This is a genomic window from Niveispirillum sp., from assembly GCF_017996735.1.
Taxonomy (GTDB): domain Bacteria; phylum Pseudomonadota; class Alphaproteobacteria; order Azospirillales; family Azospirillaceae; genus Niveispirillum.
Window position 1 is genome coordinate 1 of record NZ_JAGOGJ010000042.1, and the last position, 49,339, is coordinate 49,339.

At 65.4% G+C, this 49,339-nt stretch carries 32 protein-coding genes and 1 riboswitch; of the genes, 17 read left to right on the plus strand and 15 right to left on the minus strand.

Annotation, left to right across the window (positions count from 1 at the left end):
• Positions 1–201: 201 nt before the first annotated feature.
• Positions 202–753 carry a hypothetical protein gene (locus KBA48_RS14900; protein ID WP_292907686.1) on the minus strand — a complete coding sequence of 184 codons (552 nt, stop codon included), beginning with the start codon at positions 751–753 and terminating at the stop codon, positions 202–204.
• Positions 754–1,013: 260 nt separating this feature from the next.
• On the opposite strand from KBA48_RS14900, the gene murI reads away from it, so the two are divergent.
• A complete protein-coding gene (gene murI, locus KBA48_RS14905; protein WP_292907688.1) occupies positions 1,014–1,850 on the plus strand; it encodes a glutamate racemase in 837 nt (278 codons plus the stop codon).
• Positions 1,851–2,029: 179 nt separating this feature from the next.
• Here murI and KBA48_RS14910 read toward each other — a convergent pair whose 3' ends face one another.
• The 6 genes from KBA48_RS14910 to KBA48_RS14935 all read right to left on the minus strand — a co-directional run bounded on the left by KBA48_RS14910 (position 2,030) and on the right by KBA48_RS14935 (position 17,752).
• Positions 2,030–4,747, minus strand: coding sequence for a bifunctional acetate--CoA ligase family protein/GNAT family N-acetyltransferase (locus tag KBA48_RS14910; protein WP_292907690.1), 2,718 nt, complete (start codon positions 4,745–4,747; stop codon positions 2,030–2,032).
• 121 nt (positions 4,748–4,868) lie between these two features.
• The gene (locus tag KBA48_RS14915) at positions 4,869–5,213 is read right to left on the minus strand and encodes a hypothetical protein (RefSeq protein ID WP_292907692.1); all 345 of its coding nucleotides are present in this window, start codon (positions 5,211–5,213) and stop codon (positions 4,869–4,871) included.
• Between the two features lie 73 nt (positions 5,214–5,286).
• Positions 5,287–8,490 (minus strand): M10 family metallopeptidase C-terminal domain-containing protein, encoded by a 3,204-nt coding sequence (locus KBA48_RS14920; RefSeq protein WP_292907694.1) that lies wholly within the window; start codon positions 8,488–8,490, stop codon positions 5,287–5,289.
• A 194-nt stretch (positions 8,491–8,684) separates the two neighbouring features.
• Entirely contained in the window at positions 8,685–11,840 is a 3,156-nt protein-coding gene (locus KBA48_RS14925) for a M10 family metallopeptidase C-terminal domain-containing protein (protein WP_292907696.1), read from the minus strand.
• A 341-nt stretch (positions 11,841–12,181) separates the two neighbouring features.
• Positions 12,182–12,715, minus strand: a complete 534-nt coding sequence (ppa, locus tag KBA48_RS14930) for an inorganic diphosphatase (RefSeq protein ID WP_292907698.1) — start codon at positions 12,713–12,715, stop codon at positions 12,182–12,184.
• A gap of 177 nt (positions 12,716–12,892) precedes the next feature.
• Entirely contained in the window at positions 12,893–17,752 is a 4,860-nt protein-coding gene (locus KBA48_RS14935; RefSeq protein ID WP_292907700.1) for an alpha-2-macroglobulin, read from the minus strand.
• A 212-nt stretch (positions 17,753–17,964) separates the two neighbouring features.
• Here KBA48_RS14935 and KBA48_RS14940 point away from each other — a divergent pair, with 212 nt between their 5' ends.
• The 4 genes from KBA48_RS14940 to KBA48_RS14955 all read left to right on the plus strand — a co-directional run bounded on the left by KBA48_RS14940 (position 17,965) and on the right by KBA48_RS14955 (position 24,221).
• Positions 17,965–19,368 carry a hypothetical protein gene (locus KBA48_RS14940; protein ID WP_292907702.1) on the plus strand — a complete coding sequence of 468 codons (1,404 nt, stop codon included), beginning with the start codon at positions 17,965–17,967 and terminating at the stop codon, positions 19,366–19,368.
• 78 nt (positions 19,369–19,446) lie between these two features.
• Positions 19,447–21,447, plus strand: coding sequence for a heavy metal translocating P-type ATPase (locus KBA48_RS14945; protein WP_292907704.1), 2,001 nt, complete (start codon positions 19,447–19,449; stop codon positions 21,445–21,447).
• A gap of 211 nt (positions 21,448–21,658) precedes the next feature.
• Complete coding sequence (locus KBA48_RS14950) at positions 21,659–22,411, plus strand: rhodanese-related sulfurtransferase (RefSeq protein WP_292907706.1); 753 nt, start codon at positions 21,659–21,661, stop codon at positions 22,409–22,411.
• On the plus strand, positions 22,398–24,221 hold the full coding sequence (locus KBA48_RS14955; RefSeq protein WP_292907708.1) for an SLC13 family permease: 1,824 nt from the start codon (positions 22,398–22,400) through the stop codon (positions 24,219–24,221). The genes KBA48_RS14950 and KBA48_RS14955 overlap by 14 nt, the downstream gene beginning before the upstream one ends.
• Here the strand turns inward: KBA48_RS14955 and KBA48_RS14960 are convergent, their stop codons facing one another.
• Positions 24,222–24,860 (minus strand): TetR family transcriptional regulator, encoded by a 639-nt coding sequence (locus KBA48_RS14960; protein WP_292907710.1) that lies wholly within the window; start codon positions 24,858–24,860, stop codon positions 24,222–24,224. It lies immediately after the preceding gene.
• Positions 24,861–24,970: 110 nt separating this feature from the next.
• On the opposite strand from KBA48_RS14960, the gene KBA48_RS14965 reads away from it, so the two are divergent.
• Both KBA48_RS14965 and KBA48_RS14970 read left to right on the plus strand, forming a co-directional pair.
• A complete protein-coding gene (locus KBA48_RS14965) occupies positions 24,971–25,528 on the plus strand; it encodes a DUF962 domain-containing protein (protein ID WP_292907712.1) in 558 nt (185 codons plus the stop codon).
• A gap of 2 nt (positions 25,529–25,530) precedes the next feature.
• Positions 25,531–26,541, plus strand: coding sequence for a 2-dehydropantoate 2-reductase (locus tag KBA48_RS14970; protein ID WP_292907714.1), 1,011 nt, complete (start codon positions 25,531–25,533; stop codon positions 26,539–26,541).
• A gap of 107 nt (positions 26,542–26,648) precedes the next feature.
• Here KBA48_RS14970 and KBA48_RS14975 read toward each other — a convergent pair whose 3' ends face one another.
• The 3 genes from KBA48_RS14975 to thiO form a co-directional block, all read right to left on the minus strand.
• Positions 26,649–27,419: a thiazole synthase gene (locus KBA48_RS14975; RefSeq protein ID WP_292907716.1), complete on the minus strand. Its 771-nt coding sequence runs from the start codon at positions 27,417–27,419 to the stop codon at positions 26,649–26,651.
• Position 27,420: 1 nt separating this feature from the next.
• Entirely contained in the window at positions 27,421–27,621 is a 201-nt protein-coding gene (gene thiS, locus KBA48_RS14980; RefSeq protein ID WP_292907718.1) for a sulfur carrier protein ThiS, read from the minus strand.
• A gap of 12 nt (positions 27,622–27,633) precedes the next feature.
• The gene (gene thiO, locus KBA48_RS14985) at positions 27,634–28,782 is read right to left on the minus strand and encodes a glycine oxidase ThiO (protein ID WP_292907720.1); all 1,149 of its coding nucleotides are present in this window, start codon (positions 28,780–28,782) and stop codon (positions 27,634–27,636) included.
• Positions 28,775–28,880: riboswitch (TPP riboswitch) on the minus strand. It overlaps the preceding gene by 8 nt.
• Before the next feature lie 172 nt (positions 28,881–29,052).
• On the opposite strand from thiO, the gene def reads away from it, so the two are divergent.
• From def to KBA48_RS15005, 4 genes are all read left to right on the plus strand, one after another.
• Positions 29,053–29,550: a peptide deformylase gene (gene def / locus KBA48_RS14990; protein ID WP_292907722.1), complete on the plus strand. Its 498-nt coding sequence runs from the start codon at positions 29,053–29,055 to the stop codon at positions 29,548–29,550.
• Between the two features lie 152 nt (positions 29,551–29,702).
• Entirely contained in the window at positions 29,703–30,623 is a 921-nt protein-coding gene (gene fmt / locus KBA48_RS14995; RefSeq protein ID WP_292907748.1) for a methionyl-tRNA formyltransferase, read from the plus strand.
• Positions 30,620–31,231, plus strand: a complete 612-nt coding sequence (locus KBA48_RS15000; RefSeq protein WP_292907724.1) for a thiamine phosphate synthase — start codon at positions 30,620–30,622, stop codon at positions 31,229–31,231. The genes fmt and KBA48_RS15000 overlap by 4 nt, the downstream gene beginning before the upstream one ends.
• A 58-nt stretch (positions 31,232–31,289) precedes the next feature.
• Complete coding sequence (locus KBA48_RS15005; protein WP_292907726.1) at positions 31,290–32,321, plus strand: COX15/CtaA family protein; 1,032 nt, start codon at positions 31,290–31,292, stop codon at positions 32,319–32,321.
• Positions 32,322–32,340: 19 nt separating this feature from the next.
• Here KBA48_RS15005 and rnd read toward each other — a convergent pair whose 3' ends face one another.
• On the minus strand, positions 32,341–33,492 hold the full coding sequence (rnd, locus tag KBA48_RS15010; protein WP_292907728.1) for a ribonuclease D: 1,152 nt from the start codon (positions 33,490–33,492) through the stop codon (positions 32,341–32,343).
• Positions 33,493–33,721: 229 nt separating this feature from the next.
• On the opposite strand from rnd, the gene aspS reads away from it, so the two are divergent.
• Positions 33,722–35,542, plus strand: coding sequence for an aspartate--tRNA ligase (gene aspS / locus KBA48_RS15015; RefSeq protein WP_292907730.1), 1,821 nt, complete (start codon positions 33,722–33,724; stop codon positions 35,540–35,542).
• 62 nt (positions 35,543–35,604) lie between these two features.
• Here aspS and KBA48_RS15020 read toward each other — a convergent pair whose 3' ends face one another.
• The 3 genes from KBA48_RS15020 to KBA48_RS15030 are packed head-to-tail and all read right to left on the minus strand — an operon-like array spanning position 35,605 to position 38,101.
• Positions 35,605–36,408: an ABC transporter permease gene (locus tag KBA48_RS15020; RefSeq protein WP_292907732.1), complete on the minus strand. Its 804-nt coding sequence runs from the start codon at positions 36,406–36,408 to the stop codon at positions 35,605–35,607.
• The gene (locus KBA48_RS15025; RefSeq protein ID WP_292907734.1) at positions 36,405–37,142 is read right to left on the minus strand and encodes an ABC transporter ATP-binding protein; all 738 of its coding nucleotides are present in this window, start codon (positions 37,140–37,142) and stop codon (positions 36,405–36,407) included. Before KBA48_RS15025 ends, KBA48_RS15020 begins: the two co-directional genes overlap by 4 nt.
• Positions 37,139–38,101, minus strand: coding sequence for a YVTN family beta-propeller repeat protein (locus tag KBA48_RS15030; protein WP_292907736.1), 963 nt, complete (start codon positions 38,099–38,101; stop codon positions 37,139–37,141). Before KBA48_RS15030 ends, KBA48_RS15025 begins: the two co-directional genes overlap by 4 nt.
• 215 nt (positions 38,102–38,316) lie before the next feature.
• Between KBA48_RS15030 and pedF the strand changes: the two genes are divergently transcribed.
• The 5 genes from pedF to KBA48_RS15055 form a co-directional block, all read left to right on the plus strand.
• Entirely contained in the window at positions 38,317–38,745 is a 429-nt protein-coding gene (gene pedF / locus KBA48_RS15035; protein WP_292907738.1) for a cytochrome c-550 PedF, read from the plus strand.
• Positions 38,746–39,000: 255 nt separating this feature from the next.
• Positions 39,001–39,849: an ABC transporter substrate-binding protein gene (locus tag KBA48_RS15040; RefSeq protein WP_292907740.1), complete on the plus strand. Its 849-nt coding sequence runs from the start codon at positions 39,001–39,003 to the stop codon at positions 39,847–39,849.
• A gap of 116 nt (positions 39,850–39,965) precedes the next feature.
• Positions 39,966–41,918, plus strand: coding sequence for a multicopper oxidase family protein (locus tag KBA48_RS15045; protein ID WP_292907742.1), 1,953 nt, complete (start codon positions 39,966–39,968; stop codon positions 41,916–41,918).
• Between the two features lie 555 nt (positions 41,919–42,473).
• Positions 42,474–42,686 carry a hypothetical protein gene (locus KBA48_RS15050; protein WP_292907744.1) on the plus strand — a complete coding sequence of 71 codons (213 nt, stop codon included), beginning with the start codon at positions 42,474–42,476 and terminating at the stop codon, positions 42,684–42,686.
• Positions 42,687–42,840: 154 nt separating this feature from the next.
• Positions 42,841–49,339: SwmB domain-containing protein (locus KBA48_RS15055; protein ID WP_292907746.1), on the plus strand; the 6,499-nt coding region annotated here is incomplete at its 3' end.

Sequence of the window (49,339 nt, forward strand, 5' to 3'; positions counted from 1 at the left end):
ACACCGTCACCGTCACCATCGCCGCAAAGTAATCCCAAGCCCCATAGGGCACAGCGACTTTCGTCGGGCAGTTCAAGCCTGCTCCCCCGTCCGGGTAACCGGGCGGGGGCTTTTTAATGCGCGCATGACAGGGGGCGGAATGGCAGATGCCGGCCCACCATCAGCCGGCGCGCAAGCCTTCGGCAGGCCGGGAGTGCCAAATTACTGTCCTGTCCCGGTGGAACGGGCGCGATAGGTGCGCAACTGCTCGTTAAAGCGGTCCGCGAAAATCTGCATGGCGGAGATGGTCAGGTCGTATTGCTGGATCAGGGCCAGATATTCGCGGGCCGTGATGCGGGGCAACGATGCCTTCACCAGCTTGTCCAGGCACTGGTTAAAGGCTTCCGACTCGGTGACGTAGCTTTTCACCGCAAGCTGGGCATCGCGCATCTGCTGTTCGGTTGCCGTCTTGCCATCGGGCAATTTACCGGGGACCTTGGGCCGCGTGCAGCCGGATTCGGCCGCGGCGGCGGCCGCCGCTTTGGCCTGGGCATCCTGCTGCTTGGCCACATCACCGATGGTCGGCAGGTTGGTTGCCGCCGGCAACTGCACCGCCGGCTGCGCCTGCGCGGGCCGGGCCGGCTGTTCCGCCTGCCGGGCGATCTCCCCCAGGGTCGGGCCCACGGGGCGGGCATTGTCCTGGGTGGCGGCCAGCGCGGGGGCGGCACCCAAGGCCAGGGTGGCGGCGAACAGGGAACGGATCAGCAGGGACATGGGACGGCGAACGCTCCAACGCGGGACCAATCGGTACGGTGGCGGAGTTATATCAAGGTCAAGAAATCTTGGCCTTGATATCCGCGCTGACGGGCGCGGCGGCGGCTCGTGCCGCCGAAGTCAGTAAATTCTGGGGAACCGGAATTTACTGACACTGGTATTAGGCACAGCGCGCGTTCGCATGCAAGCGGGCGAAATGCCCTTCCATCGCCGCAAACAAGTGGTAAAGAGCGGGTGCTGGCTGCTTGGATGGTTTCGGGATGATCGGTGCGTTCGATTCGGGTCATGGCGGACTGACGGTGCTGCGCGCCCTGCATGAGCGTCTGCCCACCCACGATTTCCTTTATCTGGGCGATCATGCCGATGCCCCCTATGGCGACCGCACGCCGGAAGAGATCTACGCCCTGACCCTTGCCGGCGTCTCGCGCCTGTTCGACCGGGGCGCGCGCCTGGTGATCCTGGCCTGCAACACGGCCTCGGCGGTGGCGCTGCGCCGGCTGCAGCAGACCTGGCTGGACCAGGCCTGGCCCGGCCGGCGCGTGCTGGGCGTGCTGGTCCCCATGGTGGAGGCGGTGACGGGCGTGCCCTGGATGGCCGACGTCGCGGCCAGCCGGCAGGCGGGCGAGGCACGGACCATCGGCATCTTCGCCACCAGCCGCACCGTCGACAGCGGCGCCTACCCGCGCGAGATCGCGGCCCGCGCGCCGGAGGTGCGGGTGGTGCAGCAGGCCTGCCCCGACCTTGTCCCCCTGATCGAACAGGGGGCGGCGCGCGGCCGGCTGTCGGATGCGGTCAACCGTTACACCGATGCGTTGATGATCCGGCTGGACGGGGTGGCGCCGCAGGCCGTGATGCTGGGCTGCACCCATTATCCGCTGGTCGCCGACCTGTTCACCGCGGCCCTGCCGGCGGGGGTGGAGGTACTGTCGCAACCCGACCTGACGGCCAAAAGCCTGACGGCCTATCTGGAGCGCCATCCGGAATTCGACCGGCCGGGCCGGGGCGAGGTCGGCTTCATGACCACCGGCGACCCCGCCCGCATCACAGAACTGGCCACCCGGTTCTTCGGCAAGCCGGCGCGGTTCGAAAAGGTCTGATGCCAGGGGGCAAAACTTTTGACCCCTGGCATCCGCGCCGACGGGCGCGGCGGCGGCCCCTGCCGCCGAAGCCGATAAATTCCGATGGGTCGGAATTTATCGGCACTGGTGTGATGCCCTTCCCGCCCCCCAACGCCTCTGCTTTCAGGGGGCGGAGGAAGGACGGGCCTTGTGTGTGATCACCCTTTCTTGGCGAAGCGGTAGCTGACCTCCACGATGCCGTGGTCCTCGGCGCTGTCATGGAAAATGAAGCCCAGGTCGCGGCACAGGCCCAGCATGCCGGCATTCTCCCGCAGCACCTCGCCGAACACCTCGCCGATGCCGCGGCTTTCGGCATAAGCCAGTATTTCCTTCATCAGGCGTGACCCCAGCCCCTTGCCCTTCATGTCCGACCGGACCAGCACCGCATATTCGGCCCGGTCATTGTCCGGGTCGGCCGTGATACGCACCACGCCGAAGATGGGACCGGGCTTGTCCGGATCACTCATGTCCAGCGGAATGGCGACCAGGGCCATTTCACGGTCATAGTCGATCTGGGTCAGCCTTGCCGCCATCTGGTGCGACAGGCGGCGCATGGGCGCGAAGAAGCGCAGGCGCATATCCTCCACGCTGGTGGCGGCCACCATGTCATGGATCGCCGCCTCATCCTCGGGCCGGATGGGACGGACCAGGAATTCCCGGCCCGAGCGCAGCTTGACCGTATGTTCCAGCTTCTTGGGATAGGCGCGGATGGCCAGCCGCTTCAGCGCCTGTTCGGTCAATGGCCGCACCCGGATACGCGCGTCCAGCGCCAGCACCCCGGCACCGTCGGCATAAAGCGGGTTGATGTCCAGTTCCGCGATTTCCGGGAAATCGATGATCAACTGGCTGACCTTGGTCATGGCCAGCGCTACCGCATCCATATCCGCCGGCGCCATGTGGCGATAGCCCTGCAACAGCTTGTAGACGCGGGTCCGGGCCATGGCCTCGCGCGCCAGGTTCAGGTTGAGGGGCGGCAGGGCAAGCGCCTTGTCGTCCAGCACCTCGACCGCGACGCCGCCGGCCCCGAACAGGATAACCGGACCGAACAAGGCATCATCCACCATGCCCAGGATCAGTTCCTGGGCGCCGGGCCGGTGCGCCATCTCCTGCACCGTGAAGCCCTCGATCCGGGCGTCGGGCATGGCGGAACGGATACGTTCCAGCATCGCCTCCGCCTCGGCCCAGACCTGGGTGGGCAACAGGTTCAGCGACACGCCGCCCAGATCGGATTTGTGCGTGATGTCGGGCGACAGGATCTTCAGCGCGGTGCGCCCGCCCAGCCGCTTGGCCGCCCGTTCGGCCTCTGCCGGGGTGGCGGCGGTGACGGTCTGGACACAGGGGATGCCATAGGCGCGCAGCACCTCCTTGGCCTCATACTCCGACAGCCAGCCGCGCCCATCGGCCAGGGCGGCATCGATGACGGGACGGACGGCGCCCATATCCACGTCGAACTGTTCCGGCACGCTGGCCGGCATTTCCATCAGCAGTTCCTGATTGCGCCGGTATTGCACCAGATGCAGGAAGGCGCGCACGGCCTGGTTGGGTGTCTGGTAATGCGGGATACGGGCCTGATCCAGAAGCTTGCGCGACGGGGCCGCCTGCTGTTCACCCAGCCAACTGGCCAGCACGGGCAGGCGGCGGCCGCCACCGGTCCGGTTGTTCTGGTCGCGTGCGATATCGGCCAGGGCCTGGGCCGCGTCGCGCCCGTCGGCCACGGCCGTGGGACAGTTCAGCACCAGCACGGCGTCGATATTCTTGTCGGCCATGACGATCTTCATGGCGTCGGCATACCGCTTGCCATCGGCATCGCCGATAATATCGACCGGGTTGCCCCGGCTCCAGGTGGGGGGCAGCACCTTGTCCAGCGCGGCCAGCGTCTCCGGCGCCAGTTGCGCCAGATGCCCGCCGCCCGCAATCAGCGTGTCGGTGGCCAGCACGCCGACGCCGCCGCCATTGGTGACGATGGCCAGCCGGTCGCCCCCGATCTGCACGCCGGTGGCCAGCGTCTCCACGGCGGCGAACAGTTCGTCCAGTTCGCCCACGCGCAGCATGCCCGCCCGGCGGAATGCGGCGTCATAGACGGCATCGGCCCCGGCCAGGGCGCCCGTATGGCTGCTGGCGGCGCGCGACCCTTCCTCGCTGCGGCCCGCCTTGATGACGATCACCGGCTTGGATCGGGCCGCCGTGCGGGCCGCCGACATGAATTTGCGGGCCGAGGTGATGGCTTCGACATAAAGCAGAATGGCCCGCACCGAGGCGTCCTGGGCCAGATAGTCCAGCATGTCACCGAAATCGACATCGGCCTTGGAGCCCAGCGAGATCAGGTGGGAAAAGCCGATGCCGCGCGGCGTGGCCCAGTCCACGATGGAGGTCACCACCGCACCCGACTGCGCCACCAGGGCGATATCGCCCTTCAGCGGCGGCACATGGCAGAAACTGGCATTCAACCCCTGGCCCGGCACCATGATGCCCAGGCAGTTCGGCCCGATGATGCGCAGCAGATGCGGCCGGGCCGCGTCCAGCACGGCCTGCTGCAACCTTTTCCCCTCCTCCCCCATTTCCGCGAAACCGGCGGTGATGACGACGGCGGCCTTGGTGCCGCGCGCACCCAGTTCGGCGATCAGGCCCGGCACGGTGGCGGGCGGGGTGGCGATGACGGCCAGTTCCGGGGTGATGGGCAGGTCGGAAACCGATGGATAGGCCAGCACCCCCTCGATCGACCGTTCACGCGGGTTGACGGGCATGATCGGCCCGTCGAACCCGGCATTGAACAGGTTGCGGGCCACAACCTTGCCCACCGACCTTTCCCGCCGGCTGGCCCCGATCAGGGCGACGGAGGCAGGCTTGAACAGGCTGTTCAGATTACGGATGGTCATGGCGGTGGCTCCTGACGGGCGGGATCACGCATCCGGCCATCATGCCGGACACGGGCGCCACCATAAACCACGACCATCGGACGGCGATGACATGGGTCAATCATTCGCCGACCGACAGCGATCAGAACAGCAAGGTTTCCGGATTCCGGATCGGTTCGTCGTTGATGGCCTTCAACAGGCTTTTGATCGACCGGATCAGCCACCACAGGCCCACCACGATCAGGATCAGTACGCCGATACCGATAAAAGCCGTCGCCGACCCGATGATGATGCCCAGCACCCCCATCCAGAAGGTGCGGATGATATAGGTGATATGGGTTTCCCACAGGGTCCCCCGCGCATCCGCCCGTTTCAGATAGGCGATGATCACACCGATCAGGCCGAATCCGACGATGCTCAGCAGATTGCTGACCACCACCACCATGCGCATGCCGCTGTTATAACGGTCGCTCTCGAAATAGCTCATGTCGCCTTTCCCCTTTCATCCCCGCATGAAAGCGCGAAGCGGCGGCCCCGGCAACAGGGACCGCCGATCGGCATCATCCCAGAAGGTAATCCTGGCTCCACCCGGTCAGCGGTACCAGCAGGGACGGATCGGTGGGCATAGCGGGAACATAGCCGTCCAGGGAATAGGCGAAGCGTTTTTCCGCCTGGCCATTGACGATGTAATGGTTGACTAGGGCGCTGTGATCCAGGCCGAAGGCGGCGAACAGGTCGCCGTTGAACGCGGCATAGGCCTCGGCGCTGAACCCCACGGCGGACCGCCCCTCGGCCCGGCCGGTCTGGATAAAATGCTCGACCAGGGCCTTTTCGTTCAGGCCGAAGGCCCGGAACAGGTCGGGGTTCAGGGCTGCATAGGCCTCGGCATCGAAACCGCTGGCCAGCCGCCCCTCCTTCTCCCCGTAATTCATGTAATGCTCGATCAGGGAACGGTGGTTCAGCCCGAAGGCGGCATAGAGGTCCGGGTTCAGCGCGGCATAGGCGACGGCATCGAACCCTTCGCGCGGCCGCGCCTCATTCACGCCCATCGTCTGGTAATGGGTCAGCAGCGCCTTGGCATCCAGACCATAGACGGCATAAAGATCCGCGTTCTGGGCGGCATAGGCCTCGGCATCGAAGCCCGTGGCAATGCGCCCTTCCGACCGGCCATTATTGATATAATGCTGAATCAGGCCGGCATCGTCCCCCGCAAAGATCCTGTCCAGCGAACTGTTCTGTGCGCGATAGGCCTCCAGGCTGAAACCGGCCTGGAAATCATCATTGACGATGGTGGACCGCGCCGTGATGTTGCCGCCAACCGTGGGGACCAGCGCGCCCTGCACATTGCTGATGGTGCCAACCAGGACATAGTCGGACCAGACATCGGTATTGCCGCTCGCGGCCGGCAACAGGATGTCGATGCCGCTCTGCCCCGCCGCGATGGTATAGCTGCGCGAGCCGATGGAATAACCGCTGGCCGTGGCATAGCTGAAATCGAAGGTCACAGCCTGGGTCGCGGGCTGCGACAGGCTGACGGTGAAAACGGCCGTTGGTGATGTGGCGGGCGCCAGCACGGAACTGATGATCTTGCCTTCGACAATGATGGGATAGGAACCGCGATCGCCTTCCTGCACATAGGAACCGGTCAGGCGCAGGCTGACCGCGTCCGCGGCGGCCAATGTCATCACCTGATCGGCGAAAGACAGCCGTTCCACCCCGATCAGCATGTCGGTGCCATCGTTGCCGGTATCGTGGCGGACGGTCGTGATGCCATTGATGGTGGTGATGGTGTATTCGGCCTTTTTGCCGGTGAAGAGGGCGGTATCAACACCCGCACCGCCATAAAGCCGGTCATCCCCCGCACCGCCCGCCAGCATATCGTCGCCCGCATCGCCGAACAGGCGGTTGGTGCCGCCATTGCCGCGCAGCGTGTCGCCGGCCAGCCCGCCGAACAGGTCACGCTCCCCCTCCAGGGCCGTGCGGGTGACAGCACTGGTCTGATTGGCCAGGATGAAATCATTCGCCGACAGAAGGTCACGGTCGCCGGTGAAGGCGAATACACCGGAATCCCCGCCGATGCCGGCCCGAAACGCCGTCGCCGCCTTGCCGGAAATCCCCGCATATTCGGCCAGATAACGCACCGTCTCCATGCTGCTGATGCCCAGGGCGGACAGGTCGATCCGGTCGGTGCCTCTGGTGAAGTCGATCACCACATCGCGGCCATTGATCTGGTTGACCACGAACAGGTCGCGACCGGCACCCCCGGACCAGACATCGGCACCATAGGCGCCGTACCAGCCCGCAGGTTCCGTGGGATCATCCATGATCGTGTCGTCGCCGGCCCCGCCGAACAGCCGGTCGATGCCACTGGCCCCGCCGATCAGCGTGTCATTGCCGGACCCACCGGTCAGCAGGCCGGCAGTACCGACGGCACTGATCTGCCGGGCCGGGCTATCCTCTGCAAAGATGAAATCCGCTGCCGTCAGCTTTTGACGGTCGATATTCAGCGTCAGGCCGAGGGAACCCAGTTGCAGAAGTTGCGGTGACCCCGACGGCAGGGCGGCAAGCCCTCGGATCACATCGAAGCTGCTGATCCCCAGATCCGATACATCGATCCGATCCACGCCCTGGGTGAAATCCACGATCTCGGCATAGGTGGTGCTGGTGCCACCTTCCAGGACAAAAATGTCCCGGCCGGCCCCGCCGGACATACGGCTGCTGCCGCCGGTCGCAGCATAGAGGATGTCGTCGCCCCCCTCGCCGAACATCCAGGAACCATTGCCCGAACCGTGCAGCCGGTCATTGCCGACACCACCATAAAGGTGGCTCATCCACCCGCCATAAATCTCGCGCGGGGTCGTGTCGGTGGACAGGATGAAATCACTGGCCGACAGAAGATTGGAATCCACCCCGGTCAGGAAGAAACTGACCTGCGACCCGCGGGCCAGATTAAAACTGGTGCCATAGCCCGGCGGGCCGCTGGTCATCAGGGCTTTCAGCGTATCCCAACTGCTGATGCCAAAGGCGCTGACATCGATCCGGTCCTGCCCACGGGTGAAGTCGGCAATGGTGTAGCTGGCGTAACCGCTGCTGATATCGGTGGAAATGACAAAGACATCGTTGCCGATGCCGCCGATGGCCCGGTCCCAGCCGCCGCGCAGGATCAACCGGTCATCCCCGGCCCCGCCGATCAGGGAATCATCGCCGCTGCCGCCATCCAGCGTGTCGTTGCCCACACCGCCGATCAGGTCATCGGGGCCGCCGCCGCCACGGATCAATCCACCCGACACCGGTCCTGCAAAAATGAAATCGCTGGCGCGCAGCGCTTCCGGCGCCACCCCCAGATAGAAGGAATAAAGATTGCTGGCGCTGCGGAACTGGAACTGCCAGTTGCCGTCCCCGGCGGCGGTGAAGAATAGCCGTGCCGTTTCCAGGTCGGGGATGCCCAGAGCCGACAGGTCGATCCTGTCCTCACCCTGGGTGAAGTCGAGAATCCGTGAAATCCCATAGCTGTAATAGCTGGCGGGCGGACCGGGAATGAACAAGTCACGGCCATCGCCGCCGATCAAACTGTCACTACCGCCAACATAGAGGACGTCGTCACCCGGGCCGCCGGACAGACGATCGAACCCCTCCCCGCCATTCAGCGTATCGTTTCCTTCACCACCGACCAAAGTATCGTTACCATATGAACCATCTATATTATCATTTCCGGATGTCCCAACAATCGAATCATCGCCGTATTCACCAATAATATTGGCCATTTTCCACCCCGCCTCATGACGATCCGTTCTCGGAGAGAATATTTAAATAACATAGGGCCGCCTGAATATCTATCAGCAGACGATGTTGCTCTTTGTACTATCCCGAAAGAGGCAGTTTTTTACGGTTCCTCAAAGAAAGACCGGCGCCACCAGGGGCGCCGGTCCGCAGATGCAGGGATAAAGCATTTGTGAAATCAGGCCGCGAAGTCCCCGTTGGTCGCCGGGACACCCACCAGATCCAGGGCGGACGTCGCGGCAATGCCGTCGGCATTGTAGGCCAGCCGCCCTTCCGCCCGGCCATTGCTGATATAATGGCTGATCAGCGCATTATGGTTCAGGCCGAACACGCCCAGCAGGTCCGGGTTCAGGGCGGCGTAGGTTTCCGCATCGAACCCGACGGCCAACCGCCCTTCCGCCCGGCCGTTATGGATATAGTGATCCACCAACTGGCTTGTGTTCAGGCCGAAGATGCGGAACAGGTCGGGGTTCAGCGCGGCATAGGCCTCGGCATCGAAGCCGACCGCCAGCCTCCCTTCGGCCCGGCCATTGCTGACATAATGGCTGATCAAGGCGCCCTTGTTCAGACCGAAGGCCGCGAACAGGTCGGGGTTCAGCGCGGCATAGGCGTCGGCGTCGAACCCCGTCGCCAGCCGCCCTTCCGCCTTGCCCCAGCCCTGGTAATGGTTGGCAAGAGCCGTCGCATCCAGGCCGAAATACCGGAACAGGTCGGGGTTCATGGCCGCATAGGCGTCGGCATCAAAACCACTGCTGGCCCGGCCCTCGTAACGGCCGTTGGTGGCATAGTGGCTGACATAGGCGGCATCATTGGCGCCGAAGACCGATACAAGGTCGGGGTTCAGGGCGCGGTAGGCCGCCAAGGTGAAGGATGACTGGAAATCGTCATTCACGATGGTGCTGACGGCCGTGACGCCGCCGACGTTCCCTTCCAGGGTGGCATTGGCCAGATTCGATGCCATCAAGGTCACAGTCTCGTGTCCTTCGACACGCGTATCCCCCTGCACCACAACCTTGATCGTGGCGGTACGGGAGCCGGCGGCGATGGTTACGCTCTGTGGGTCGGGCTGAATATAATCGATGCCGCTGGTGGCGGTCCCGGACCGGACGGTGGAAACAAAAGTGACCGGACTATCGCTGGCCGAAGACAAGCTGGCGGTGAAGATCAAGGTTGTGGTGCCGGCGTTGCCTTCCAGCACGCGACTGCCAGTGAGGGTCAGGACCGGCACCGGTGCCGATTGCACAGTGACACTGGTATCGTTGAACAGCAGCGTTTCAACACCATACAGCGTATCCGTGCCTTCGGTATTGCCCAAATCCCGGACAATGGTGGCGCCATTGGCGGTCGTGATCTGGTAATTGGCACGCGCACCGGTAAACACGGCCGTGTCCTGGCCCAAGCCGCCATAAAGCGTGTCGTTGCCGGCACCACCAACCAGACGATCATCGCCTGCATCACCGAACAGCCGGTCATAGCCATTGGCGCCGGCCAGCGTATCCGCACCGCCCCCGCCGAACAGATCGTCATGATAACTGGTGCCGGTCAGGGTGATGGCAGCCGTCTGGCTGGCAAAGATGAAATCGCTGCTGGTCAGGCGGGGGCGGGCGACCAGCATGTCCATGATATTGGTATCACCGTTATATCGCGTTTCCAGACGCGTCACGGCGCTGCCGTCCGGCGCCTGGAGCGCGGATGCCAGTTCGAGCAGTGTGGTCAGGCTGCTGATGCCCAGTCCGGATACGTCGAGCCGGTCCTGGCCTTGGGTGAAGTCGGCGATAATATCACTGTTGGTGCTGTAGTCGCCACGACGTTCGAACACAAACACATCCTTGCCCGCGCCACCGAAGAGAACGTCGCTGCCATTGCCGCCGACCAGCCGGTCATCACCGGCATCGCCGAACAGCGCATCGTCCCCGTTGCCACCAACAACGGTATCATTGGCGCTTCCGCCAAACAGATGGTCGGCATAGGCCGTACCCGTCAGATTCTGAGGCGAGTTGTTGCTGGCAAAGATGAAATCGTTGCTCGTCAACAATGTGACATTGACGGCGAAGGTGAGGGTATTGGTGTCGCCACTATAATCGGTGCTGATGGTCGACAGTTGAGTGCCGTCCGCCGCCTGTTCGGCATCTGTCAGGGCCAGCAGGGTGTCCATGCTGTTGATCCCCAGACCCGACACATCAATCCGGTCCTGACCCTGGGTGAAATCGGTAATGGTGTTGTAATTGCGGCTATAGTCGGTCTGCCGGTCCAGGACGAAGACATCGTTGCCGGCACCACCCGTGAAGGTGTCGTTGCCATTGCCACCGATCAGACGGTCATTACCGGCATCACCGAACAGCCTGTCATCACCGTTGCCGCCCAGGATGGTGTCATTGCCGGCACCACCGAACAGGTCGTCTGAATAGTTGGTGCCGGTCAGGTTCTGTGCCGCGCTGTTATTGGCGAAGATAAAATCGCTGCTGACCAGCAGCGTCTGATTGGCACCAAAGGTCAGGCTGTTGGTATCACCGCTGTAATTGGTGGAAATCGTGGTCAACTGGCTGCCATCAGCCGCCTGTTGCGCGGTGGTCAGGGCGAGGAGCGTGGCCAGACTGTTAATGCCCAGACCGGATACATCGATCCGATCCTGCCCCTTGGCAAAGTCGGCGATAACGTTCACGTTGCGACTGTAATCGTTCATCCGGTCCAAAACGAAGACGTCATTACCGCCCCCGCCGAAGAATGTGTCATTGCCATTGCCACCGACAAGGCGGTCATCACCGGCATCACCAAACAACCGGTCCGCCCCACTACCCCCGGTCAACGTATCATTGCCCGCCCCGCCGAACAGATCGTCGGCGGAGTTGGTCCCGCTCAGGCTCTGCGGACCATTATTGGCGGCAAAGATAAAATCACTGCTGACCAGTAATGTCTGATTGGCACCAAAGGTCAGCGTGTTGGCATCACCATTGTAGTTGGTTGTTATGACGGTCTGCTGACTGCCATCGGTCGCCTGTTGCGCGCGGGTCAGGGTCAGCAGAGTGGTCAAGCTGTTGATACCCAGTCCGGAAACATCGATCCGATCCTGGCCTTTAGCAAAATCCGTGATCAGATCATTATTGCTGGAATAGTTCGTCAAACGCTCCAGGACAAAAACGTCATTGCCGCTGCCACCGGTCAGCATGTCACTGCCATTGCCACCGACCAGCCTGTCATCACCCGCGTCACCGGCGATGGTGTCTTCACCGCTACCGCCCAACAGGGTATCGGCGCCATCGCCTCCGTTAATCATATCCGCGCTGGTGGACCCGGTCAGCGAATCATTACCACTGGTCCCGTTGAACGTTGCCATTTCCATATCTCCAGGCTTTAGAATTTTGTGAAATATCAAATGTCATGACAGCCCAAAGCCAGCACAAAGCTAAGGGTGGGCGTATTGAATGCGAAATTTACCAAAAACTTCAAGTTAAAATATCAATAACACCGAACAAAGAGTCCGACATAAGCTTGTATTCTTATAAATATAACCATAACTATAAACATAATTAATATATCTTTATTTTTATAAAATACACCTGACGATAGGTCTTAATTGAAAGTATATTTTCAACATACAAATAAACCCATACAAAAGAAAAGGCCGGGATTCGTTTGAATCCCGGCCTTTGCCCACCTGAACATGAGACGGTGCGATCACCCTTCCTTCTGGAACCGGTCCACGCTTTCCTGGATCAGCTGGGCCGCCATATCCGCCTCGTCCCAGCGGACAATGCGAACCCACTTGCCGTGTTCCAGATCCTTATAGTGTTCGAAGAAATGGGCGATCTGCTCGACCAGGATCTGGGGAAGCTGACGGTAGCTGGTGATGTCCTTGTAGAACGGGTGCAGCTTGTCCACCGGCACGGCCAGGATCTTTTCATCCATGCCGGCATCGTCTTCCATGATCAGCACGCCGATGGGGCGCGAGCGCAGGACGACGCCTGGGACCACGGGGGTGGTGCCCACCACCATCACGTCGATCGGATCACCGTCCAGCGCCAGCGTGTGCGGCACGAAGCCGTAATTGGCCGGATAGAACATGGCGGTGTGCAGGAAGCGGTCGACGTAAAGCGCGCCGCTGTCCTTGTCCAGCTCGTACTTCACGGGCTGGCCGCCCTGCGGGATCTCGATGACGACGTTGATGTCCCAGGGCGGGTTCTTGCCGACGGGGATCTTGGTGATGTCCATGGCACGGGCCTTCTTTGGCAACGGAACAGGGTAGAAATCGGCGCGATCCTAGCCGAGTGCAGGTGCGAAATGAAGTTTACGGAAGGATGATCCCCTGTGCATTTCCGCCGCATCTACCAAGGTCGTAGAGGCGGCGGCGGGACGGACGGCATGGCGCCCGCCCCGCCTGGCCTTGGGTCAGGGGGTGGTGGGGGCCGCCGGTTCCGCCCCCGCGGGTGCCGGCACAGGTGCCGCGACCGGCACGGGGGCCGGGGGCAGAACCGTCAGGCTCCCGGCCGCCGTGCGGGCATAACGGCCGCCATCGATCAGGTCGTCCAGACGCGCCGCCGGCAGGGTGAAGCTGCCCTGGGTGACGGCACGGGCCAGATAGACCAGACGGAAATTCCCGCTGTCGGGCATGCCGTCCAGGGCCGCCACGAACCGGTCGTCGCGGAACTCCACCAGCGCCGCCTCCGAAAGGGTCCCCAGCCAGGACAGATCGCCCAGTTGCGCACTGCCGGCCAGCCGCACATTCTCCACCACCAGACCCGCCGGCAGCGGATCGATCAGCAGCAGCGGCCCGGTCAATGGCTGTTCCGCCTTGCCTTCCAGCACGACCACCAGCAGATCGCCCGCCCGGATATTCTTCAGGTTGGCGGGCCGGCCCTTGCCGTCCTTGAACTGCCGGCTCAGGGTCAGGCCGCCCGCCGCTTCCGCCTTGTCCGGGATGGACAGGATGCCGGCGATGGTGGAAAGCGTGGACAAAGGCTGGTCCCCGCGATTGGCCACCGGCAGCGATGCCCCATCGCCAAGGGGGCGCAAAAGCGGGCCGTTGCCCGTCACGGCCTGACCATCCACGACGATGTTCAGAGCCGGCGGGCGCGTGGCCAGCGCCTGGGCCGCCAGCAGCAGCCAGGCGCGTTCCTGCGTCGCCACCAGGGCCGGGTCCCGCAGCATGCCCGTCAGCGCCGCCTCTTCCGCCTGGATGCGGGCGGGGTCGGCATTGGCGGCGATCAGCAGGGCCAGGGTGGCCGCCCGGTCGCGCAGCGGCGAGCCGAAATCACGGATGCCCGGCACCCCCGGCAAGGGATCGTCCAGCCGGGTCAGGATATCGCCCGCCCGCTGCCCATCCCCCAGGATGGCAAAGGCGGCGGCGATCTGGGCGCGGGCCAGCCGAGTGGGCACACGGGCCTGGAACGTCTCCTGGAAGAAACGCAGGGGCGTGGCGTCGATGGCGCGGGCACGGGCGGCCACATACAGCGCATAGGCCCGCGCCGGCAGTTCCGCATCCTCCACCCAGCTATTGCCGATGGACCGCACCAGCCAATCCATGCCGCGGCGATATCCATCCTCCGGCACGGTGAAGCCAGCCTCCCGCGAGCGGGTCAGCACGTCCAGCGCAAAGGCCGTCAGCCAGGGGTCGGCCGGCCCGTCATGGGCCCAGAGCGAGAAGGCGCCATCCGCGCGCTGGCGGCTGATCAGCCGTTCCACCAGATCGTCGGCCTTGGCCTTCAGCTTGTCATCGGCCGGCAGGCCCAGGGCCTTCTGCCAGTCATTGGCGCCGGGCAGGGGCAGCAGCCGGGCGGCGATCTGGTCCGCCGACCCGAAGGGCCGCGCATCGATCAGCAGCAGATGCGACAGCGCGTCCAGCGTATCGTGGGGGCTGACCATGGCCAGCTTCCACGACGCCCCGGCGATGCCGCCGTCCGGCTTGGGCACCGTCAGCGTCGCCGTCTGGCCCGGTGCAATCCGGCTCCGGACCTGGGTGGCGGCCACGGCATGGGCCGGGCGGATATTGACAGGGAAGCGGCGGGTCAGGCTGTAGCCTTCCGGTCCCGTCACATTGACCACCAGCACCCCGTAACCGGGATCGCCGGCCACCAGGGTGCGGTCGATGGAGAGTTTGCGGCCGCGCGCCAGGGCCTGGAAGCTGGTTTCGGCCTTGCCGCCCTCCAGCTTCACCGGACCTTCGGCCGTCAGCGACAGTTTGTAGGCGCCGCGCACCGGGCCGGACAGGTTCTCCAGGTTCAAGGCGATGCGTGCCTTGTCGCCCGGCGCCAGGAACCCCGGCAGCACCATGTCGGTGGCAATGTCGTCGCGCACATCCAGCGCGCCGCGCGCCACACCCACCTTGGCATCGGACCAGGCGACGGCGGTCAGGGACAGGCGGCCCGCCATGTCGGGCAGGACCAGATTAACCTCCGCCTTGCCATCCGCCCCCACCGTCACCACGCCGGAATGCAGCGCCGTCACCGGGCCGCTACGCGGCGCGGTGGTGATGCGGCTACCCTTGTCCTTGTCCCCGCCATTGGCGGGGGTGGCGTTGGTGCCCTCATTGGGATTGACCAGCCGGCCATAGACATCGCGCAGTTCCACGGCCAGCCGGCGTTTGCCCAGGAACCAGCCGACAGGATCGACCATCTGGGTTTCCGGCAGACGGGCCACGGCCTCGTCCACGGCGGTGACCAGCACGCGCACCGACGATCCCGGCTCCGCCCCCGTGACGGTCACGGGCAGTTTCACCGACCCGCGCGGATGGACGGCCGGCTGTTCGGCGATGCTGACCGACAGGGACCGGTCGGCCGGGTCGATGGCGACCCAGCCCATGCCCAGCGCCCGGCGCGGCGGTGTGCGATTGCCCGGATCGGCCGGCGCGAAGGAGGTGGCTAGCACATGGGCGCCGGCCGTGATGTCATCGGGCAGCGGCAGTTCGACAAACGCGCCCTCTGTCCCGATCTCGCTGACCAGCATGTGGCGGATCGACCGGTCGGCCAGGGCGATGGCGACCGTGCCGGCATAAGGCGGACGCACGAAGACGCGGACCTTCTGTCCCGGCTTGTGCAGGGGTTCCTGCACCTTCACTTCCACCGCGTCGGGCGTATCGGCCAGCTTGGCCGACACCCACCAGCCGGCGGAGAAGCGGAGCGACGAGGCGGCGCCCGTGGCGGGATCAAAGACTTCCAGCCGGTAACGGCCAGCACGGACCTGCTCCTCGATCGTTGCCGGCTGTCCGGCCGCGACATTGATGCTGCCGCCCGTCAAGCGGCGATCCTTCACGATGGTGCGGTATTCCCAGCGGCCGTCGGCCGCGTACCATTCGTAATCGTACTCTTCCTCGAACAGGTCCCAGGTCAGGCCATTGCGGGCCACCTTCTGCCCTTCTGCCCCCACGGCCAGGACATCGACAGAGACGGTGGCCCCTTCGGGCACGGCATCGCCGCTGAAATTGGGCTTCAGACCCAGGGTGACGGGCTGGAACTCCACCGGCAGGACCAGTTCCTGATCCACCGACCGGCCGCCTACATCATGCAATGTGGTGCGCAGCACGGCTTCCAGCCGGCGGCTGGTATCGGGCAGCTTGCCCAGATCGACATTCAGCACGGCCCGGCCGTCGGCACCGGTGGTGAATCCGGGCAGGGCGCGTTTCTCCGGTGCCAGCGATTGCTGGGCCAGACCGAAACGATAGCCGTCCAGCCCCGGACGCGGCCGGTCCGTGGGACGCAGGGTCAGCGTCATCTCGCCGGGCAGCAGGCCGGCGGCCCCCCCGTTCAGGTAACGGGCATCGATGGACAGCCCCACCTTTCCATCCGCCCCGATCCGGGCCCGGTCGGCGGTCAGGTCGAAGGCGATGCGGGCAGGCGCCACCTCCCCCACATTGAACCGCGTCTGGCCCAGGGCGGGACCGGCGGGGTCCAGATGGGCCTTGGCGGTCCAGCGGCCGGAGGGGGCGTTGGCGGGCAGTTCCACGCGCCAGACATGCACGCCGGCCCCGCCATCATCGACGGTCCGGCGTTCCACCTCCAGCCCGTCGGGACGCACCACCTTGAAGGTCAGTTTCTGGCCCGGCAGGGCCCTGGCATCGGCATCCCGCAGCAGGGCCGTCAGCCAGACCGGGTCGCCCGGCCGATAGGCGCCCCGTTCGGGGAACAGATAGGCGTCGGCATTGCCGGCCACGACACGGCCGCCATCGCCCTTGCCCGCCAGTTCGACCGCCGGCGCCCCGAAATCCAGCAGGGAAAAGCCGCCCTCGGCGGTGGAGGCGAACAGGGCCTGGGGCGCCGCCTCGTTAACACCACCGATCTGCGTCGCCTCGAATCGGACCAGACCATCGGCGCCCGTCACGGCACGGCCCAGTTCCCGCTTGTCACGCGCGACAAGGCGCAATTCCACCCCGGCCTGCGGCTTCGCCGAGGACAGGCTGCGCGCGAAGACATAGAGGCCGTTGGCCGCCTTGAAACTGGTCAGGCCCAGATCGGACACGACGAACCATTGCGTGGCGCGCTTGTCCCAGGCCTGGAAGGACAGGGCCGCATCCTCCGCCACCGCGACATAGACGCCGGGGGCCAGATCGCCGGTCACGGCGTCGATGGGAAAGGCGATCTGCGTGGCCTTGTTGCGCTCACCCGCGATGGCCATTTCCCCGCGCCAGACGCGCTCGCCCTTCTGGTCCAGGACGTCGCCGATCTCGAACTCCGTCATGGTCTGGTTGGAACGGCCGTAGTAAAGCTGTTCCACCAGGGCGCGGTCGTTCAGGCGCAGAACGGTCAGGCGGGCACGGTCGACATTGACCCCGCGCAGGGGCAACCCCTCGGCATCGACGCGCGGCAGGATATAGCCCTGCCCCCGGAAGGACAGGCTGGGCTTACGGTCGGGCACGGCCAGATCGCGGCTGATGGCGTCGGCCAGCTTCTCCTTGGCACCCGCCGCCGGCAGGCCGGCATTGATGGTCACGGCATAGCGCTGGCCATGTTTCAACCCGTCCAGGCACAGGCTCTGGTCACGCGTGACAAGGGTGACTCCCTGCGCCGGCTCGATGCTGACGAACCGCGACAGCTCGTTCGTGCGCCCGCGCTGTCGCGGCAGGGGACGGGAAAAGGCGAAGCAGGCCTGCGGCTTGTCGCGCTCGGCAGCGATCTCCACCCCCGTCAGTTCAAAGGGCCGGGTCTCCGGCCCGGCCTTGGGCGGGGCGGCCGGTGGCGGCGCCCCCTCCTGCGCGGCAAGGGCGGCGGGCGCCAGGAGGATTCCCGTGGCGAACAGCAGGGCGGAAAGGCGCGGCATCTGGATCGGAATGCGGGTGGCGGGACGGATTGATGAATAGCATGAAACGCCGGGATTATGGCGTCACAACGGCCAGAGGACGCTGTTTTGACGCGCATTGCAACAAGGGCGTTGATCCATCGTCCTTGTTGCGGCGTTTCATTGCGTGAACCAGGCCGTCATGATAGCGGCTTGCCGGTCCATTCCGCCGCCGCCCGCGCGACAGAGGCCCCATGACAGACATCCATGATGACCTGCCCCCCCGACGCCGCCTGCCCAATCTGGACTGGCCGCGGCTGGCGCTCTGGCTGGGCGGGTTCGCCTTGCTGGGACCGGCGCTGTGGAACGGCTTCCCCATCGTGTTCTTCGACACGGCCGGCTATATCAAGAGGGTGCTGGACTGGGACCTGGAGCCCGGCCGGTCCTTCTTCTATGGCCTGTTCCTGTTCGTTACATCAGGCGGGTGGTTCAGCTTCTGGGGGCCGGTGCTGGTCCAGGCGGCGGCAACGCTGTGGCTGATCCATCTGCTGCTGCGGACCCACGGCATCGGCATCCGTGACTGGCCCCTGCGGCAGGTGACGGGGGTGGTGGCCATCGGCCTGTCGGCCCTGACGGGCGTGTCCTGGTATGTGGCGCAACTGATGCCGGATATTCTGCTGCCGCTGCTGGTCCTCTGCTTCTGGCTGCTGTCTTTCCGCTGGGACGATCTGGACTGGCGGGAACGGGTCTGCGTGGGCGCCATCGGCCTGCTGGCCCTGATGTCGCACATGTCCTCCATGGCGCTGGCCGGCGGTCTGGTCGTCACCATCGCGGCGGCCAAGGGTCTGGACCGCTGGCGTGGCTGGGGCCTGCGGCCGCGCGTGCTGCCGTCGGCGGCCTTGCTGGCCCTGTCGCTTGTCGCCATGCCGACCCTGCATATGGCGATGATCGGCAAGCCGGGCTTCACGCCGGGCGGCCCGGTCTTCATCTTCGGCCGGCTGGTGCAGGATGGGCTGGCCCAGCGCTATCTGACCGACCATTGCCCCGACGCCACCATCAAGCTTTGCGCCTATAAGGACAGCCTGCCGGCCAAGGCGGATGATTTCATCTGGCACAAGGACAGCCCCTTCATCGCCATCGGCGGCTGGGACGGCGCGGGGCCGGAACTGTCGCGGCTGGTCGGGGGCATCGTCACCGCCTATCCGGGCGCCTTCCTGTCCACGGCCCTGACGGCCACGGCGGACCAGTTGGTCATGGTGAAGACCGGTGACGGGCTGGATGAATGGCAGGAGGTGACCCGCTGGATCTTCCGCGCCTTCATGGCCGATGGCCAGCACCAGTCCTTTGCCGGCGCCCGCCAGCAACGGCAGAAGACGACGCGCGGCCTGTTCGATGCGCTGAACCTCGTGCATGTGCCGGTGGCCCATCTGTCGGGCCTGGGGCTGATCCTGGTGGCCGTCTGGGGCTTTCGCACCGGGCGGCGGGAACTGGCGGCGCTTGCCCTGTTCGTGGTCATCGCCCTGATCGGCAACGCCTTCATCAATGGCGCGCTCTCCAACCCGCACGACCGGTATCAGAGCCGTATCGTCTGGCTGGCGACACTGGTGATGGCGGTGGCGGGTCTGACCCGGGCCCGCCACCGCGACCCGGCGCCGTAACCGGCCCGCCTTATGGTATCCTTCCCCATGCCTGCGCCCCATGGAAAATGGGGATTGTCACATCTGTAAGGGTTCAGCATGGGCGACGACCATCATCACGGTCATGATCATGATCACGCCGGCCACGGGCACAGCCACGACCATGGCGGCCCGCTGGGGCCGGCGACGGAACTGGCCACCGCGCTGGCCAGCGGCGTCGCACTGGGCATCGGCTATGGAGTGGAGACATTGACCGCCGCTGCCGGCTGGGTTCCCCTGACGTTCTATGCCGCCGCGTTCCTGCTGGGCGGGTTCTTTACGGTGCGGGAAGCGGTGGAGAATCTGCGGCGGCGGCGGTTCGAGATCGACACGCTGATGCTGGTGGCCGCCGCCGGTGCCGCCAGCCTGGGCGCCTGGGCGGAAGGGGCGCTGCTGCTGTTCCTGTTCGCCCTGGGTCATGCCCTGGAGCATCACGCCATGGGCAGGGCGCGGCGCGCCATCGAAGCGCTGGCCGTGCTGGCCCCCCGCACGGCCCTGCGCCGCACGCCGGACGGGGCCGTGGAAGTGGCGGTGGAGGATCTGGCCATCAGCGATGTGGTCATCGTGAAACCCGGCGCCCGCCTGCCCGCCGACGGTTTTGTGGTGGCGGGACAAAGCGGCGTGGATCAGGCCCCCGTGACGGGCGAAAGCATCCCCGTCGATAAATCCCCCGTGCCCGATCCGGCACAGGCCCGCGCCGCGCCCGATCGGGTGGAGGCCGACCACCGCGTCTTTGCCGGCACCATCAATGGCGATGGCCTGCTGGAGGTGGAGGTGACGCACCTGTCGGGCGACAGCACGCTGGCCCGTGTCGTGCGTCTGGTGGCGGAAGCGGAAACCGCCAAATCCCCGACCCAGCGTTTCACCGACCGGTTCCAGCGCATTTTCGTGCCGCTGGTCCTGGGGCTGGCCTTCCTGCTGCTGTTCGGATGGGTCGTAGTGGACGAGCCGTTCCGCGACAGTTTTTATCGCGCCATGGCGGTGCTGGTGGCGGCCAGCCCCTGCGCGCTGGCCATCGCCACGCCCAGCGCCATCCTGTCCGGGGTGGCGCGGGCGGCACGCGGTGGGGTGCTGGTGAAAGGCGGGGCGCCGCTGGAACAGTTGGGCGCCGTCACCGCCATCGCCTTCGACAAGACGGGCACCCTGACCGAAGGCCGCCCGCGCCTGACCGACATCCTTCCCGCCCCCGGCGTGACGGAGGCGGAATTGCTGTCCATCGCCGTGGCCGTGGAGGGGTTGAGCGACCATCCCCTGGCCCGCGCCGTGACGCGCGACGGGCGGGAACGCCTGTCCGGCTTCGCGGTACCCGCCGCCAGCGACCTGTCCAGCCTGACCGGGCGCGGCCTGTCGGCAACCGTGACGGGGGAGAAGGTGCTGATCGGCAAGGCCGACCTGTTCGGCCGGGACGGGGTGGCGCCGCTGTCGGAGCCGGTGCTGGTGGCGGCCGCGGGCCTGCGCACCGCCGGCCGTACCACCATGCTGGTCCGCCGGGGGGATCGCGATCTGGGCGTGCTGGGCCTGATGGACCGGCCCCGGGCGGAAGCGGCGGCCAGCCTTGCCCGCCTGCGGGCGCTGGGCGTGTCGCGTCTGGTCATGCTGTCGGGCGATGCCGGTCCCGTTGCCACCGCCATCGGCCGGGAGGTCGGGGTGGACGAGGCCTGGGGTGACCTGATGCCCGCCGACAAGGTGGACGCCATCGGCAGGCTGGCGGATGCTGGCGTGGTTGCCATGGTGGGCGACGGGGTGAACGATGCCCCGGCGCTGGCCCGCGCCCATGTCGGCATCGCCATGGGGGCCGCCGGATCGGATGTGGCCCTGGAAACGGCGGATGTGGCGCTGATGGCCGACAATCTGTCGCACCTGCCCTTCGCCGTGGGCCTGTCGCGTCAGACCCGGTCCATCATCCGTCAGAACATGGTGGTCAGCCTGGGCGTCGTAGCGCTTCTGGTACCGGCCACCATCCTGGGCCTGGGTATCGGCCCCGCCGTGCTGCTGCATGAAGGGTCGACCCTGGTGGTCGTCTTCAACGCCCTGCGCCTGCTGGCCTGGAAGGAGCACTGAGACCAAGGGTCATGGTCAATGACCCTTGGTCCGGCGGCGACTGCCGCCGCGCGGCACTTGCCGCGTCAGCCCAAGCCAACGGATGTTGGCGCCCGGCGCATGAGGGAACGTGTGAATGCCCAAGGGTCAGGGTCAATGACCCTTGGCGTGAGACAGGGCGGGCCGGGGCTGCTATAAGCCCGGCCATCTTTCCAGCCGCAGTTGCCAGCCCATGTCCGCCATCGCCGTCGCCGCCCTGTACCGCTTCCACCCGCTGCCGCATTACAGCGACCTGCGACAGCCCCTGTTCGACCTGCTGGCCGCCAACAGGGTCTGCGGCACGCTGCTGCTGGCGGCGGAAGGGTTGAACGGCACCATCGCCGGACCGGCGGAGGCGATGGAACAGGTGGTGGCGGAGATCGCCCGTATCGCCGGCCTGCCCGAACCGCTGCAGCCGCGCTGGTCCACCACCGACGCACCGCCCTTCGGCCGCCTGAAGGTGCGGCTGAAGAAGGAGATCGTGACCATGGGCGTGCCGGGCATCGACCCGCTGCGCGCCGTCGGCACCTATGTGGAGCCGGAGGACTGGAACGCCCTGATCAGCGATCCCGACACCCTGCTGATCGACACCCGCAACAGTTTTGAGGTGGAATACGGTACCTTCAAGGGGGCCGTCGATCCCGGCACCACCACCTTCGGGCAGTTCCCCGACTATGTCCGCCGCGAACTGGACCCCGCCAGACACCGCAAGGTAGCCATGTTCTGCACGGGCGGCATCCGCTGCGAAAAGGCCACGGCTTATATGCTGGAGCAGGGGTTCGGGGAGGTCTACCACCTGAAGGGTGGCATCCTGAACTATCTGGAACGGATCGGGCCGGAAGACAGCCTGTGGGAAGGCGGCTGCTTCGTCTTTGACGAGCGGGTGGCGCTGGGCCATGGGCTGGCGCCCGTGCCCGGCGCCTGCAGGACCCATGATGACGATTGAGCTTCTGTCCGTCCTGGGGCTGCTGGCCCTGGCTGTGCTGCTGTTCGCGCGGGGGCGGCCCGGCATGGACGCGGTGGCCCTGATCGTGATCGCCGCCCTGCCCCTGACCGGTGTCGTCAGCGTTCCGGAGGTGCTGCGCGGTTTTGCCGATCCCAATGTCATCCTGATCGCGGCCCTGTTCGTCATCGGTGACGCGCTGGTGCGCACCGGTGTGGCCCAGGCGCTGGGCGACGGCATGGCGCGGGGGGCCGGCGCCAGCGAGGGGCGGCTGATCGTGCTGCTGATGCTGGCGGCGGCAAGCCTGGGATCTTTCATGAGTTCGACGGGTGTCGTCGCCATCTTCATCCCCATCGTCCTGCGCATCGCCCGGTCCATGGCACTGCCGCCGGGCCGGCTGATGATGCCGCTGTCCATGGCGGCGCTGATCAGCGGCATGATGACCCTGGTGGCCACCGCCCCCAACATGGTGGTCAGCGCCGAACTGGAGACGCGGGGGCAGGATGGTTTCGGCTTCTTCGCCTTCACGCCCTTCGGTATCCCCATCCTGGTCCTGGCCATCCTTTATATGCTGGTCATGCGCCGTCACCTGTCGGGCGCGGCCGAATTGCCGCCGCCACGGCCCGGCATGCGCGACTGGGTCCGCACATACGGGCTGAGCGGGCGGGAAATCCGGCTGCTGCTGTCGCAAGGCTCCGATCTGTGCGGCTGCCGGCTGGAGATGCTGGACCTGCGCGCTTCGGCCGGGGTGAATATCGTCGCTATCGAACGCGGCGCGGGCCTGCGCCGGGAATTCGTGCGGCCGGAGGCACAAACGGAACTGCGCGGCGGCGATGTCCTGCTGCTGGACATTATCGGCGCCGATTTCGACGCGGATACCTTTCAGGCGCGGCACGGGCTGGCCGAGCTGCCCCTGGATCAGGCACATTTCGCCGACAGGAACCAGCATTTCGGCATGGCGGAGGTGATCATCCCGTCGGGTTCGGGCCTAGCCGGCCGGTCGCCCATGGAGGCGCGGTTCCGCACCCAGCACGACGTGGCCGTGATCGGCATCCGCCGCGCCAACGCCCCGCTGGAAGGTGTGCCGGCCCGGCAGCGTCTGGCCGTGGGCGACACGGTCCTGCTGGCGGGTCCCTGGCGGTCCATCCGCCGCCTGTCGGAACAGCGCCGCGACATGGTGCTGCTCGACCTGCCGGCGGAGGCGGCGGAATACGCGCCCAAGCGCGACCGGGCGCCGCACGCGCTGGCCGTGCTGCTGGCCGTTGTCCTGGCCATGGCCACGGGAGTGCTCCCCAATGTCCAGGCGGCACTGCTGGGCTGTCTGGCGCTGGGGGCGCTGGGCGTGGTCGACATGAACTCGGCCTACCGCTCCATCCATTGGTCCACGCTGGTGCTGATCGCCGGCATGCTGCCCTTTGCGCTGGCCCTGGAACGCACGGGCGGGGTCGCCCTGGCGGCCGATGCCCTGGTCGCCGTGGTGGGGCAGGCGGAACCGCGCCTGATCCTGGCGGCCCTGTTCGCGGCGACCGCCGTGCTGGGCCTGTTCATTTCCAACACGGCCACGGCCGTGCTGATGGCGCCCGTGGCCATCACCATCGCCGGCAGCCTGGGCCTGTCGCCCCTGCCTTTCGCCATGACGGTGGCGCTGGCGGCGTCCACGGCCTTCATGACGCCCGTCTCCTCACCCGTGAACACGCTGGTGGTGGGGCCGGGCGGTTATCGCTTCATGGATTTTGTGCGTATCGGGGTGCCCTTCTCGCTGGTCACCATGGCTGTCTGTGTGCTGCTGGTGCCGGTCTTCATGCCGTTCTGATCAGTATTTCTCCAGCCAGCCCGCCAGCAGGCGCACCCACAAGCGCCGCAGCCCCTCATGCCCCGGGGCGGGGCCGGCGGCCAGTTCCTGCATCGCCATGCCGCGCAGCATATAGATGGTCAGGACCATCAGGTCCGCCATCTCCGCCAGCCCCTGGCTGTCCGGGCGCAGCGACAGGCCCCAATTGCCCCCCGTCGCGGCCAGGAATCCCGAAAAGATCGGGGCCAGCCGCGCCCGCAATTCCGCATCGGTACGCGCGGCCAGCGCCACCTCGAACAGCAGGTCGCGGTGGCGGCCGGTATAGAATCGGGCCCAGGCAGCCTCGATCATGGCGGCCAGCCGCGTCTCCGCCGGCAGGGACGGGTCCGGGGCCGGCGGGGCCAGCGCGCGGGCCGCCTCCACCGCGCCCAGCAACAGCCCCTCGGCGGCAAGGGCCAGCATCTCCGCCTTGGTATCGAAATGATGCGCCCAGGCCCCACGCGACACGCCGGCCCGGTCCAGGATGACGGACAAGGAGGCGCCGGCATGGCCATGATCGGCCAGCGCATCCAGCGTGGCGGCGGCCAGTCGCTGGCGCATCTCCTCCCGCCTTGTCGCCTGGCTGCGGCGGGCGGACTTTTCCGGGTCGGTCGCACTCATGATCGCATCCGAATCTTTCACCACTTTCATCATTGCCACGAAATGTGGTCCGATGTAAAAACAAACCAATCGGTCTGTTTTATTGTGGACCGGAGGCAAGGGAGGATGATGTGGCAGACAGTTTCAAGCCCGGCCGGCTGGCGCGCAGCATGGCTTTCTATTCCGCCTATCACCGGCATCCGCATAACCGGCTGACCCATTATTTCGGGGTGCCGACCATCGTGTTCGCGGTCATGCTGGGCCTGTCCTATCTGACGGTGCCGGTCGGCGGCGCCACGGTCAGCGTGGCGCTGATCCTGATGGCGGTTCTGGCCGCCTATTACGTCTATCTGGACCCGATGATCGGCGGCACGCTGACGGCGCTTTCCGTGCCGTTCCTGATGCTGGCCGATCATGTATCGACCCTGCCCACGGGCACGGCGGCCACCATCGGCCTTGTCACCTTTTTCGGGGGCTGGGCGGTGCAGTTGCTGGGCCACAAGTTCGAAGGCAACAAGCCGGCATTGACCGCCAACCTTTTGCAGATCTTCGTGGCGCCGCTGTTCCTGGTGGCGGAGGCCTATTTCGCGCTGGGCCTGCGTAAGGAGGTGGAGGCACAGGTGGAACGGCTGGTGGCCGATGGCATCGGCGGGCCGGGTGCTCTGGGCCTGCCGGCGCATCAGGCCTGATCATGCGGGCGGGCCGCCGTATCCTGATCGCCGGGGCCGGCAGTGTCGGCTGCTATGCCGGGGGGTGTCTGGCCCTGGCCGGCCGGCCCGTCACCCTGCTGGGCCGGCCGGCGCTGATGCAGCGGCTGGCGGATGCCGGCCTGCGGGTCAGCGACCTGGACGGGCGGGACCGTGTCGCACCGGCCGGACCGGGCCTGCGGCTGGATACCGACCAGGATCAGGCCATGGCCGATGCCGGCCTGATCCTGGTCACGGTGAAATGCGCCGATACGGCAGCGATGGCCGACCTGATCGCCGACCATGCGCCGCCGGACGCGCTGGTCATTTCCTGCCAGAACGGCATCGGCAACGCCGATATCCTGGCCGCCCGGCTGGGCGCGCATCGGGTACTGGCCGGCATGGTGCCATTCAACATCGTGCAGTTGCCCGACGGCCGGTTCCACCGGGGCACCGGCGGCCAGGTGATGATCCAGGCAGGACAGCCGGGGGTGCGCCAGGAACTGGATGTGCCGGGCCTGCACGTCGACGAAAGCGCCGACATGCAGGCGGTGCTGTGGGGCAAGCTGCTGATCAACCTGAACAATGCGCTGAACGCGCTCTGCGGATTGCCACTGGCCCGGGAACTGGGCGCACGGCCCTGGCGGGTGCTGCTGGCGCGTCAGCAATGGGAAGGGTTGCGGGCACTGAAACGGGCGGGGATCAAGCCCGCGACATTCTCCACCGTGCCACCGCCCCTGCTGCCCTGGATCCTGTGCCTGCCCGACGCGCTGTTCCGCGTGGTGGCGCGGCGCATGCTGGCCATCGACCCGCTGGCCCGATCGTCCATGTGGGAAGATCTGGAACGCCGCCGCCCGACGGAGATCGGGCGGTTGCAGGGGGCGGTGATCGACCTTGCCCAACGCCACGGCCTGGACGCGCCCGTGAACCGCCGCGTCCGCGACCTGATCCAGGCGGCGGAGGCGGCGGGACAGGGATCGCCAGGGTTGAGTGCCGACGCCGTTGGGGGTCGTTAGCCAAGGGGCGGACATGACCCTTGGAGGCCAGCGACCGCTGGCCCGCAGGCGCGTGCCTGAGTAAGCCAAGCTGCCGGATGGCAGCGCCCGGCGCTTGAGGGAGCAGCTTAACTCCCGATCAGGCCCAGTTCGGGGCTGGAAGCCTCGGCCCGCAGGCGCTTGGGGATACGGCCAGCCAGCCGCGCCATGCGCCCGCCTTCCACACCGGCCCGCATGGCCGCCGCCATCATCACGGGATCGGTGCTTTTCGACACGGCCGTGTTCAGCAGAACCGCGTCGCAGCCCAGTTCCATGGCCAGGGCGGCATCGCTGGCGGTCCCGATCCCGGCATCCAGAACCACGGGAACGCTGCTGTTCCGGCAGATCGTTTCAATATTGTAGGGGTTCAGGATGCCCAGCCCCGTGCCGATGGGCGCGCCCAGCGGCATGACGGCGGCACAGCCGACATCGGCCAGCCGGCGGCAGATGATGGGATCATCGGTGCAATAGGGCAGGACCACGAACCCGTCGCGCACCAGCTCATCCGCCGCGCGCAGCAACTGTTCCACATCGGGATACAGCGTCTCCCGGTCGCCGATCAGTTCCAGCTTGATCCAGTTGGTGTCCATGGCCTCGCGCGCCAACTGCGCCGTCAGGACCGCGTCCTTCACCGTGGAACAGCCGGCCGTGTTGGGCAGCAGCCAGACCTTGCCCGCCACCAGATCCAGCAGCCCCTCGCCATAGCCGGTCAGGTCGGCGCGGCGCACGGACACGGTCAGGATTTCGGAGCCGGAGGCTTCCAGACTGTCCAGGAACACCTGCTGGTTGGGATAACCGGCGGAGCCCAGGAACAGGCGCGACCTGAAGCTCTTGCCCGCGATCTTCAGCGGATCCTTCATCTCAACCACCTTGCAGAACCTTGACGATTTCCACCCGGTCGCCGGGGGACAGAATGGTGTCAGCCCAGCGCCCGCGCGGGATGACGCTGTCATTCAGGGCGACGGCGATGCCGCGCGCGCCGGGATCGATGCCCTCCGCCGCCATCACGGCGGTCAGGGCATAATTGTCGGGATCGGTGTTCTTTCCGTTGACGCTGATCATCCTGTCCATCCTTTACGCGGCACAAGCCGCGTTGAAACGGCCCGCCCCGAACGGGGCGATATGCGGATCGATGCGGCCGGTCAAGACCAGATCGGCGATGGCGTCGGCCGTCAGCGGGGCCAGCAGGATGCCGTTGCGGTGATGCCCGGTGGCCAGGACCAGGCCATCCAGGCCCAATGCCGGCCCCAGGATGGGCGCATCGTCGCGGCAGCCCGGCCGGTGGCCCGTCCACATCTCCTTCACCGGCAGTTCCTCCACCCCCGGCAGGGCCCGCCAGGCGGCATCCAGCAGGGCCAGAACCCCGCCCGCCGTCATCTGGCTGTCGAACCCCTTCTCCTCCGTCGTCGCCCCGATGATCAGGGTGCCGTCGGCGCGGGGCACCAGATAGCATTTGGGTGCCCAGACGACATGGGTCAACAGCGGGTTGGCGGGGTCCATGGAAAGCGACATCATCTGTCCCTTCACCGGCCGCACCGGCGGCGGGCTGGCCTGTCCGGGAACAAGGCGCGACCAGGCACCGGCGGCCAGCACGACCTGATCCGCCGCGACGACACGGTCGCCCAGGACCACGCCCGTCACACGTCCCCCCCGCACGTCCAGGCCCGTGACCTCCACCCCTTCATGAAGGCGGGCACCGGTGCGTTCCAGGGCGACAATCAGGGCGGCACTGGCCAGCCGGTTATCGACCTGTCCGTCCCTGGCACTGAACACGCCGGCGGCGGTGCGCGGGTTGAGGAAGGGTTCCTTTTCCTTTGCCGCCGCCCCGGTCAGCCAGACAAGATCCAGGCCCAGACCGCGCTGGAATTCGTAATTCGCGCGCAGCAGTTCCACCTCGTCCCGCGTACTGGCCACCACCAGCGTGCCCTGGTTGCGCAGACCGACGGGCAGGCCTGTCAGGGCCTCCAGCTCGGCCGCGAAGCCCGGCCAGCGGGCCTGGCTTTCCAGGCAGAGTGGCAGCAGGGTCTGTTCCCCCGGCTCCGCCTCCACACCGGCGGCCAGCATGCCGGCGGCGGCGCGGCTGGCCGCCTGTCCGGCGATGTCCCGGTCGAAAATATCGACCGACGCGCCGGCCTGGGCCAGCCGCCAGCCGATGGCCATGCCGATGATGCCGCCGCCGATGATGGCGACGCGCGGCTTGTCCTTCATGGTGGGCATTGTCATATCCGCCTTCTCCCTTCGCCGGCATGACCCGGATCAGGTTCTATGGGTGTGATCTCAGCCGCGTGGCGATAGGCCAGACGGCACCCCAGGGTCCATGCGCTATGTCATGGGCCTGTCACGGATGGAATGCAAGGGGATGAGGCCTGACAATTCCGCCCCGCCGGTCCGCCCCGCCGGGATCGCGCTTGACCATTAGCGGCGCCGGGCATATTTGCCCCCATAGGGAACATTCCCGTCCTGCCAGACTTTCTGCCCCCGGAACCCGCCCCCATGTCGCTTCTGCCCATCCTCACCATTCCCGACACCCGCCTGAAGGCGAAGTGCAAGCCGCTGGCCAATGTTGATGGCCGTGTCGCGACCCTGATGGATGACATGCTGGAGACCATGTACAAGGCGCCGGGCATCGGCCTTGCCGCGCCGCAGATCGGCCTGCTGGAACGCCTGATCGTGGTGGACGTGTCGGAGAACCGGGGCGATCCGCTGGCCATGGTCAATCCGGAACTGATCTGGACGTCGGACGAACTGGCCGTGACGCAGGAAGGCTGCCTGTCGATCCCGGAGATCTATGCCGATGTGACACGGCCCAAGATGGTGCGCGTGCGCTATGTCGACCGGGCGGGCGAAGTGCAGGAAATGGATGCCGACGGCCTGCTGGCCACCTGCATCCAGCATGAGATCGACCATCTGAACGGTGTGCTGTTCATCGACCACCTGTCCTCGCTGAAGCGCAACATGCTGCTGCGCAAGTACAACAAGGCGAAGAAGTAAAGGGAGCTTTTGCGCTCCTCAATCGCCGGCGCCGCATCCGCGGCTTGGCTTACGCCGCATGTGCGGCGCGGCGGCAGTCGCCGCCGAAGTGTTTTACGGACACCCGTAAAACGCTTCCCTCCACTCTCCGTCAGGAAGGTGTACCCATGCCGCTGCGTCTCGCCTTCATGGGCACGCCGGATTTTTCCGTTGGCATCCTGGATGCCCTGGTCGCCGCCGGACATGAGGTCGTCTGTGTCTACAGCCAGCCGCCCCGCCCCGCCGGGCGCGGTCAGCAATTGCAGGCCAGCCCCGTGCATCGCCGGGCGGAAGCCCTGGGGATTGAGGTGCGCACGCCCAAAAGCCTGCGCAAGGCCGAGGAACAGGAAGCCTTCGCGGCCCTGAACCTGGATTGCGCCATCGTCGCCGCCTATGGCCTGATCCTGCCGCAAGCGATCCTGGATGCGCCGCGCCTGGGCTGTGTCAATGTCCATGGCAGCCTGCTGCCGCGCTGGCGCGGGGCCGCGCCGATCCAGCGGTCGATCCTGGCCGGTGATGCGCAGACGGGGGTGACCATCATGCAGATGGATGCCGGGCTGGATACCGGCGCCATGCTGTTGAAGGAGGCGTTGCCCATCACGCCGCGTATGAATGCCGCTGAACTGCATGACGCGCTGGCCGCCATGGGCGCGCGGCTGATGGCACAGGCCCTGCCCGGCATCGCCGATGGCAGCCTGACGCCCGTGCCGCAGCCGGACGACGGCGTGACCTATGCCGCCAAACTGTCGAAGGACGAGGGGCGGCTGGACCTGACCCGTGCCGCCGCTGAGCTGGACCGGCAGGTGCGCGGCCTTTACCCCTGGCCAGGCACCTGGATCGATCTGCCAAATGACGAAAAGCTGAAGGTGCTGGAGGTTCTGCCGGTGGAGGGCACCGGGGAGCCGGGAACGCTGCTGGATGCCGGTCCGACGCTGGCCTGTGGCGACGGCGCCCTACGTCTGCTGCGCGTGCAGCGGCCGGGCAAGGGGCCAGTGGATGGTGCCTCCTTCCTGCGCGGATATCCGCACCGCATCGGCGGGAAGCTGACGGCGTGAAGCCGCTGCCCACCCCGCCCCTGCTGCTGATCACCGACCGGACACAGGCGGCGGGCGGGTTGCTGGCGGCAGTGACAGCGTGCGTATCAGCGGGGTGCCGGTGGGTCAGCCTGCGGGAAAAGGACCTGCCTATCCCCGAACAGGCGGCATTGCTGCGGTCCCTGCGCCCCCTGCTGGCCGGGGTGGGCGGCACCCTGACGGTGCATGGCGATTCGGCCCTGGCCAGCCTGTGCGACGGGGTTCATCTGCCTGACGGGGCGGATATCGTCGCCCTGCGCGCCGCCCTGGGTCCCGATGTGCTGATCGGTGCTTCCTGTCATGACCGGGCGGGTGTGATGGCGGCGGCCGGGGCGGGAGCGGATTACGCCACGCTCAGCCCCATTTTCCCCACCGCGTCGAAGCCGGGATATGGCCCGGCCCTGGGGCCGTCCGTCCTGTCGGGCCTGTCACTGCCGACCCTGGCGCTGGGCGGGGTGGACGCGGACAATCTGGCGGCCTGTATCGCGGCGGGGGCGGCGGGTGTGGCCGTGATGGGCGGGCCGATGCGCGACCCATCCTGCGTCCAGTCGTTGCTGGCTGCGACGCCGGGCCGCAAGGCCGGCATTTGACCAGGGGCCGGGTTCGACCCCATATCACCCCATCCTTTCACCCACCGAACGGCCTGTCATGAATGCCGCCCCCGCCCATGGTTCCCGTGCCGTCGCCAACTGGCTGCTGCTCTGCGCCGGCATGGTCTTTGTCATGGCCATCATCGGCGCCATCACCCGCCTGACGGAAAGCGGCCTGTCCATCACCGAATGGAAGCCCATCACCGGCGCCCTGCCGCCGCTGAACGAGGCGCAATGGCTGGTCGAGTTCGAGAAATACAAGCAGATCCCCGAATATCAGGTGCTGAACCAGGGCATGAGCCTGGAGGAGTTCAAGCAGATCTTCTTCTGGGAATGGTTCCACCGCCTGTGGGGCCGGCTGATCGGGCTGGTCTTTGCCTTGCCGCTGGCCTGGTTCGCCGTTAAGGGCATGGTGACGCGGGCCATGCTGCCGAAACTGGTCGGCCTGTTCATCCTGGGCGGGCTGCAGGGCTTCATCGGCTGGTTCATGGTGCAGTCGGGCCTGTCGGTGCGCACCGATGTCAGCCATTACCGGCTGGCCCTGCATCTTTCCATGGCGCTGATCCTCTATGCCCTGCTGATCCAGACGGGGCTGGGCCTGCGCCATCCGGGTACCGTCCACCGGCCCGATCGGGCGGGCCTGCGCCGCCATGGCTGGGCCGCCATGGTGATGGTGTCGGTCACCGTGGTCTGGGGCGCCTTTGTTGCGGGTCTGGATGCCGGCTTCGCCTACAACACCTGGCCCTTGATGAATGGCGAGTTTGCGCCCCCGGAAATGTGGAACCTGACGCCGTCCTGGCTGAACTTCCTGGAGAACACGGCCACGGTGCAGTTCACCCATCGCTGGCTGGCCATCGCCACCGCCGCTGTCGTCCTGTCCTATGCCTGGCGCGTGGGACAGCGGGCCGACCTGCCCGATCTCGCCAAACGGTCGGCGCTGTGGCTGTCACTGGGCATCGGCGGTCAGGTGGTGCTGGGCATCACCACCCTGCTGCATGCCGTGCCCGTTGCCCTGGGATCGGCGCACCAGGGCGGGGCGCTGGTGGTGATCGCGCTGCTGACCCGGTCGATCCACACGCTGCGGCGCTGATCAGCGGCCGATCCGGCCCTTAGGCCAGATCGACGATCTTGACCTTCTTGCCGGCAATGGCCAGGGCCAGCTTGCCCTGCTTCAACCGCAGGGCCGCCTCGCCGAACAATTCCCGGCGCCAGCCCTTGAGAGCATCGACATCAGCCTTGTCGTCGCCCGCGATGGCTTCCAGATCGGCGGCGTTGGCGACAAGGCGGCTGGCCACGTCGTTGTCGTCGCAGACCATCTTCAGCAGCACGCGCAGCAGTTCCACGATGGGCGCGATGCCGGGGGCCGGTTCCGCGCGGGGTTCCACACGGGGCAACGCGCTGTCGGGGATCCCCTGGGCCGTTTTGATGGCGGCCATGATCTCGGCCCCGTAGCGGCCCTGGGCCATGCCGGCGCCCAGGCCGCGCGTGCGGCCCAGATCATCGACATTGGCGGGCGCGTGGGCGGCGATTTCCATCAGCGCCTCATCCCGCAGCACACGGTTGCGCGGCAGGTTCTTGCGCTGCGCCTCCCGCTCCCGCCAGGCGGCGACCTCTTTCAGGATGGCCAGGAAGCGCGGCTTCTCGGTCCGGACCTTCAGGCGCTTCCAGGCATCCTCCGGTTCCGTCCGGTATGTGGCGGGATCGGTCAGGATGGCCATTTCATCGGCCAGCCAGCCTTCGCGCCCTGTGCGGGTCAGCTTGGCACGGATCTTCTCATACGCCGGGCGCAGATGCGTGACGTCGGACAGCGCGTAATGAAGCTGCCGGTCGGTCAGCGGCCGGTGCGACCAGTCGGTGAAACGGCTGGATTTGTCGATGCGGGCCGGCGTCAGCTTGGTGATCAGCGTCTCATACCCGACCGAATCGCCAAAGCCGCAGACCATGGCGGCGACCTGCGTGTCGAACAGCGGCGCTGGCACCTTGCCCGTCAGGTTGACGAAGATTTCCAGATCCTGCCGCGCAGCATGGAACACCTTCAGCACTGATGTGTCGGCCAGCAGTTCGAACAGCGGCGACAGATCGATGCCCGGCGCCAGCGGGTCGATGGCCGCAGCCTCGTTCGGGCCGGCCACCTGGACCAGGCATAGTTCGGGCCAATAGGTTTTTTCCCGCATGAATTCCGTATCGACGGTGACGTATTCGGCGTCACGGACACGGGCGATGAAGGCGGAAAGGGCGTCGGTCGTGGTGATCAGGCTCATGGTCGCCTGTGATACAACAGCCCATCGCCGCTGTCGAATGCGGATATCCGTCGGGCCGGCATGCGCGGATACGGTTTTGCAGCGGGAATCCCAACGATGCCGGGGCTGTCCCGCGCTTGCCGGCCTTGACAAGCCGACCCCGTCCGGTGTGGTGTGCGCCATTCGTGCCGGTGGCTTTGCTGCCGGTGTCCCCTTTCTGTTGCCCATTCGCACCCGGGATCGATCCGCCATGCACGCCTATCGCTCGCATAATTGTGGCCAACTCCGCCTGGACCATGCCGGTCAGACCGTCCGCCTGTCCGGCTGGATCAACCGCAAGCGCGACCATGGGCAGTTGCTGTTCGTCGATCTGCGCGACCATTTCGGCATCACGCAGTTGGTCGTCGACACCTCCTCCCCGCATTTTGCGGTGCTGGAAGGCCTGCGCCTGGAATCGGTGGTGACCATCACCGGCGAAGTGGTGGCCCGTACCGCGGAGACCATCAACGAGAACCTGCCCACCGGCCATATCGAGGTGGTGGTGCGTGACGTCGCGGTACAGTCGGCCGCCGACCCGCTGCCCTTGCAGGTCAACAGCGAGCAGGATGCCGGCGAGGAACTGCGCCTGCGCTACCGCTTCCTGGACCTGCGCCGGGAGAAGATGCAGAAGAACATTCTGCTGCGCAGCCATGTCATCGCGTCGGCCCGCCGCCGCATGATCGAACAGGGTTTCGTGGAATTCCAGACCCCGATCCTGCCGGCCAGCAGCCCGGAAGGTGCGCGCGACTTCCTGGTGCCGAGCCGCAACCATCCCGGCAAATTCTACGCCCTGCCGCAGGCGCCGCAGCAGTTCAAGCAGTTGCTGATGGTGTCGGGCTTCGACCGCTATTTCCAGATCGCGCCCTGCTTCCGCGACGAGGACAGCCGTGCCGATCGTTCGCCGGGTGAGTTCTACCAGCTCGATTTCGAGATGAGCTTCGTCACCCAGGAAGACGTGTTCGCCGCCATTGAGCCCGTCATCCACGGCATTTTTGAGGAATTCAGCGGCTTCACGGGCACCAAGCGCAGCGTCTCCTCCTACCCGTTCGTGCGCATTCCCTATGCTGAATCGATGCTGAAATATGGCAACGACAAGCCGGACCTGCGCAACCCGCTGGTGATCACCGACGTGACCGAGGTGTTCAAGCGCGACGATGTCGAGTTCAAGGCCTTCAAGGGCGTGATTGAGAAGGGCGGCGTGGTCCGCGCCATCCGCGCCCCCTCGGTCGCCGATCAACCGCGCAGCTTCTTCGACAAGCTGAACGACTGGGCCAAGGGCCTGGGCGCCCCCGGCCTGGGCTATATCCTGTTTGAAGCGGCCGGCGGCAAGGGCCCCATCGCCAAGTTCGTGCCGGAAGCCGCACAGAAGCACTTGCGTGAACTGGTCGGGCTGAAGGATGGCGACGCCGTCTTCTTCGTCTGTGACCAGCCCGGTCCCGCCGCCAAGCTGGCCGGTCTGGCCCGCACCAAGATCGGCGAGACCCTGGACCTGATCGAGAAGGACACCTACAAGTTCTGCTGGATCGTCGATTTCCCGATGTTCGAATATGACGAAGAACGCAAGAAGATCGACTTCAGCCACAACCCGTTCTCCATGCCGCAGGGTGGGCTGGACGCGTTGCTGAACCAGGACCCGCTGACCATCAACGCCTATCAGTACGACATCGTCTGTAACGGCGTGGAGCTGTCGTCCGGCGCCATCCGCAATCACAAGCCGGAAATCATGTACAAGGCGTTCGAGATTGCCGGGTACCCGCCGGAGGTTCTGGAAGCCAAGTTCGGCGGCATGCTGTCCGCCTTCAAGCTGGGCGCCCCGCCGCACGGCGGTTCGGCCCCCGGCATCGACCGCATGGTTATGCTGCTGGCGGACGAGCCGAACATCCGTGAGGTCATCGTCTTCCCGCTGAACCAGCGCGCCGAAGATCTGCTGATGCAGGCCCCGAATGCGACGACGCCGGACCGGCTGAAGGAACTGCACATCAAGCTGGACCTGCCCAAGCCGAAGATCACGACGACGACGACGGCCGAGTAATCGGCGTCGATATTCCGGTCAGCGGTGCATAGGCCAGGGGTCGCGGGGATCGACCCCTGGCATCATTCCCCACCCCCGGCCTTGCGTGGCATCAGCCCGCGCGCCGGGTTGTAGGCCCAGAAGGACAGGCCCAGAAAGACCAGCGTCGCCCCCGCCACCCACGCGGCCGCCCCCCATTCCACCTGTCCATAGAGGGCAAAGCGGATCAGTTCGACCGCATGGGTGAAGGGGTTGAAGCGGGCAAGCTGGTACAGGGTCTCGCTGCCCTCCCGCATCTTCCACAGGGGATAGAGGGCGGATGACAGGAAGAAGGCCGGGAAGATGACGAAGTTCATCACCCCGGCGAAATTCTCCAATTGGCGGATGGTGCTGGACAGCAGCATGCCCACCGCCCCCAGCATCAGGCCCGACAGAAGCAGGGCCGGCAGCACCGTCAGATATCCCAGCGGCGCCACCACCAGCCCCGTCAGCGCCGCGATGCAAAGGAACGCCGCGACCTGTGCCAGCCCCACGACGGCCCCGGCCAGCAGCTTGGCCAGCAGCAGGAATTCGCGCGGCAGCGGCGCGGTCAGCAGCAGCCGCATGCTGCCCATCTCCCGGTCATAGACCATGGACAGGCTGCTCTGCATGCCATTGAACAGCAGCACCATGGCGGCCAGCCCCGGCAGCACATAGGTTTCATAGGTGATATAGGTGTCATAGGGCGGCTGGACCGAAATCCCCAGTGCCGCGCGGAACCCCGCCGCGAAGATGAACAGCCAGACCAGCGGCCGCACCAGGGCGGAGATGAACCGTTCCCGCTGATGCAGGAAACGCAGCATCTCCCGCCAGACCACGGCCTTCAGGGCACGCAGATAGGTCATCATGGCGCTGCCTCCGCCGTCAGGGCGTGGAAGGCATCGGCCAGAGTGCCGGTGCCACTGCGCGCGAGCAGGTCCGCGACCCCGCCCGTGGCCCGCACCCGGCCCCGGTGCAGCAGCACGACATGGTCATCGGCCCAGACCTCGTCGAACAGATGTGTGGCCCACAGCACGGCCACCCCTTCATCCGCGCACAGGCGATGCACATGGGCCACCAGATCGCGCCGCGACGGCGCATCCAGCCCCACGGTGGGTTCATCCAGAATCAGCAGCGGCGGCCGGTGCAGCAGGGCACGCGCCAGTTCCACCCGCCGCCGGTGTCCGCCATTCAGCAGCCGCACCTTGTCGCCGGCCCGTTCCGTCAGGGCGAAACGGTCCAGCAGGTCGGCGATGCGCGGCACCACCAGCGCGCCCGACAGGCCGCGCAGACCCGCCGCATAGGTCAGGTTCTGCTGCACCGTCAAATCCAGGTCCAGCGTCGGCTGCTGGAACACCAGGCCCATGGCGGCCAGGCCGGCGCGCGGGTGCCGGGCCATATCCTGACCACAGACGCGGATCACCCCCTCATCGGGTGTGAACAGCCGGGTCAGCAGGCCCATGAGGGTGGATTTGCCGGCGCCATTAGCGCCCAGCAGGGCCGTGAACCGACCGGGCGCGACCTCGAACCCGACATCGCGCAGGGCAAAGCCGCCCTTGCCATAGGCGAAGGAGAGGTGATTGACCGAAAGGGCCGCCGTCACGGCACCACCACGGCACCCCAGGGGTAACGCCCCACGGGAATGGATTTCACGACCTTCAGGCTGACCACGTCGATCACCGACACATCATTGGACACGCCATTGGTGGTGAAAAGGGTGCCGCCATCAGGCGACAGGGCCATGTGCCAGACGCGGCGACCGACCAGCAGGTAATCCTTCACCTGATATGTCGCCGTATCCACGACCGCCACATGGTTGGCCGGACCCAGCGCCACAAAGGCCAGTTTGCCATCCCTGGACAGTTTGATGCCCACGGGCTGTACCTTGTCGGCCTGCACGCCCTTGATGGCAAAGCTGATGGTCTGCTTCACCTGCCGGCTGGCCACGTCGATCACCTTCACCGTGCCGCCGATTTCCGCCGACACCCAAAGCTGCTTGCCGTCAGCAGTGAATTCGGCATGGCGCGGGCGGGCATCGACCGGGGTGCTGTCGACCAGTTGCCGGGCGGCGGTGTCGATCCAATGCACCATGTTGGTGGTTTCGGATGTGTTGACGGCCCATTTACCGTCCGGGCTGACGGCCATGCCCTCCGGCTCCACCCCCACATCGATCTGATAGGCCACGGAACGGGTGGGCACATCGACCACCGTGACGACATTGTCATCCTCGTTCGCGATGAACAGATGCGTGCCGTCGGGCGCCAGGGCGAACTGTTCGGGATCGTCGCCCGAGGGCAGGTTGTGCAGAATTTTGCCGGTCGCGATGTCCAGCACCTGCACCGTGTCATCGTCGCTGGCGCAGATGTAAAGCTGTTTGCCATCGGCCGACAGCGTGATGCCGCGTGGCCGCGCGCCCACCTTGATGCTTCCCTTCACGGTCAGGGTGGCGGTGTCGATCAGGGTCAGGCTGTTATCCCGCTCGTTGGAGACATACAGCGTCCCGGCCCCCGCCGGCAGCGCCACGGCCAGACCCAGCAGCGGCCCCAGCACCCGTGCAAGCATGTTTTCCTCCCGGCAATCCCGGCCCTTCACGGGCTTTGACCGGCAAGCCTATCCCGCCCGCCCCGACCCGGCCATTAGACCATGGCAGCATGCGCGGCGACGCCCCGGCAAAGCCCCGTGGCACCAAAGTCCAATTAGGCCAGGGCCGGGAAATCGTTACGCTTCCGACTGTTCCGACCCTTTCCGCCCGTCTGTTTTCGTCAAGGATATCGCCCATGCCGTCGCCCGCCCGCCTCGCCGCCGGCCTGATCGCCGCCGCCCTGCTGTCCACGCCCCTGGCCCTGCCCGTCCTGGCGCATGGCGATGTGACGCCGCAGCCGGTGAATACCGACGGGCTGGAAAAACTGGGTCCCGACTGGCGGGCCAGCAACCCCTATCGCGGCAACAAGCGCGCCATTGAAATCGGGTCCTCGGCCTATAACCAGAATTGCGCGCGCTGCCACGGGCTGGGCGCCATTTCCGGCGGCATCGCGCCCGACCTGCGCTTCCTGGACGCCGGCGACCCTGGCGACGAATGGTTCTCCGAACGGTTCCGCAAGGGCGCGTCGCGCGACGGCAAGGTCTATATGCCGGCCTTCGGTGAAGTGCTGGGACAGGAAGCCGGCTGGGCCATCCGCTCCTGGCTGGAAACGGTGCCGCAATAAGGGGGTGATGGTTGGGGGGGCGTTGCTCCCTCACCCCCCCCACCGGCTTGCCCTCACCCTCCCAAGCCTTGGCAGGCTTGGGCCCCTCCCTCTCCTGCAAGCGGGCGAGGGGCGGAAGGAGACCAAACCTCGATGTTCGCCCCTCGCCCACGCAAGTGGGAGAGGGAGGGGCCCGGCGGCGTCAGCCGACGGGAGGGTGAGGGAACAACGGTGCAGTGAGGGATCAACGCCCCGAGACAACAGAGGAACCCGCCCATGAACCGCCGCCACTTGCTGGCCATGGTCGCGACCCTGCCGCTTGCGGCGGGGTTTGCGCGTTCAACCAATGCCGCCCCGCTGGACAAGGTGATGGCCAAGGGCAGCCTGCGCATCGCCATCTATCGCGACAATCCCCCCTGGTCCTGGCGGCGCGAGGGCAAGCTGGTCGGCATCGATGTCGATCTGGGGCGGGCACTGGCGGAAAAGCTGGGGGTGAAGCCGGAATTCATGGAACTGACGGCCGACGAGAATATGGATGACGACCTGCGCAACGCCGTCTGGAAGGGCTCCATCCTGGGCGAACCGGTGGCCGACGTCATGATGCATGTGCCCCATGACCGGGAATTCGGCCTGCGCAACGACATGGCGGTGCTGACCGCCCCCTATCACCGCGAAAGCTTCGCGCTGGCCTGTGATCCGGCCCGCACCGATTGCAAAGGGTCGATGGCTGACATGGCGGGCAGCGCTATCGCCGTGGAAACCGACAGCGTGCCGGATTTCTATCTCACCGGTGCCTTTGGCGGACGGCTGCGCGGTGACGTGGTGCATCACCTGTCGGCCGCCGCCGCCCTGGCCGACCTGATCACCGGCGATGCCGGGGCCGCCATGGCAACCCTGGCACAGGTGGAACTGGGCCTGTCGGCGGCGGGTCGCAAACTGGTGGTGCGGCGCGGTCCCTTCCCCGGTCTGGCCAAACAGGGCTGGGATATCGGCATCGCGGTCAAGGCCGACAGTCGCGATCTGGGGTATCGGCTGGAGGATGTGATGACGGGTCTGCTGGCCGATGGCACCATCGCCGCCATCTTCACCACCCATGGCATCACCCATGTGCCGCCAGGGGCATAGACCCGCAGACAGTCTACGGGTACAAGTACGCATCCTGTTCCCCCATTGATTGATATTGCCACCCCACAGGCCGTTAAGTCATAGTACCATCAACGCCCAAAATGGAGGGATAGGGGATGGTACGGAACCGTAACGGGTGGGGCGGTGCGGCCCTGCTGGGGACAAGTCTGATGCTGGCGGCCTGTGGGTCGGTGTCGGCGGAACCGCCGCGCCCCTTGCAGGCACCGGCCTTGTTGCAGCCGGAAGCCCAGTCGCCGCGCGACCCGGCCAAGCCGAAAGGATACAACCTGCTGTCGATGGGGGCGCTGACCCAGGCCATCCAGCAGGGGCGGGAAATCCATTACATCCTGCCCATCCATTATACGGACGGCACCATCTACAACCCGGCCACGGGTACGGATGACAAGGTGCGCCTGCGTTCCTATGGTGACAAGTTCCTGGCGCCCACCATCCTGATGCAGCCGGGCCAGACGGTGCGTATCAGCCTGTTGAACCAGTTGGACCCCGAACCGAACTGCAACATCGACCCGTCGACGGGCAAGCCCTGGCCCACCAACCATCCGCATTGTTTCAACAACACCAACCTGCACAGCCACGGGCTGTGGGTCTCGCCCACCGGCAACAGCGACAATGTCCTGCTGAATATCGAGCCGGGGGTGAATTTCCAGTATGAGTATAATGTGCCCGAGGACCACCCCGCCGGCACCTTCTGGTACCACCCGCACAAGCATGGATCGACCGCGATGCAGGTGGGCAGCGGCATGGCCGGCGCCCTGGTGATAAAGGGGGAGCGCCCGCCGACGGAGCAGTCGAACGGCGATCTGGACACGCTGCTTCAACCCGTGCTGGCCAATGCCGATTATGGCGGCCAGGTGATGCTGATCCAGCAGATCCCCTATGCCTGCTTCGACGACAAGGGCCAGATCATCAAGGACAAGGCCAAGCGGTGGGTCTGTCCCGACGGCAAGATCGGCCAGGTGAAGGATTTCGATGCCCAGTTCGATTTCCGCGCCTGGGGAGAGAGCGGGCGCTACACCATGTTCAACGGCACCGTCCGCCCGCAAATGGCGGCGAAGCCGGGCCAGCTCTATCGCTGGCGCCTGATCCATGCGGGCGTGGAGGAAACCATCAACCTGCGCATCCGCAAGATCGGCAATGTCGCCAGGGTGGCCAGCCTGCTGAAATCGGTCAAGGAGCAGGAGCAGGAAGTGCTGCGCGCCTGCACCGGGGCCGACGTGACCCAGTATGAGGTGGCGACCGACGGCCTGACCCGCCCTTCCGTCTATGCCAAATCCGTCAACAACCTGCAGCCCGGTTACCGCAGCGACATCCTGTTCGTCCTGCCGGAGGCCGGCCGCTACTGCGTCTATGACGACAGCGACGGCAAGGATCAGGTGGCGGGCGAGGATAATGCCAAGATCATCGGCTTTATCGACGCGGTCGGGACCGACAAGGTGCCCGACACCACGAAGTTTGTGCAGGACAAGCTGCTGGAAGGGGCCGCGCGCCTGACCGGGCCGGTCCGCGACACGGTGACGGCCGATATCAATGACGGGCTGAAACTGACCAAATACGTCCCCCACGCCACGATCACCGACGCGGAGATCGCAAAGTGGAAACAGCCCGACGTGAATATCCAGTTCAATCTGATCGGCAGCACGGCCACCAGCCCGGCCCAGTTCCTGATCAACGGCAAGGAATATGACCCGGAAGTCGTGAACCAGACCCTGATCCTGGGCACGGCACAGCAATGGGTGCTGTCATCCCTGAATGTCAGCCACCCGTTCCATATCCATGTGAACCCGTTCCAGATCGTGTCCATCGTCGACAAGGTCACGAAGAAGGAAGTCACCGACGGCATCTATGCCGGCATGAAGGGCACCTGGAAGGACACGCTGATCACCGCCACCAATGTGGAGATCACGCTACGCACCCGCTACAACCGCTATATCGGCGAATATGTCCTGCACTGCCACATCCTCGACCATGAGGACCAGGGCATGATGCAGAACGTGCAGATCGTCCTGCCCGACGGCGAAGGCAAGCCGATGCCGCAGGGGCACCATTGAGCGAAGGAAGGGCAGATCGTCCCCTTCGGCCCAGCCCGGATTAACGCCGGTTGAGGGCCAATCATACCAATCCGCCTTGATCGTGACAGATCAAGGCGGATTTCTTTTTTTCACGAATGCGGGCGCGTGTTTCCGCGGGTTGGGCCGGCACCGCATGGCGCTGGAACAATTATGCAGTCATCGCCTGGACCCGCACCGGCGACGCCATCTGAAATTATCAATAAATTCAAATTGATACGCTGCAAATTCATTCAGTTGAATTGCCGATTCAGTTCTATTCATTTTACTTGTGAGCAAGGCGTGGGTAAAGCAGGAGGGTTTCCTTTTCGTCCCCTCTCAAGAAAGAGAAAGAACGAATAATGAGACAAATATAGCCCCACCCCAAATCCGCTTGACAATCCAATAGACACGACAGAAAGGTACATTACATGAGTAGATTCTGATATTTTTCAATGTTAATGCATTTAATATTGAGAAACATCAAGTAATTTTACATTACCATCAAAATTTATTGATCTTCTATAACGAACCAGAGGGATGCATACGAATATGGGAATGAATTACTATAAATTTTCCACAGAAGAAAAAATCTCAATTAACCCGTGCGGTTCTTTTGAACATCAGCATTCTATTTTCATCTTTTCTTCTCGCAATGGAACAAATCCGGTCCGCAAACCCCACAATCAATCGGCCAAGATTACAATCTTAGGATTGATGGATTCATATGAATTCCTTTCTTGGGGAGGGGCGGTACCGGGCGCGGGTTGAGCGCCATGGCCGGGGTGTGACCCGGTTCCCGTCTAGCGCGCCCGAACGACGGGCGTCTGATTTTCCGTTCAGTTTCCCTGTCAAACATTCCCTGAAGGCCACAAGCGGGGCGCCCGCGCCGAAGGGGAAAACACGGTTTTCAAGGAGAGAAGTGATGGGTGTCGTGGGCTATGTCTGGCAGAACATCCGCAATATGGACCGCGGTCTGAACGGGGGCCGATCAGAGGTCGCCTTCATCGACACGGCGGTTGCGGGCTGGGAAGCCTTGGCCGAGGGCGTTCCCGCCGGCATCGCCGTTGTGCTGCTGGACGGCCACGGCGACGGGCTGTCGCAGTTGGCCAACTGGGCCAGCGGCCATACGGGCTACGATGCCTTTCACATCCTGTCGCATGGTGGCGAGGGCCACCTGAAGCTGGGCACGCTGACACTTGACGCCGCGACACTGTTCGAACGTCCCGGCGACCTGGACATGCTCGGCGCGGCGCTGAAGGCCGGCGGCGACATCCTGCTGTACGGGTGCGAGCTGGCCAAGGGGCCGGCCGGCGAGATCTGGCTCGACCTGTTCTCCGACCTGACGGGGGCCAACGTTGCCGCCTCGACCAACCTGACGGGCGCCGCCCACCTGGGTGGTGATTTCGTGCTGGCGGTCAGGGTCGGCGTCGTCACCACGCGGGGCGTCGACATTCCCGCCTTTGCCGGGGTGCTCAGCACTCTGGAGACGCTGCCGACCCTGACCGCCACGGGCGCAACATCCAGCTATCCTCAGGGCACCTCCACCCCCGTCGACCTGTTCTCCAGCGTCACGGCCGACACCAACGATGCCGGCCAGAGCTTCGTCGGTTTCTCCATCACGATCAGCGGCCTCGCGGATATGATGGAGGGGCTCACCGTCCCCGGTGTACTCGGCGGAATGAGCAGTGCCGGCGGCCAGATCGAGATTGGCGGCATCCCGCATGGGAGCTACACCGCGTCGGGCACCGCCAGCGCGGTGACCTATAATTTTGCCTTCACGACATCGATCACCGGAGCCCAACTGCAGACCATCATTGATGGTATCGGCTATATCAACCAGGCGCCGACAGTGACGGCCGGCCCCCGCACCATCACCCTCAACAGCGTCACCGATAGCGGCAGCAGCAACAATACCGCAAACTTGAGCGGCATATCGGCCACGGTCAACGTCACCGTGCCCAATCCGCCGACGATACAGAGCGCCGCGGTCAATGGTTCCACCCTGGTGCTGACCTACGACCAAGCCCTGGACGCGACAAACCTGCCGCAAGTCGGGAGCTTTGGCATCTCCGCTACCAACGGCATGCATCCCGGTCTCATCACCGTCAATTCCGTGGCCGTCGACAGCGCGAACAAGACGGTGACCTTGACCCTGCAAAGGCCGGTATTGTCGGTCGAGACGATCACCATCGGCTATACGGACCCGACCAGCGGCAACGATGTACTGGCCATCCAGAACATGGACGGCGACGATGCCGGCTCGCTGACCAACTACACTGTGACCAACAACACCCCGGTCCCAGCCGGCCCGGCCCTGGTCAGCGCCGCAGTGAACTACACCAGCATGACGCTGACCTTCGATGATTTCCTGGATCAGCTCAACGTGCCGCTCTCGATGGCCTTCTCGGTATCTGTGGACAGCAGCCCGGTCGCCGTCAGCAGCGTGACCGTCAACAATGACAAGACCGTCACCCTGGCCCTCAGCTCGCCGGTGGCGTCGGGGCAGACCGTCACCGTCTCCTATACCGACGCGCCCGGCGACGATCTTTTCGCCATCCAGTCGGCCACCGGCACAGATACGGCAACCTTCACGAACCAGTCAGTCACCAACAACACCCCGGCGGCTCCGGCCCTGCAAAGCGCCACGGTCAACGGTTCCACCCTGGTGCTGACCTACGATCAGGCGCTGGATGCGATCAATGGGCCGACCGGGGCCAGTTTCTCGGTGATGGTCGATTCCGTCCCGAACACCGTATCCACGGCCACCGTGGATACCACCAACAAGACGGTCACCCTCACCCTGTTCACCCCCGTCGCCGCCGGTGCGGTGGTCACCGTCTCCTATTTCGACCCCACCACCGGCGACGACACGAGCTCTGTTATCCAATCAATGACCGGCGTCGACGCCGCCGGATTCACCAGCCAGTCGGTGACCAACAATACGCCTGGCGGCCCGGCGCTGGTCAGCGCAGCGGTGGATGGTGCCACGCTCACCCTTACCTTCGATGATTTCCTGGACCAGCTCTACGCCCCGCAACTGACGGCCTTCGCCGTGTCGGTCGGCGGCAGCGCGGCCAGCGTCAGCAATGTCATCGTCAACGCGGACAAGACCGTCACCCTGACCCTGAGTACGCCGGTCACGTCGGGGCAAGCGGTCACGGTGTCCTATACCGACCCCACGAGCGGTAATGACACGCTCGCCATCCAATCCTCCATCGGCAGCGATGCCGCCAGCTTCACGGGACAGACCGTCACCAACAACACCGCTGCGCTGCCCGCTTTGCAGAGCGCGACGATTGATGGCAACACCCTGGTCATGACCTACGACCAGGCGCTGGACGGGGTGAACATACCGACAAACGCCAGCTTCAGTGTATTCGTGGGCGCTGGACTGGCCACAATCACCAATGTCGCCGTGGATGGCACCAACAAGACGGTGACCCTGACACTGTCGGCGCCGGTCGCTGTCGGCGACACGGTGACCGTCTCCTACACTGATCCGACCGTCGGCGACGACCTGGTCGCCGTCCAGTCAGCGGCCGGCGTCGACGCCGCCAGCATCACGAACCAACCGGTCACCAACAACACCTCGTCCGCTGTGGCCCCGACCTATGTGTCGAGCATTGCCTATGTTGGTGAAACCACGGTCACGCTGACCTTCGATGTGGCGCTGGACAGTGCCAATCCGCCCGTCACCGGCAGTTTCAACGTGGAGGTGAATGGCAACACCGTGCCGGTCACCGGCGTCACCGTCAATGGCGTGAACAAGACGGTTACGCTGACGCTCGACAGCAACGCCTTGGGCGGCTCCGGTACCCTGACGGCAGGCGATATCGTCGCTTTCACCTACACCGACCCGACGGTTGGCAATGATCTGGCCGCCATCCAGGGCACGACCGGCCTGGATACGGCGGATTTCAACAATTCCTACACCGTCATCAATGCCCGGCCCGCCATCCCCGCGTTCGTCAGCGCGGCGGTAGACGGCGCCTCGCTGGTCCTGACCTATGACCAGGCGCTAGACGCCGTGAACGGGCCCGCCGGGGCCGATTTTGACGTCCAGGTCGGCGGCCAGAGCGTCAACGTCACCAATGTCGTGGTGGACAGCACCAACAAGACCGTCACCCTGACCCTGGCCACCCCGGTGACCAGCAGCCAGACCGTCACCGTCGCCTATACCGACCCGACCAATGGCGACGACACCAACGCCATCCAGAGTCCCGGCGGCCTTGATGCCGCCAGCCTTTCCGCGACCAGCGTCACCAATAACACGTCGAGCGGGACCGACACACCGCCGACCCTGACACTGACGCCGGAGAACCCCGGTTTCTGGAGCTCTTCGGGCAGTACCGGCTACGACCTGTTCGACACGGTGACCGCTTCCACGGTCGATAACGGGCAGACCTTCACCGGCATGGTGCTCAAGGTCTATAACGTCGCCTATTCTACCGAATATCTGAACATCGGCGGCACCGATATCACGCTGGCCGCGGGCACCGGCAGCGTCGGCGGTGGCAGTTATGCGGTAACACTGGCCAACGGCGTCGCCACCGTGACCCTGAGCGGGCTGTCGCTGAGCAACAGCGACATGGCCACGCTGATCGACAACATGGCCTACAAGGTCACCAGCAACAATAGCAATCCCGGACAGGGCTATACCCGCCCGGTGGTGCTGGAGTCCGTCACCGACAGCGGCACGACCGACAACATCACGATCATCAACAAGGTCGCCACGCCGACCTTTGTCGATGCCTCAGTGGCGCCTAATTTCTTCCTCTCCACGGCACCAGACAGCCCCACCTATAATTTCACCCCCGGCGTGCCGACGCAGGTCAGCTTCACCGCCACCGTCCAGGTGGCCACCGCGATAGTCGGCAGCAATGTCTCCTTCTCCCTGGGGCTGCCGCCGGGCTGGACCGCGACCCAGTCGGGCCCCACCCCCACCATATCGGGCTTGCTAAACCAGGGCACCACCTACACCCTGACCTATAACATCACCGCATCGGGCACGGATACTTCGGGGGCCTTTCCGATCAGCCTCATACCGCAGGCCACCGGCATTTCCCTGAACTACAGTGCCTATAGCAGTTCCGCGATGGTCACGGTGGGGCCGCCCGCGGCGCCCGCCTTCGTCAGCGCGGCGGTGAACGGGACTTCGCTGGTCCTGACCTATGACCAGGCGCTGGATGCGCTGCACGCACCCGCCGGGAGCGACTTCACCGTCACGGTCGACAGCCAGAGCGTCAATGTCACCAATGTGGTGGTCGACAGCACAAACAAGACCGTCACCCTGACTCTGGCCACCCCGGTGACCAGCAGCCAGACCGTCACCGTCGCCTATACCGACCCGACCAATGGCGACGATACCAACGCCATCCAGGGCTCCACCGGTGTCGATGCCACCAGCCTTCCCGCCACCAGCGTCACCAACAACACCGCCCCGCCCAGCGCCCCCGTTTATGTGTCGAGTACGGCTTATATCGGTGAAGACACGGTCACCCTGACGTTCGACGTTGCGCTGGACAATGCCAATCCACCCGTGGTCGGTGATTTCAACGTCCAGGTGAACGGCACCGGTGTCACGGTGACCGGGGTCAGCGTCGACAGCACAAACAAGACCGTCACCCTGACGCTCGCCAACGCCCAACCCGGCAATTTTGCGCTGTTGGCCGGCGATGTCATCGCCTTCACTTATACCGACCCGACGGCCGGTGACGACGCGGCCGCCATCCAGGGCACAACCGGCATCGATGCGGCCAACTTCAATAATTCCACTATTGCCGTCACGTCGCGCCCGGTCGTTTTCGAAAGTGCGGCCGTGGATGGCGCCACCCTGACGCTGACCTATAACCAGGCGCTGGCCTCGTTGCCCGGCCCGCTGCCGGGTGCCTTCACCGTGGAGGTTGGCGGCCAGACCGTGACCGTCAACAGCGTGCTGATCGATGGTCCGTCCAAGACCGTGATCCTGTCCCTGGCCACCCCCGTGACCGCCGGCCAGGTCGTCACGGTCGCCTATGCCGACCCGAGCGGCAACAATGACGTGAATGCGATCCAGGACGTCACGGGTAATGATGCCGCCAGCCTACTGACCACCCCCGTCACCAACAACACTGCTGCTCCGACCGGCGACACGCCGCCGCTGCTGACCGCCGTGGCCGCGAATGACGGCTTCCAGAACGGCAGTGGCGGCAGCGGGGCCGATCTGTTCAACCTGACCGTGGCCGACACCGTGGATGTGGGACAGACCTTCACCGGCCTGACCTTCACCGTTCACGGTGTCGATGGTACCACAAACGAGAAGATCACGATCGGCGGCTCCGATATCGCCCTGGTGAACAACCAGTCCGGGGCCCTCAACAACGGCAGCTACAGCGTCGCCGTTGCCAACGGCATCGCCACCGTGACCATCTCCGGCATGACATCGGCCACTGCCAATGACATTGCCGGTCTGATCAACGGCATGACCTACAAGAATACCGGCACACCGACCATCACGACCGGCGACAGCGACTATCGTGCGATCGTGCTGCGCTCGATCACCGACAGCGGCAGCACCACCAACACCTCCAAACTCGACATCGCCACCAGTGTCACCATCAACGAACCCGCCCAGAGCGGCAGCACCAGCTTTGGCATGGTGGCGGCGGCGATCGATCCGACCGTCACCTTTGATGGCAGCACGCCGCAGAAGGTGGAGTTCCTGGTCACCCTGACCAGTGCCATGCTGCTGATCGGTTCGACGGTCGGCTTCAAACCCATGCTGCCGGCCGGCTGGACCGCAGGCACGGTCCTGATCGAAACCGTCGACGCGACGACGCTGGCCACCGGCCCCAACGTTCCCAGCAACGGCATCACTGGTCTGCTGGCCATCGGCACGATGTACAAGGTCTCGTTCGACGTGACCGGAAGCAGTACGGACACGGCGGGCACCTTCCCGGTCGGCCTGACATCGACCTATACGGGCGGCGTCCTGATGGAATATCCCCGCCTGCAAGCCGGCGTGGCGATGATGAGCGTCGAGCCGCCGCCTGATGTCACGGCACCCGCTGCACCGGTCATCACCTCGCTTGATCTCACCAATGACGGCACGCCGGCCATCACCGGCACGGCGGAAGCGGGCGCCACCATCACCCTGACCATCGGCGGGGCCACCTATACCACCACGGCAACGGGCGGAAACTGGTCCATCGATACCGGCACGGCCACCCCGACCAGCGGTTCCCTGTCGCTGAATACCAACGGCACCAATGCCATCTCCGTCACGGCCACCGATGCCGCCAGCAACCAGTCGACCGCCGGCACCCAGACGCTGACCATCGACACCACGCCACCCGGCGCGCCGGTCGTCACCTCGTCCGCCATCACCAACAGCAGCACGCCGGTCATCACCGGCACCGCGGAGGCCGGTGCCACCATCACCC

Bases quoted from the DNA above. Each gene is read 5' to 3' on its own strand.
- KBA48_RS14940 (WP_292907702.1), top strand. From the start codon at position 17,965: ATGACAGACATCCATGATGACCTGCCCCCCCGACGCCGCCTGCCCAAT.
- KBA48_RS14910 (WP_292907690.1), bottom strand. From the start codon at position 4,747: ATGACCATCCGTAATCTGAACAGCCTGTTCAAGCCTGCCTCCGTCGCC.
- KBA48_RS14950 (WP_292907706.1), top strand. From the start codon at position 21,659: ATGTCCGCCATCGCCGTCGCCGCCCTGTACCGCTTCCACCCGCTGCCG.
- KBA48_RS14935 (WP_292907700.1), bottom strand. From the start codon at position 17,752: ATGCCGCGCCTTTCCGCCCTGCTGTTCGCCACGGGAATCCTCCTGGCG.
- KBA48_RS14970 (WP_292907714.1), top strand. From the start codon at position 25,531: ATGCGGGCGGGCCGCCGTATCCTGATCGCCGGGGCCGGCAGTGTCGGC.
- KBA48_RS14920 (WP_292907694.1), bottom strand. From the start codon at position 8,490: ATGGCCAATATTATTGGTGAATACGGCGATGATTCGATTGTTGGGACA.
- ppa (WP_292907698.1), bottom strand. From the start codon at position 12,715: ATGGACATCACCAAGATCCCCGTCGGCAAGAACCCGCCCTGGGACATC.
- KBA48_RS14955 (WP_292907708.1), top strand. From the start codon at position 22,398: ATGATGACGATTGAGCTTCTGTCCGTCCTGGGGCTGCTGGCCCTGGCT.
- rnd (WP_292907728.1), bottom strand. From the start codon at position 33,492: ATGAGCCTGATCACCACGACCGACGCCCTTTCCGCCTTCATCGCCCGT.
- KBA48_RS15045 (WP_292907742.1), top strand. From the start codon at position 39,966: ATGGTACGGAACCGTAACGGGTGGGGCGGTGCGGCCCTGCTGGGGACA.
- KBA48_RS15005 (WP_292907726.1), top strand. From the start codon at position 31,290: ATGAATGCCGCCCCCGCCCATGGTTCCCGTGCCGTCGCCAACTGGCTG.
- KBA48_RS14960 (WP_292907710.1), bottom strand. From the start codon at position 24,860: ATGAGTGCGACCGACCCGGAAAAGTCCGCCCGCCGCAGCCAGGCGACA.
- thiS (WP_292907718.1), bottom strand. From the start codon at position 27,621: ATGATCAGCGTCAACGGAAAGAACACCGATCCCGACAATTATGCCCTG.
- KBA48_RS15030 (WP_292907736.1), bottom strand. From the start codon at position 38,101: ATGCTTGCACGGGTGCTGGGGCCGCTGCTGGGTCTGGCCGTGGCGCTG.
- thiO (WP_292907720.1), bottom strand. From the start codon at position 28,782: ATGACAATGCCCACCATGAAGGACAAGCCGCGCGTCGCCATCATCGGC.
- KBA48_RS14975 (WP_292907716.1), bottom strand. From the start codon at position 27,419: ATGAAGGATCCGCTGAAGATCGCGGGCAAGAGCTTCAGGTCGCGCCTG.
- murI (WP_292907688.1), top strand. From the start codon at position 1,014: ATGATCGGTGCGTTCGATTCGGGTCATGGCGGACTGACGGTGCTGCGC.
- KBA48_RS15020 (WP_292907732.1), bottom strand. From the start codon at position 36,408: ATGATGACCTATCTGCGTGCCCTGAAGGCCGTGGTCTGGCGGGAGATG.
- KBA48_RS14925 (WP_292907696.1), bottom strand. From the start codon at position 11,840: ATGGCAACGTTCAACGGGACCAGTGGTAATGATTCGCTGACCGGGTCC.
- pedF (WP_292907738.1), top strand. From the start codon at position 38,317: ATGCCGTCGCCCGCCCGCCTCGCCGCCGGCCTGATCGCCGCCGCCCTG.
- KBA48_RS14900 (WP_292907686.1), bottom strand. From the start codon at position 753: ATGTCCCTGCTGATCCGTTCCCTGTTCGCCGCCACCCTGGCCTTGGGT.
- KBA48_RS14945 (WP_292907704.1), top strand. From the start codon at position 19,447: ATGGGCGACGACCATCATCACGGTCATGATCATGATCACGCCGGCCAC.
- KBA48_RS14915 (WP_292907692.1), bottom strand. From the start codon at position 5,213: ATGAGCTATTTCGAGAGCGACCGTTATAACAGCGGCATGCGCATGGTG.
- def (WP_292907722.1), top strand. From the start codon at position 29,053: ATGTCGCTTCTGCCCATCCTCACCATTCCCGACACCCGCCTGAAGGCG.
- KBA48_RS15040 (WP_292907740.1), top strand. From the start codon at position 39,001: ATGAACCGCCGCCACTTGCTGGCCATGGTCGCGACCCTGCCGCTTGCG.
- KBA48_RS15050 (WP_292907744.1), top strand. From the start codon at position 42,474: ATGAATTACTATAAATTTTCCACAGAAGAAAAAATCTCAATTAACCCG.
- aspS (WP_292907730.1), top strand. From the start codon at position 33,722: ATGCACGCCTATCGCTCGCATAATTGTGGCCAACTCCGCCTGGACCAT.